55 protein-coding genes and 2 tRNA genes are annotated in these 57,671 nt (G+C 56.5%); 6 read left to right on the top strand and 51 right to left on the bottom strand.

The genetic code is table 11. The features are described from left to right. Positions 1–57: 57 nt before the first annotated feature. The 10 genes from AAY24_RS18050 to recA all read right to left on the bottom strand — a co-directional run bounded on the left by AAY24_RS18050 (position 58) and on the right by recA (position 10,329). Positions 58–1,005: an endonuclease/exonuclease/phosphatase family protein gene (locus AAY24_RS18050; RefSeq protein ID WP_046860849.1), complete on the bottom strand. Its 948-nt coding sequence runs from the start codon at positions 1,003–1,005 to the stop codon at positions 58–60. Between the two features lie 283 nt (positions 1,006–1,288). After that, positions 1,289–1,960 (bottom strand): EAL domain-containing protein, encoded by a 672-nt coding sequence (locus AAY24_RS18045; protein WP_052761325.1) that lies wholly within the window; start codon positions 1,958–1,960, stop codon positions 1,289–1,291. Further along, complete coding sequence (locus AAY24_RS19720; protein WP_082117221.1) at positions 1,923–2,279, bottom strand: PAS domain-containing protein; 357 nt, start codon at positions 2,277–2,279, stop codon at positions 1,923–1,925. Before AAY24_RS19720 ends, AAY24_RS18045 begins: the two co-directional genes overlap by 38 nt. A 713-nt stretch (positions 2,280–2,992) precedes the next feature. After that, a tRNA-Arg gene (locus AAY24_RS18040) sits at positions 2,993–3,069 on the bottom strand. 335 nt (positions 3,070–3,404) lie between these two features. After that, positions 3,405–3,495 (bottom strand) — tRNA-Ser (locus AAY24_RS18035). 439 nt (positions 3,496–3,934) lie between these two features. Next, positions 3,935–4,129, bottom strand: coding sequence for a carbon storage regulator CsrA (gene csrA / locus AAY24_RS18030; protein ID WP_029133414.1), 195 nt, complete (start codon positions 4,127–4,129; stop codon positions 3,935–3,937). Positions 4,130–4,376: 247 nt separating this feature from the next. Next, positions 4,377–5,609, bottom strand: a complete 1,233-nt coding sequence (locus tag AAY24_RS18025) for an aspartate kinase (protein ID WP_046860848.1) — start codon at positions 5,607–5,609, stop codon at positions 4,377–4,379. A 117-nt stretch (positions 5,610–5,726) separates the two neighbouring features. Continuing rightward, the gene (alaS, locus tag AAY24_RS18020; RefSeq protein ID WP_046860847.1) at positions 5,727–8,333 is read right to left on the bottom strand and encodes an alanine--tRNA ligase; all 2,607 of its coding nucleotides are present in this window, start codon (positions 8,331–8,333) and stop codon (positions 5,727–5,729) included. Between the two features lie 510 nt (positions 8,334–8,843). Further along, positions 8,844–9,293 (bottom strand): regulatory protein RecX, encoded by a 450-nt coding sequence (locus AAY24_RS18015; RefSeq protein ID WP_234422212.1) that lies wholly within the window; start codon positions 9,291–9,293, stop codon positions 8,844–8,846. A 1-nt stretch (position 9,294) separates the two neighbouring features. Continuing rightward, on the bottom strand, positions 9,295–10,329 hold the full coding sequence (recA, locus tag AAY24_RS18010) for a recombinase RecA (RefSeq protein WP_046860845.1): 1,035 nt from the start codon (positions 10,327–10,329) through the stop codon (positions 9,295–9,297). Between the two features lie 263 nt (positions 10,330–10,592). On the opposite strand from recA, the gene AAY24_RS18005 reads away from it, so the two are divergent. Continuing rightward, entirely contained in the window at positions 10,593–11,894 is a 1,302-nt protein-coding gene (locus tag AAY24_RS18005; RefSeq protein ID WP_046860844.1) for a DUF3422 family protein, read from the top strand. 20 nt (positions 11,895–11,914) lie between these two features. Here AAY24_RS18005 and pncC read toward each other — a convergent pair whose 3' ends face one another. The 11 genes from pncC to AAY24_RS17950 all read right to left on the bottom strand — a co-directional run bounded on the left by pncC (position 11,915) and on the right by AAY24_RS17950 (position 23,106). Next, complete coding sequence (gene pncC, locus AAY24_RS18000) at positions 11,915–12,397, bottom strand: nicotinamide-nucleotide amidase (protein WP_046860843.1); 483 nt, start codon at positions 12,395–12,397, stop codon at positions 11,915–11,917. Between the two features lie 852 nt (positions 12,398–13,249). Further along, entirely contained in the window at positions 13,250–13,714 is a 465-nt protein-coding gene (locus tag AAY24_RS17990) for a hypothetical protein (protein ID WP_046860841.1), read from the bottom strand. Then, positions 13,711–15,129 (bottom strand): hypothetical protein, encoded by a 1,419-nt coding sequence (locus tag AAY24_RS18705; protein WP_052761324.1) that lies wholly within the window; start codon positions 15,127–15,129, stop codon positions 13,711–13,713. The genes AAY24_RS17990 and AAY24_RS18705 overlap by 4 nt, the downstream gene beginning before the upstream one ends. Next, on the bottom strand, positions 15,126–15,869 hold the full coding sequence (locus tag AAY24_RS17980; RefSeq protein ID WP_046860840.1) for a hypothetical protein: 744 nt from the start codon (positions 15,867–15,869) through the stop codon (positions 15,126–15,128). Before AAY24_RS17980 ends, AAY24_RS18705 begins: the two co-directional genes overlap by 4 nt. Then, positions 15,866–17,032: a hypothetical protein gene (locus tag AAY24_RS17975; RefSeq protein ID WP_199930431.1), complete on the bottom strand. Its 1,167-nt coding sequence runs from the start codon at positions 17,030–17,032 to the stop codon at positions 15,866–15,868. The genes AAY24_RS17980 and AAY24_RS17975 overlap by 4 nt, the downstream gene beginning before the upstream one ends. Positions 17,033–17,035: 3 nt before the next feature. After that, on the bottom strand, positions 17,036–17,239 hold the full coding sequence (locus tag AAY24_RS17970) for a hypothetical protein (RefSeq protein WP_046860839.1): 204 nt from the start codon (positions 17,237–17,239) through the stop codon (positions 17,036–17,038). A gap of 10 nt (positions 17,240–17,249) precedes the next feature. After that, a complete protein-coding gene (locus AAY24_RS17965; protein WP_046860838.1) occupies positions 17,250–17,762 on the bottom strand; it encodes a hypothetical protein in 513 nt (170 codons plus the stop codon). Between the two features lie 104 nt (positions 17,763–17,866). Further along, a complete protein-coding gene (locus AAY24_RS19665; protein WP_046860837.1) occupies positions 17,867–18,424 on the bottom strand; it encodes an ATP-binding cassette domain-containing protein in 558 nt (185 codons plus the stop codon). Between the two features lie 87 nt (positions 18,425–18,511). Then, positions 18,512–20,329, bottom strand: a complete 1,818-nt coding sequence (locus tag AAY24_RS19355) for a hypothetical protein (protein ID WP_199930430.1) — start codon at positions 20,327–20,329, stop codon at positions 18,512–18,514. 12 nt (positions 20,330–20,341) lie between these two features. Continuing rightward, positions 20,342–20,851: a hypothetical protein gene (locus tag AAY24_RS19350; protein WP_199930429.1), complete on the bottom strand. Its 510-nt coding sequence runs from the start codon at positions 20,849–20,851 to the stop codon at positions 20,342–20,344. 80 nt (positions 20,852–20,931) lie between these two features. Then, positions 20,932–23,106, bottom strand: coding sequence for a peptidase domain-containing ABC transporter (locus AAY24_RS17950; protein WP_046860836.1), 2,175 nt, complete (start codon positions 23,104–23,106; stop codon positions 20,932–20,934). A 462-nt stretch (positions 23,107–23,568) separates the two neighbouring features. Here AAY24_RS17950 and AAY24_RS17945 point away from each other — a divergent pair, with 462 nt between their 5' ends. Next, the gene (locus AAY24_RS17945; RefSeq protein WP_046860835.1) at positions 23,569–23,841 is read left to right on the top strand and encodes a cupin domain-containing protein; all 273 of its coding nucleotides are present in this window, start codon (positions 23,569–23,571) and stop codon (positions 23,839–23,841) included. Positions 23,842–23,880: 39 nt separating this feature from the next. Continuing rightward, on the top strand, positions 23,881–26,451 hold the full coding sequence (gene mutS, locus AAY24_RS17940; RefSeq protein ID WP_046860834.1) for a DNA mismatch repair protein MutS: 2,571 nt from the start codon (positions 23,881–23,883) through the stop codon (positions 26,449–26,451). Positions 26,452–26,508: 57 nt separating this feature from the next. Here the strand turns inward: mutS and phnP are convergent, their stop codons facing one another. From phnP to AAY24_RS19660, 15 genes are all read right to left on the bottom strand, one after another. Next, positions 26,509–27,273, bottom strand: coding sequence for a phosphonate metabolism protein PhnP (gene phnP / locus AAY24_RS17935; protein ID WP_046860833.1), 765 nt, complete (start codon positions 27,271–27,273; stop codon positions 26,509–26,511). Then, a complete protein-coding gene (phnN, locus tag AAY24_RS17930; RefSeq protein ID WP_046860832.1) occupies positions 27,266–27,862 on the bottom strand; it encodes a ribose 1,5-bisphosphokinase in 597 nt (198 codons plus the stop codon). The genes phnP and phnN overlap by 8 nt, the downstream gene beginning before the upstream one ends. Next, on the bottom strand, positions 27,843–28,979 hold the full coding sequence (gene phnM, locus AAY24_RS17925) for an alpha-D-ribose 1-methylphosphonate 5-triphosphate diphosphatase (protein WP_046860831.1): 1,137 nt from the start codon (positions 28,977–28,979) through the stop codon (positions 27,843–27,845). Before phnM ends, phnN begins: the two co-directional genes overlap by 20 nt. Next, positions 28,976–29,704, bottom strand: a complete 729-nt coding sequence (phnL, locus tag AAY24_RS17920; protein WP_046860830.1) for a phosphonate C-P lyase system protein PhnL — start codon at positions 29,702–29,704, stop codon at positions 28,976–28,978. The genes phnM and phnL overlap by 4 nt, the downstream gene beginning before the upstream one ends. An 18-nt stretch (positions 29,705–29,722) precedes the next feature. After that, positions 29,723–30,499, bottom strand: coding sequence for a phosphonate C-P lyase system protein PhnK (phnK, locus tag AAY24_RS17915; RefSeq protein ID WP_046860829.1), 777 nt, complete (start codon positions 30,497–30,499; stop codon positions 29,723–29,725). Next, a complete protein-coding gene (locus AAY24_RS17910) occupies positions 30,499–31,356 on the bottom strand; it encodes an alpha-D-ribose 1-methylphosphonate 5-phosphate C-P-lyase PhnJ (RefSeq protein ID WP_046860828.1) in 858 nt (285 codons plus the stop codon). Before AAY24_RS17910 ends, phnK begins: the two co-directional genes overlap by 1 nt. Then, positions 31,353–32,471, bottom strand: coding sequence for a carbon-phosphorus lyase complex subunit (locus AAY24_RS17905; protein WP_046860827.1), 1,119 nt, complete (start codon positions 32,469–32,471; stop codon positions 31,353–31,355). Before AAY24_RS17905 ends, AAY24_RS17910 begins: the two co-directional genes overlap by 4 nt. A 1-nt stretch (position 32,472) precedes the next feature. Then, positions 32,473–33,084 (bottom strand): phosphonate C-P lyase system protein PhnH, encoded by a 612-nt coding sequence (phnH, locus tag AAY24_RS17900; RefSeq protein WP_046860826.1) that lies wholly within the window; start codon positions 33,082–33,084, stop codon positions 32,473–32,475. A 1-nt stretch (position 33,085) separates the two neighbouring features. Then, positions 33,086–33,535 (bottom strand): phosphonate C-P lyase system protein PhnG, encoded by a 450-nt coding sequence (gene phnG, locus AAY24_RS17895; RefSeq protein WP_046860825.1) that lies wholly within the window; start codon positions 33,533–33,535, stop codon positions 33,086–33,088. Between the two features lie 3 nt (positions 33,536–33,538). Further along, positions 33,539–34,231, bottom strand: a complete 693-nt coding sequence (gene phnF / locus AAY24_RS17890; RefSeq protein ID WP_046860824.1) for a phosphonate metabolism transcriptional regulator PhnF — start codon at positions 34,229–34,231, stop codon at positions 33,539–33,541. A 35-nt stretch (positions 34,232–34,266) separates the two neighbouring features. Then, on the bottom strand, positions 34,267–35,055 hold the full coding sequence (gene phnE, locus AAY24_RS17885; RefSeq protein WP_046860823.1) for a phosphonate ABC transporter, permease protein PhnE: 789 nt from the start codon (positions 35,053–35,055) through the stop codon (positions 34,267–34,269). 95 nt (positions 35,056–35,150) lie between these two features. Continuing rightward, complete coding sequence (gene phnD, locus AAY24_RS17880) at positions 35,151–36,167, bottom strand: phosphonate ABC transporter substrate-binding protein (protein ID WP_082117220.1); 1,017 nt, start codon at positions 36,165–36,167, stop codon at positions 35,151–35,153. 28 nt (positions 36,168–36,195) lie between these two features. Next, entirely contained in the window at positions 36,196–37,032 is an 837-nt protein-coding gene (gene phnC, locus AAY24_RS17875) for a phosphonate ABC transporter ATP-binding protein (RefSeq protein WP_046860822.1), read from the bottom strand. Between the two features lie 174 nt (positions 37,033–37,206). Next, complete coding sequence (locus AAY24_RS17870) at positions 37,207–38,085, bottom strand: methylated-DNA--[protein]-cysteine S-methyltransferase (protein WP_046860821.1); 879 nt, start codon at positions 38,083–38,085, stop codon at positions 37,207–37,209. Next, positions 38,078–38,335, bottom strand: coding sequence for a hypothetical protein (locus AAY24_RS19660; protein WP_046860820.1), 258 nt, complete (start codon positions 38,333–38,335; stop codon positions 38,078–38,080). Before AAY24_RS19660 ends, AAY24_RS17870 begins: the two co-directional genes overlap by 8 nt. A 349-nt stretch (positions 38,336–38,684) precedes the next feature. Here AAY24_RS19660 and AAY24_RS17860 point away from each other — a divergent pair, with 349 nt between their 5' ends. Continuing rightward, positions 38,685–39,071, top strand: a complete 387-nt coding sequence (locus AAY24_RS17860; protein WP_046860819.1) for a VOC family protein — start codon at positions 38,685–38,687, stop codon at positions 39,069–39,071. Between the two features lie 125 nt (positions 39,072–39,196). On the opposite strand, the gene AAY24_RS17855 is transcribed toward AAY24_RS17860, so the two are convergent. The 11 genes from AAY24_RS17855 to xerD form a co-directional block, all read right to left on the bottom strand. Further along, positions 39,197–39,868, bottom strand: coding sequence for a GntR family transcriptional regulator (locus AAY24_RS17855; RefSeq protein ID WP_046860818.1), 672 nt, complete (start codon positions 39,866–39,868; stop codon positions 39,197–39,199). A 51-nt stretch (positions 39,869–39,919) separates the two neighbouring features. Next, entirely contained in the window at positions 39,920–41,611 is a 1,692-nt protein-coding gene (locus AAY24_RS17850; protein ID WP_046860817.1) for a carbon-nitrogen hydrolase family protein, read from the bottom strand. A 59-nt stretch (positions 41,612–41,670) separates the two neighbouring features. Then, positions 41,671–42,651, bottom strand: a complete 981-nt coding sequence (locus tag AAY24_RS17845; protein WP_046860816.1) for an ABC transporter substrate-binding protein — start codon at positions 42,649–42,651, stop codon at positions 41,671–41,673. Positions 42,652–42,699: 48 nt separating this feature from the next. Further along, a complete protein-coding gene (locus tag AAY24_RS17840) occupies positions 42,700–43,275 on the bottom strand; it encodes an ABC transporter permease (protein ID WP_335337190.1) in 576 nt (191 codons plus the stop codon). A gap of 248 nt (positions 43,276–43,523) precedes the next feature. Then, positions 43,524–44,252, bottom strand: coding sequence for an ABC transporter ATP-binding protein (locus AAY24_RS17835; protein ID WP_335337189.1), 729 nt, complete (start codon positions 44,250–44,252; stop codon positions 43,524–43,526). 97 nt (positions 44,253–44,349) lie between these two features. Then, the gene (atzF, locus tag AAY24_RS17830; RefSeq protein ID WP_046860814.1) at positions 44,350–46,188 is read right to left on the bottom strand and encodes an allophanate hydrolase; all 1,839 of its coding nucleotides are present in this window, start codon (positions 46,186–46,188) and stop codon (positions 44,350–44,352) included. A gap of 539 nt (positions 46,189–46,727) precedes the next feature. Further along, positions 46,728–47,384 (bottom strand): FHA domain-containing protein, encoded by a 657-nt coding sequence (locus AAY24_RS17825; protein WP_046860813.1) that lies wholly within the window; start codon positions 47,382–47,384, stop codon positions 46,728–46,730. 38 nt (positions 47,385–47,422) lie between these two features. Next, positions 47,423–48,169 carry a Stp1/IreP family PP2C-type Ser/Thr phosphatase gene (locus AAY24_RS17820; RefSeq protein ID WP_046860812.1) on the bottom strand — a complete coding sequence of 249 codons (747 nt, stop codon included), beginning with the start codon at positions 48,167–48,169 and terminating at the stop codon, positions 47,423–47,425. 203 nt (positions 48,170–48,372) lie between these two features. Continuing rightward, positions 48,373–49,089, bottom strand: a complete 717-nt coding sequence (locus tag AAY24_RS17815) for a DsbC family protein (RefSeq protein WP_046860811.1) — start codon at positions 49,087–49,089, stop codon at positions 48,373–48,375. Positions 49,090–49,130: 41 nt separating this feature from the next. After that, complete coding sequence (locus AAY24_RS17810) at positions 49,131–49,613, bottom strand: YajQ family cyclic di-GMP-binding protein (protein WP_046860810.1); 483 nt, start codon at positions 49,611–49,613, stop codon at positions 49,131–49,133. 69 nt (positions 49,614–49,682) lie between these two features. Then, the gene (xerD, locus tag AAY24_RS17805; protein ID WP_046860809.1) at positions 49,683–50,582 is read right to left on the bottom strand and encodes a site-specific tyrosine recombinase XerD; all 900 of its coding nucleotides are present in this window, start codon (positions 50,580–50,582) and stop codon (positions 49,683–49,685) included. Between the two features lie 160 nt (positions 50,583–50,742). Here xerD and hemH point away from each other — a divergent pair, with 160 nt between their 5' ends. Continuing rightward, positions 50,743–51,762 carry a ferrochelatase gene (gene hemH, locus AAY24_RS17800; RefSeq protein WP_046860808.1) on the top strand — a complete coding sequence of 340 codons (1,020 nt, stop codon included), beginning with the start codon at positions 50,743–50,745 and terminating at the stop codon, positions 51,760–51,762. Positions 51,763–51,901: 139 nt separating this feature from the next. Continuing rightward, positions 51,902–53,080, top strand: a complete 1,179-nt coding sequence (locus AAY24_RS17795) for a methyl-accepting chemotaxis protein (protein WP_046860807.1) — start codon at positions 51,902–51,904, stop codon at positions 53,078–53,080. Between the two features lie 91 nt (positions 53,081–53,171). Here the strand turns inward: AAY24_RS17795 and AAY24_RS17790 are convergent, their stop codons facing one another. The 4 genes from AAY24_RS17790 to AAY24_RS17775 all read right to left on the bottom strand — a co-directional run bounded on the left by AAY24_RS17790 (position 53,172) and on the right by AAY24_RS17775 (position 57,625). Then, positions 53,172–54,443 (bottom strand): NAD(P)/FAD-dependent oxidoreductase, encoded by a 1,272-nt coding sequence (locus AAY24_RS17790; RefSeq protein ID WP_046860806.1) that lies wholly within the window; start codon positions 54,441–54,443, stop codon positions 53,172–53,174. Between the two features lie 256 nt (positions 54,444–54,699). Then, entirely contained in the window at positions 54,700–55,266 is a 567-nt protein-coding gene (locus AAY24_RS17785) for a hemerythrin domain-containing protein (RefSeq protein WP_046860805.1), read from the bottom strand. Between the two features lie 199 nt (positions 55,267–55,465). Further along, positions 55,466–57,226, bottom strand: a complete 1,761-nt coding sequence (locus AAY24_RS17780) for a potassium channel family protein (RefSeq protein ID WP_046860804.1) — start codon at positions 57,224–57,226, stop codon at positions 55,466–55,468. 15 nt (positions 57,227–57,241) lie between these two features. Beyond that, the gene (locus AAY24_RS17775; protein ID WP_046860803.1) at positions 57,242–57,625 is read right to left on the bottom strand and encodes a DUF6394 family protein; all 384 of its coding nucleotides are present in this window, start codon (positions 57,623–57,625) and stop codon (positions 57,242–57,244) included. Positions 57,626–57,671 lie beyond the last annotated feature (46 nt).

The raw sequence follows: 57,671 nt of genomic DNA, 5'->3' as shown, positions 1-57,671 counted from the left end.
TCGCCTGTCGGTTGGTTTTCAAAGCCGGGTACACGACACAGGGCAGACACTGCCCGGTCAGATCTCAAACTCTGCCCACAAGGGCCGGTGATCGGCAATATGGTATTTCACTGCCCGATTGAAATAGTCAGGTCCAACCGCCCAGGCGTCCGCGAAGAAAGGGTCGCGATCAAAATCGAACACGCCCGAATGCCCCCGGTAGGCCTCCTGCATCCCCCCCGAATGGAAAGCCACCTGGTCATAATCCTTGTCACCGGCCAGGTTGCTGCCCATGGTGGTGGAGTGTTTCGGCAGTATCAGGCGCTTCGCTTTCAACGCCTTGTAGACATTGCTGGAGTTGTCCCGAATGGGCAGATTCAGGTCCCCCAGCACCAGGATGTTCCGGGAGTAGGCACCGGCCGCCTTGTGCCGCTGATCGGCCCAGCGGGCCAGGGCATAGGCCTCCAGTGCACGCCGGTCCTCATCGTAGTAGGCGTGGCTGCCAAAGAACAGATGGGCAGACACCGCGGTAAACTCCAGTGCACCGGCCCGGAAAGCCACCGCATAGGGATTGCGATCAAATCCGGTGAAGGCACCGGAAACACCCCGCAGGCGAATATAGCGTCGGTCGCTGGGCGGGACCGCCACCTCCGCGGCCAGCTCCAATCGGCTGACCTTGTCGCTGTCGAACAGGAAGCCAGCCCGTTCATCATTGCCGCCGATGTCCGACAGTATGACCTGATAGCTGGCCGGCAGATAGCTCATCAACAGACGCAAATGGGCCAGGGAGTCGGCAATCTCCTGAATGGCGACCAGATCAAACCAGCTGATGATTTCCGCCATCAGGGCCAGGTCATCATCTGTACGCTGTTGCAGGCCGAAGTTGGTCAGGTTCCAGGTTGCCACCAGCAACCGGTCAGCTGCTTTTGACGGGATGCCACGGGACGCCTTGGTTGACAATAACGCTTGGCGCTCAGTTGCCAGGCGATAGATAAACAGCGGAGATTCCTGCTCATGCGGGACCATGGTTACGCCTCGATCGGACCCTATGGCCCAGGCAGTTTCAAAAATGCAACGGGATCACCCGGTCCTGTTGCCCGTGGGTCGATCAAACATGCACCGGCAAACCCCTCTCCCCGGCCTGTGTCGATAAACCAGAACAGCATACATCAAATGTAGCCCATCATAGGGATTGGGAGTTATCCGTACCCGCTCGACACCGGGGATTGATTCACCAGGCGAATCCCCCCTGTGATTCAACGGCAAGTGGCCAGACTGAAATGAGTGGTCACTGACGCCATCAGGAACATCAGTTTCCGTTACGGTGTTCAATCAATTCTGGCCGGCGCAACTCCCAGTCAGCCAGCCACTCCGGCAGGGCTTCCACCGGCATGGGCCGGGCAATGAAATAGCCCTGGGCAAGATCACCGCCGCTGGATTGCAGAAACTCCCAATCGTCCAGGTCCTCTACCCCTTCCGCGACGGAGGTCATACCGAGTTGTGCGGCCATCTCCACACTCGCCTCATAAATCGCCCGACTGGATGTATTGCGACAGGCCAAATGGACAAAGCTCCGATCCACCTTGAGTTCATCGAAAGGCAGATCGCGCAGCTGCACCAGTGACGAGTGACCGGTACCAAAATCATCAATGGAGAGACTGACCTGCCGCAGGCGCAGGCGTGTCAGGATATCCAGTATCATCAACAGGTTTTTGAGTAACCGGCTCTCGGTCAGCTCCAATACCAGATACTTTAACGGAACTCCGGCCGCATCCGCCTCCCCTACAACCCGGTCAGGAAAGTCCAGTGCTTTGAGATTTTCCATGGAGATGTTTACTGATACATGCAGCATGATCCCTTGATCCAGCCAATCCCGGGTATGGTGCAATGCCTGGATCAGTACGGCGTCAGTCAGTTCATCGATCAGGCTGCTCTCTTCCGCCTCACCGATGAACTGATCCGGATAGATCAAGCCATCCATTGGATGTTGCCAGCGGACTGCTCCAGCAACGCCACCGCAGCGTCGCCATCCTGACAGGCTCTACTTGTCTCGAAGCCATGATCCAGCGCTCATCACCACTCATGGTCCGCCAGGGATATTTTGCGGGCTGGATGGCATCTGACTGTAGTGATTCGCTGAATCGCTCTCGCACCCGACTCAGCCGCGCTTGTGGTACCAGCAGATCCATAAGATCACGACCAATCACTTCGTCACGATGATAACCGGTCAATTCCTCACAGGAGTGGTTGAATAGCATAATCCGGCCAGCCGAATCGAGCACTACTACGAGATCGGACATCTGCTCCAGAAGAGCTATCAGTATTTGTAATTTGGATTGTGGCACTATCTTTTGTCGTTGGAATAGTTAATCGACTGCCAAACCACACCGATGGGAAACGGACGGACTATCCACATGAAACCTTGAGCCCCTCATAATTCCAACATTTAAACCGGATAGGTGTTTAACAAAGGTATACCCGATCAGCGATCTGCAGCAATAAAACAGATTGGCAATCAGCAACAGAAATGCGTGTCCACTACCGGAGAATGATTCAAATAGAAATATATTATGGAAGCCACAGACAGCCTCTTTTGCATCCCGGATAAGGAGGAGATAATCCAGTTCTAGTTGTGCTGGATTGTCCGGGAGGAGAACCGCTAGAAGATGGGGTCAGATGATTGGGAAGGTAAAAGTCTGATGGAGTATGATAATTTACTTATTCCCTGGTAATCTCTATGCGGACGGCACTTCACATCGTCCACAACGGCACCCTGCCATGTTGTGGAACCAGGGACGTTCTCACCCGACCCGAGCACTATAAACCCAAAAGGCCCACCTTGCGGTGAGCCTACTTGGTTTAAATGGCGCGCCCGGAAGGATGACTCGCGCTTTGCGCTCGTGCGGCGGCCCTTCGGGCCTTGTCGAACCGCCCTTTTGAAGTCGGAGGTTCGAACCCTTTTGGGGTATGCTTAAACAAAAAGCCCACCCGTTGGGTGAGCTTTTCGTTTATATGGCGCGCCCGGAAGGATTCGAACCTCCGACCACCTGGTTCGTAGCCAGGTACTCTATCCAGCTGAGCTACGGGCGCTTAACTTTGGAGCGCGAATTCTGAAGATTTCCGCCTCCTTTGTCAACTAAAAAGCTGACTTTGACAATAGCGGAGAGCGAGGGATGAGCTCCCTTCGGTCGCTTTGCTCCGCAATCGAACCTTCTATTTGAATCGAGGGTTCGAATCGTGAACTCGTCGACAGTCCACCATCACCAGATTTTGCACTGTCGTTCAAAATAATGGCGGAGAGCGAGGGATGAGCTCCCTTCGGTCGCTTTGCTCCGCAATCGAACCTTCTATTTGAATCGAGGGTTCGAATCGTGAACTCGTCAACAGTCCACCATCACCAGATTTTGCACTGTCGTTCAAAATAATGGCGGAGAGCGAGGGATTCGAACCCTCGATACGCTATTAACGTATACGCCCTTAGCAGGGGCGCGCCTTCAGCCACTCGGCCAGCTCTCCAAAATTCTGTTCACACGTTTAATGGTCCTTCGGACCATCAGGGGCGCGCGTGATTCGGTGCTTCGCACCTCCCCCCTTCGGGGCCGCCCTTCGGGCGTTCAGGATCCTGCGGATCCTAGTCAGCCACTCGGCCAGCTCTCCAAAATTCTGTTCACACGTTTAATGGTCCTTCGGACCATCAGGGGCGCGCGTGATTCGGTGCTTCGCACCTCCCCCTTCGGGATCACTCCGTATTAAACGAGCCGGGCTTTGCTCAGCCCCCTCCCGAAAGAGGCGGTATTCTAACCCATTTTTTTTCGTTTTGCTTCTCTGATTTTGAATTTAAAACGGCTTTTTTGGGCCGTTTTAAAGGCAAATCAATCCCTGATGACTTCGCCACCGGATCCACTTACTGCTAGTAGATACAATGGGGCCTGAACAGCCCCATCCAGGTAAACGATTACTCGTCCACTATGTCCTGATCAGTCTGCTGCTCACGCTTAATGCGTTCGTAAATCTCTTCACGATGCACGGTAACATCACGTGGGGCATTAACACCGATACGGACCTGATTTCCCTTAACACCGAGAACCGTTACGGTTACTTCATCGCCAATCATCAGAGTCTCGCCTACACGGCGTGTCAAGATCAACATCTTCCAATCTCCCTGTTTAATATCCGACTATGGCATTCCGAACACGATCCCTCCGAGGTACTCCATCCCCAGGATAGTGAAAAGAAACGCCGCCAACCAAGCACTTACCCCACAGGAGATGTGGCGAAAGAGCGGTGGAATCTTACCAGCTAACCCGCCTATAAACAAAACGAATTAAAAGAATTGCTGGTTAACTTATTCCACCAGGAGTGCCGACGGACAGACCCGGCACTCCTGAGAGTTGACTCTAGCCGATCTTGGCAGGTTCTGCTGACAGATTGAACGCCTCATGCAGCGCGCGAACGCCCAGTTCGAGATACTTCTCATCAACCACTACGGAGATCTTGATCTCGGATGTGGAAATCATGCGAATATTGATTCCCTCTTTCGAGAGAGCGGCAAACATGGAGCTGGCAATACCGGCATGGGAACGCATACCAACGCCCACCAGGGATATTTTTACGATGGTATTATCACCTTTGACTTCGCGGGCACCCACCTCCTGTGCCACCCCATTGAGAATGGCCAACGCCTTATCGTAGTCGTTTCTGTGCACGGTGAAGGTGAAGTCGGTGGTACCATCCTGTCCGATGTTCTGGATAATCATATCCACTTCGATGTTGGCATCGGAGATCGGCCCCAGTATCCGATAGGCCACACCCGGCTGATCCTGCACACCCTGAATGGTAAATTTAGCCTCATCGCGATTGAACGCGATACCTGATATCTTTGCGTCTTCCATACCCTTGTCCTCAAAGGTGATCAAGGTTCCCTCGCCCTCTTCGAAACTCGACAGTACGCGCAGGGGTACATTGTATTTACCGGCGAACTCAACCGCCCGAATCTGCAATACCTTGGATCCGAGACTGGCCATCTCCAGCATCTCTTCAAATGAAATCTTGCTCAGGCGGCGCGCCTTGGGCTCCACCCGGGGATCGGTGGTATAGACACCATCCACATCGGTGAATATCTGACACTCGTCTGCCTTCAGGGCTGCCGCCAGCGCAACCGCGGTGGTGTCGGAACCACCCCGTCCCAGGGTGGTAATGCTGCCCAGGTCATCAACCCCCTGGAAACCGGCCACGACAACCACCCTGCCAGCGTCCAGATCGGCCCGGACCTTAATGTCATCGATCTTACGGATGCGGGCCTTACTGTGAGCACTATCGGTGAGGATATTCACTTGCCCGCCGGTATAGGATTTTGCCGGACAACCGATCTTGTGCAGAGCCATGGAGAGCAGCGCGATAGTCACTTGCTCGCCGGTCGATACCAGCACATCCATCTCACGGGCAGAGGGGTGCTCCTCAATCTCCTTCGCCAGACCGATCAGCCGGTTAGTCTCCCCCGACATGGCGGAAACCACCACCACTAACTGATCGCCGCGCTCCCGCGCCGCAGCTACCTTTTCTGCGACCGCCTGTATTCTCTCGATGCTGCCGACCGATGTGCCACCGTATTTCTGTACGATAAGGGCCATTGATTGTGCTACTCGCTTCCAGTTACATGATTCGCCCGGCCAGAGGCCGGGCATCCAAAGGGCGTTAATTTAACAATAAATGCGGGGTTAATTCCACGACTTCATAAGCAGCGACTGTTATTGCCCCAGAGCGTCCCGCACCCAGCCTTCCACGGATGCCAAGGCTCCCGGCAGTGCAGCGGGATCACTACCGCCGGCCTGTGCCATATCGGGCCGTCCGCCACCTTTACCACCAACCTGCTGGGCTACAAACTTCACCAGGTCACCGGCTTTCAGAGTAGGAATCTGATCCTGGGTAACACCCGCTACCAGGCTGATTTTTTCACCGCTGACTGCGGCCAGCAGAATTACCGCACTGCCCAACTTGTTTTTCAGTTGATCCATGGTGTCACGCAGGGCCTTCGGATCGACACCATCCAGTTTGGCAGCCAGCACCTTGACCCCGGCCACATCAATTGCGCTACTTGCCAGGTCAGTACCGGCTGCGCTGGCCAGTTTGCTTTTTAACTGTTCCAGCTCTTTTTCCAGTCGTCGACTCCGTTCCACCAGTTGTGTGACTTTATCCGCCACATCGTCACGTCCCGATTTAAGCAGGTCCGCGATACGCTGCAACCGGTCTTCATCCTGCTCCACCCACTGGAGGGCGGCGGCGCCGGTGACCGCTTCGATACGCCGCACTCCGGAGGCGATCCCGGTTTCCGAAACGATCTTGAACAGGCCGATATCACCCACCGCCTTGACATGGGTACCGCCACACAGCTCGGTGGAGAAGTCCCCCATGCGTAATACCCGCACGTTGTCGCCATATTTTTCGCCGAACAGAGCCATGGCTCCGCTCGCCTTGGCGTCTTCCAGAGACATGATGCGGGTCTGAACCATATGGTTCTCCCGAATCTGCTCATTCACCATTTGCTCAATGGTACGGATCTGTTCAATCGTGACCGGCTCAAAGTGGGAGAAGTCAAAGCGCAAGCGCTCGGCGTTAACCAGAGAGCCCTTCTGCTGGACGTGATCGCCCAGCACCCGCTGGAGTGCGGCATGCAACAGATGGGTGGCGGAGTGGTTCAGCGCGGTAGCGGCCCGCCGGGTAGCATCCACCCGCGCCAACACTTCGCTGCCAACCTGCAAAGATGTGCCCTTGAAGCGCCCCTGGTGGATAAACACATCGCCGCCCTGTTTCTGGGTGTCGGTGACAATAAACCGGTTGGCACCACACTCCAGTACCCCCGCATCACCAACCTGACCGCCGGATTCGGCATAGAATGGGGTACGGTCCAGCACCACCAGCCCCTCTTCATCATCACCCAGGCTTTCTACCGATTGACCATCCTGGAACATGGCAATGATCGTTGCCTTGCTCTCCAGCTTGTCGTAACCGGTAAACTCGGTGGCACCATCCAGGTTGATCTCCACTTGCTCCGCATGACCGAACTGGCTGGCAGCGCGTGCCCGTTCCCGCTGCGCCTCCATAGCCTGCTCAAAACCCGGCATATCCAGACTCAGACCCCGTTCACGGGCAATATCGGCGGTCAGGTCGGTAGGGAAGCCATAGGTGTCATACAGTTTAAAGACGGTCTCGCCCGGGATCTGTTTATCACCCAGGGTGTCGATGGTCCCCTCCAGGATTTTCATACCCTGCTCGAGGGTCTCGGCGAACCGCTCCTCTTCCAGGCGCAACACACGGGTCACCTGATCAGCCATCCTGGGCAGTTCCGGATAGGCGTCCCCCATCTCCTGGCTCAGTGGAGCCACCAGTTTATGGAAAAACGGCTCTTTCATGCCGAGCATATAACCGTGCCGGATAGCACGCCGGATTATCCGGCGCAGCACGTAACCCCGCCCCTCATTGGACGGCAACACGCCATCCACCACCAGGAAAGCGCAGGAGCGGATATGATCAGCAATAACCCGCAGGGATTTCTCTTCCAGGTTGGTGCAGCCGGTCACCTCCGCAGCGGCCTTGATCAGATGCTGGAACAGATCGATTTCGTAGTTACTGTGTACATGCTGCAGTACCGCAGCCAGGCGCTCCAGACCCATACCGGTGTCCACCGAGGGACGGGGCAATGGCGTCAGTTCGCCGGACTGATCCCGGTTGAACTGCATAAACACCAGGTTCCAGATCTCGATATAGCGATCGCCATCCTCTTCCGGTGATCCCGGCGGACCACCCCAGACCTCGGGACCGTGGTCATAAAAGATCTCCGAACAGGGTCCACAGGGTCCGGTATCCCCCATGGACCAGAAGTTATCCTTGGCACCGCAGCGGGAGAAACGGCTCGGATCGACCTTCATCTCCTTGAGCCAGATATCCTCTGCCTCCTGATCCTCTTCGTAGACCGTCACCCAGAGCTTCTCCTCTGGCAGACCCAGGACTTCGGTGAGGAACTCCCAGGCGTACTGGATCGCTTCCCGCTTGAAATAGTCGCCAAAGCTGAAGTTACCCAGCATCTCGAAAAAAGTGTGATGACGGGCGGTGTAACCCACATTCTCCAGGTCGTTATGTTTACCCCCAGCACGCACGCAGCGCTGGGACGTGGTAGCGCGGGTATAGTCGCGCTTTTCCCGGCCCAGGAAGGTGTTCTTGAACTGCACCATGCCCGCATTGGTGAAAAGCAGCGTGGGGTCGTCATGGGGGACCAGCGAACTGCTGGGAACCTCGGTATGCCCCTTTTCGATGAAGAAATTCAGGAAGGCGGTGCGTAATTCGGCGCTGGTTTTCATACAGGCTAGATTATGTGATTAAAAGAAGTGGTGGATATTAGGCAGAACCGTTGGAATTGTCATCCGCAATTCTACGGAAATCGGTCGGGGAGAACAAATAACGGCCACCGCAGGACGAAGCTGGTTCCCGAGCCGACCACCTACTGCACAGGCCGGCAAGATCCGCCCCAGGCTATCCGCCGCTCCAGGCACCAGGGGAGAGCCATCCACAGTACTACCATCAGGCTTGGCCATGGCTGACCGCTGAAACATAGGCCCGCACATCCCCATAACCATTGTCCGTTTGAGGGAAGCATCAGCAGTGGGTATGGCTGAATGGTGGCGAGCCACCCATCAGTAGCAGCGCTCAACTCAGGGAAAGCATCACATATTATATAGAAGGAACGGTAATGGAGCAGATCGGGTAACCCTATCCAAACTGATCGAGGGACTTCAGCCACTGCAGGAGCTGTCTGTCATCTCCCCACTAGTCGGGACACACCAGACGCACCCTGCTCCGCCGCCCCTCTGTCAGTCAATCCCATCCCAAAGGAGGTCACGAATCATCTCACTGGGGAAGCCCCGATACTCCAGGAAGCGGGCGCGCTTTGCCCGTTCCCGATAGTCTGACGGCCGGGCGTCGCCAAACTTGCGCTGGCAGCATTGGCGTATCAGCTCCCGCCACTCCTGCTCTCCCGGGTCTGTGGCTGGTTCGATAAGATCGGCACTCACCCCCCGTTCCTGCAACTCCTGCCTGATCCTGACCGGCCCGAAACCCTTGCGTTTCCGGCTGCTCACATACTGTTCCACATAACGGGCGTCGCTCAGATAACCCCGCTGTTCTAGCCCATCCAGCACCTGTTCCAGCAATGCCGGCGTTTCACAGCGGGCGTGCAGTTTCCTGCGCAGTTCCGCCCGGCTGTGCTCTCTGGCGGCGAGCAGGCGGACAGCCGCCTGCTCCAACTCCAACTGCTCTGACACCTCAAACCTCGACACCGGCCTCCGACTCATCCGGGGCTTCATCAACCTTGGGGAAGGCCTGCTGGCGAATCTGGTCTTCCAGATGCTGGGCAATGTCCGCATTCTCTTTCAGGAAGTTGCGCACATTATCCTTACCCTGACCGATGCGGTCCCCGTTATAGCTGTACCAGGCGCCGGACTTCTCCACCAGGCCATACTGCACACCCAGGTCGATCAGCTCACCTTCACGTGAAATCCCCTCTCCATAAAGGATCTCGAAGTTAACCTGCTTGAAGGGTGGAGCCACCTTGTTCTTCACCACCTTGACCTTGGTCTCGTTACCGATCACTTCGTCACCCTTCTTGATCGCACCGGTACGGCGAATATCCAGACGTACCGAGGAGTAGAACTTCAGGGCGTTACCACCGGTGGTGGTCTCCGGATTACCGAACATCACACCAATCTTCATGCGGATCTGGTTAATAAAGATGACCACGCAGTTGGAACGCTTGATATTGGCAGTCAGTTTGCGCAGTGCCTGGGACATCAGGCGTGCCTGCAGGCCGACGTGGGTATCACCCATGTCTCCATCGATCTCCGCCTTGGGCGTCAGGGCCGCTACCGAGTCCACCACCACCACGTCCACGGCACCGGAGCGCACCAGCATGTCAGTGATCTCCAGCGCCTGTTCACCGGTATCCGGCTGGGATACCAGCAGTTCATCCACATTGACACCCAGCTTCTCTGCATACTGGGGATCCAGGGCATGCTCGGCGTCGACAAAGGCCGCAGTACCACCCTGCTTCTGAGACTCAGCCACTACATGCAGGGTGAGGGTGGTTTTACCCGAGGATTCAGGGCCATAGATTTCGATAATCCGCCCCTTGGGCACACCACCAATACCGAGAGCGATATCCAGATTGATCGAGCCGGTGGAGATCGCCTCGATATTCCTGATGGCAGTGCCATCGCCCATGCGCATGACCGCGCCCTTACCGAACTGCTTTTCAATCTGACTCAGCGCGGCACCCAAAGCCTTCTTGCGATTTTCGTCCATTATTTCCCCCGGTTTGACTGAGGGCGACATCCCGTCACCCGATACGTTCTACTGATGTTCTCTATTATTACACAGCCACAGGCTCAAGTCATGAGCCTGTTCACTTTTATTTAATCCCCATAAAAGCGACGGGATATTTGATAGCGACTGACCCCAGCGGTCGAAAATTGACCTAACCGGGCCTCCCCACCCAGGGCCGGATTCCGGGTACAATCGGCAGCGACATACCATTCAATCCCGATCCACCCAGCAGGGCAGAGAGCATGTTACCAGGAGAGACCGCCGGCATCGCCGATTATCCATTACGCAACCAGTTGGCCAGCGAGGTTCACGCCCGCCCCTATGAACAGCTGACCGCCCCGGTGCAGGCCAGTCACCTGGCCATCCTGTCGGACGAGTCCATGCTGGAGCAGGAGCACGAGGCAGTTAGCGCGCTGTGCGAACGTTTCCGTGTCGCGCCGCCATCCCCCTCCGCCCGCCACCACAGTGCCGACATGGGCATATTCCGCCTCAAGTGGGAGCGTCACAGCGAATTCTCCAGCTACACCTTCTTTTGTCACGCCCCCTTCGAACAACCCTTTCAGGAGACCGCCATCAGCCGGGTACCCACCGACTGGCTGAAACAACTGCCGGGAAAACTGCTGGCGGCCGTACACCTGGCGGTGGCCCCGAAGGACTACCCGAAACAAGAGATCGAAGAGCTGGCCACCCTGTTCGCCAGTAATACGGTGACCGGCTCCATAGTGACCGGTGGTGCCGCCCAGGTGTGGACCGACTTCCACATCCACGCCGACGGCTTCAGCCGTTTCCTGATCCAGGACAACCACCTGCGTAGCCGCCAGGCCGGCCGTCTGGTGCAACGACTCTGCGAGCTGGAGCAGTACCGGATGCTGGCCCTGCTCGCCTTCCCACTGGCCCAGCAATACGGTCAGCAACTGGGCCAGTTCGATCAGGCGCTGACCAGCCTGACCGGAAAAATCGTCGACATCGACAATCTGGAGGATGAACGCCACGCCCTGGAGCAGCTGACCGGACTGGCTGCCCAGGTGGAGCAGATCGCCTCATCCACCAGCTACCGGTTCAGTGCTGCCACTGCCTATTACGATATTATCCTGCAGCGCCTGGCTGAGTTACGGGAAGAGCGGATCGCCGGCGTGCAGATGCTGCACGAATTCATGCAGCGTCGCCTGGCCCCCGCCATGCAGACCTGCAAATCGGTGGAACAGCGCATCCAGGGCCTGTCCACCCGCGTCGCCCGCGCCTCCAACCTGCTGCGCACCCGGGTGGATGTGAGCATGGAGGGGCAGACCAAGGATCTGCTACGCTCCATGGACCGGCGTGCCCACCTGCAGTTACGCATGCAGGAGACCGTGGAGGGTCTCTCCGTCGTGGTGCTCAGTTACTATTTGCTGGGGCTGGTGGGTTATGGCCTGAAGGGGCTCAAGTCGGCCGGCATCGGCATAAACGTGGAACTGGGCACCGGCATCGCTATCCCGGTAGTGGTGACGGCGGTGTTCTTCAGCGTACGGAGACTGAAACGACTGGCGGGTCATACGGACAGTTGACCTCCGCTTCGTCCTGATCCCTAGAGCAGTTCCAGAACACCCTGGAGCGCCGTCAGCACGGCCTGGCGACGCACCGCCTCCCGGTCGCCAGCAAAACAGTAGCAGGTGGCCAGCGCTTCGCCGCCACGCCTTTGCCAGCCGAACCAGACGGTACCCACCGGCTTCTCCACGCTGCCGCCACCGGGACCAGCAATACCACTCACGGAAAGTGCCAGGTCTGCCTGGCTGTGAGCCAGGGCGCCGGACACCATCTCCCGCACCACCGCTTCGCTGACCGCTCCATGTGCCCTAAGGGTCCCAGCCTCTACCCCCAGCATCTCCTGCTTGGCCTGGTTGCTGTAGGTGACAAAGCCACGCTCGAACCACTCGCTACTACCGGCAATATCAGTCAGCACCTTGGCGATCCAACCACCGGTGCAGGACTCCGCCGCCGCCAACTTCAGCTGCCGGGACCGCAGTTGCTCCGCCACTTCCCGGGCCTGTTGTGTCAATTCATCATTCATGTCCCTAGTATCCGCACCGGCTCCTGCTCACGCAAGTGAGGCAGGTATGTCTGCTGTATTTTAAATTGAGATTCAGGAAAAGCTCCCTCTTTACTGGTAGATTCGATGCTCACACTTGTGATCGTTAGAGTAGCTTTACACATAGAACATATATAAAAAAAGAACTCCATACCCTATGTATTAACAACACCACAAGGACATTTAGTCAGCTGAGCATAGTCGTCAGAATGCCTGCCCCTGTAACAATAGTTGGTCTCAGCGAGGCTAAATAACCGACATACTACAAGGATCGGTTTCAACCTCTATATTGAAAATTTCTCTGTTTGAATACCACTAATTTTTTGGAGGGATTGCCGTACGCCGAATCCATACTTCATCAGCCATGATGGCGCGATCGCTCGCCCAGTCGTTAAGCATGTCAGCCGTCCGCTGCCATGTTTCGGCCCGCGCGACATCCCCCATCCTGCCTGCTCGTTCTGCGGCGTCATTTGCTATACGTGAGAAGTCCCGATACTCCTGCTCATAAAAAACTGTCAGTCTTTCCAGCCGCTGAGCTTCTGTCCAGCTCACGGAACCCGATTCACTTATATTCTGTCAAGAAATGTGGATAGAGATGAAGTCGCGCTACTATTGATCGATTGCATGAAATCATTAGCACAATCCTGAATCGACATTTGTTCCTGGCTCATGACAATTGCCTCCCTTCAGATATTTAATTAATTGTCGTGCTTGTTAAATATTTTAGGTAACGCCCTAACCCAGGCATACAACAACGATATAAATCCAGCAAGAGCAACCGTCATAACCACACTCCAGAAAGCAAATCCCAACCTGGATTCCAAGAGAGCTCGACTAATTCGCGATGAGGGCGCTGCCCCATCTGGGGAACCGGGGAAGTAGACCAAGATACCCAATACCCCTGCCGCAAAAAAAAGGAATTGCCACTAACACTCTCCACTTCGCCGCTGGCATACTGGCGACCTCAAACCCAAACGACTTGAGCATCCAGACAATCAAAAATGGGATGCACATCAACTCTGCAGCATAAATGGTTTGCGCCACTTCGGGGAATTCGGACATTCTCCCAAAACGACCAATACTAGGTACGTAATGCGATAGGATATTTATCATGTTTTCAATAACTGGATTTCTAGTTAAGACATCATCAGGCAATGTGTATGTAGCAACAGCAACAACCATGAATCCAATAACGAGAACAAGCACCGCCACCCACTCTTTCTTGCGCTCCTGTTTTGTAAGAGTTCTCCCCATTTTCGAATAGAAAATTGGAAAGACATCCTCTTTCTTAATTCTCATGCAGCCATCCTCCCTGAAGAACTCTCTTCTCTAGACATTTTCCTGTTCTCCAGGGCGGAGATACTCGCTACCTTGCGCACGTTACCCGAGCTCTGCATATCGGCCAGGGTCTTGGCCTGCTCGGTGAGCTGAATGGTGTCGCTGAATTCGCGGTAGAAGGGGTTGTCGATGAGATCAATGTCGGCCATGTTGCCGGTGACTTCGCCCAGGGTACCTTCAGAACCATCGGTGCGGATGTAGGAGCCGAGATCGGCCACGGCGTTGCCATTAGCAAGGACCTGGGTGTTCTCCTCCTTGCCAACGTGGAAGCCGGCGATGCCGAGTTCCTCCAGTGTCTTCAGTTCGTCCTCGTCGGTTTTGCCGTCGGAGTTCAAGTCCTGCCAGACGCGCAGTTTGTCCCAGTTGGCGTCACCCGCATCGACGTTGCCGTCGTTGTTTGTGTCCTCAGCGGCCAAAGCGGCGAAGCCGTCGGCGGCATTACCAACCACTTCGCCGTTTTCGTCCAGCAGCGGTGTGGAGTCGCCGAAAAGCTCCGTGCCGTTGTCGATAAGGCCGTTTTCGTTGCGGTCGAAGACCAGATAGCCGTCGTCCGGCTTGACCCAGCCGGTAGCATTGGCGGTACCGTCGCCATCGTGGTCGAAGAGAATGGGGTTGTCGGGATCGATGCCGGTGGTTTCGAGGCCATCATCATCGAGGTCGAGGGTCAGGGGGTCGCGGCGTTGGACCCAGTTGCGGGCGTTGAGGAAAAATGCGTTGACCCAAGTCGAAATATTGAGCCATCCTTGTGCGGATGTTGCAAGTGTTTGATAAAGGGCTTTGACAAACCCACCCCATTCAATGCTGCCCGTGGCATCGGCGTTTATATCCGCCATTGTCTCGCTGAACACGCCATCGCCAAGAGCATCCGAAAGGAATTCGATAGCCTGATCGAATGTCCCTTCCCAGTCATTGAACACATTGTCAAAGAAGTTCGATACAGCGTCTTCCCATGACTGTCCTTGCCGCTCGACATCATTGCAGGTTATGCACCACGCCGCCGGACCGGCGCGTTCATCTAGGAAGGTACCAGTCCAGGCATCGTTGGGAAGACCGTTATTGTTGAACACTTCGTGATGGTATTTACGAATGTCATCCGCTTGGATCGGTTCCCACTGGTTATCCTCTCGATATTCGAAGTCTTTTTGCATCAACTCCCGCATGATTTGGTTACGATCTAGCGGAATGCCCAGTTCCGACGCTTTATTCTCCATGAAGTTGTTGGCGTACTGACCCCAGAAGCCGCTATCAGTAGCCGCTTCATAGGCGAGGTTCCCGTAGTCGTGACCGTTGGCGGCCCGCGTGCTGTAGTAGCTCGCGGCATCGCCCGACTGTACATAGGACTGAAGCTGTGAAACGGTTTCCGGTGATAGGCTCATTGTAATCCTCCTTGCTTGGTATTAGCCTCAAAGCTGTTAACAAAAGCCACTACGGCATCGTCTATACCCTGCCAGTTATTTAGGTCCTTCCTTGAAAAGCTGTAGTGTATCGTGACGTATTTTGAATACTCGACATAGGTACTGCATGATGGAAATTCATGCTTACCTTCCTGGCCGCACTGAACCCAATAGAAATCACCATTAGCTTTACGGCCAGTGTATATTTCGTCGCCAGATATTCTTGGTGGGGATAAATGCTGAATTTTCAGACCAAACGGGCCCTGTAACTCTCTCGCTATTCTTGGTTTCTGTGCAGCATAGTCGTATAGAATTCGGTCGTATATTTCGCGTCTGGTCATGGATGTCCGGCTTGTACGGCTCCCCGGGATGTTATGCTCTCTTAATAGGATGTCCATCTTCCTGTTCCACCCCGGTTTATCAAACTCATACCGATTTGCCTCTGTGTAAGGTTCAAAATCCGGCCAAAGTGCATGCAGATTGACTCCTTGGACCTTACCGCCCTTCCAATCCTCCCGTGACCAGATATAGTTCTGTGGAATAGCGAACACCTTATATCCGATCTCCAGGTGTACTAACTTGGGGCTCGTTGATGTTCCATAACCGATATCAAAACGTTTTCCCGTCTCGTGGGATGCCCATATCCCGAACCCGGTTGTAACGGCATAAAGTCCTACCAGAATCGCAGCGAGGGCAGTGAACCACTTAATAATCCGTTTCATGCAGCCTCCGCCAGAACCCGTGGGAAGTGTAAACTCTGCATGTCAGCCAGGGTCTTGGCCTGCTCGGTGAGCGGTATGGTATCGCTGAATTCGCGGTAGAAGGGGTTGTCGATGAGATCAATGTCGGCCATGTTGCCGGTGACTTCGCCCAGGGTACCTTTAGAACCATCGGTGCGGATGTAGGAGCCGAGATCGGCCACGGCGTTGCCATTAGCAAGGACCTGGGTGTTCTCCTCCTTGCCAACGTGGAAGCCGGCGATGCCGACTTCCTCCAGTGTCTTCAGTTCGTCCTCGTCGGTTTTGCCGTCGGAATTCAAGTCCTGCCAGACGCGCAGTTTGTCCCAGTTGGCGTCACCCGCATCGACGTTGCCGTCGTTGTTTGTGTCCTCAGCGGCCAAAGCGGCGAAGCCGTCGGCGGCATTACCAACCACTTCGCCGTTTTCGTCCAGCAGCGGTGTGGAGTCGCCGAAAAGCTCGGTGCCGTTGTCGATGAGGCCGTTTTCATTGCGGTCAAAAACGAGATAACCGTCGTCGGGTTTTACCCAACCGGTGGCATTGGCGGTACCGTCGCCGTCGTGGTCGAAGAGGATGGGGTTGTTGGGATCGATGCCGGTGGTTTCGAGACCATCATCATCGAGGTCGAGGGTCAGGGGGTCGCGGCGTTGGATCCAGTTGCGGGCATTATTATAATCACCGTTCACATCTGGCATGATTCCGAGCGGATCCCACCACTCCAGAAAGTCACCCAACCATTGCACTGCATCATCATAGAGTTCTTCACCAGCCCACGAAATAAGGACTGCCGCACCAGCCACCACAGCAGCAGGAGCTCCTATCGCCGCAAGACCAACCGCAGCGAGCCCTCCCAAAGCAGCCCCGACATAACTTGCGGATGCTCCTTCAGGGTCTCCATCAATCAACTTGTCGATAATTTGATAAGCATCGACAGCGATCCCACCAGCTTGACCCACAACTTTTGCAACTCGGCTATCAGCAATCGTTTTTGACCAGTCATCTAAATCAGCAAGACCATCAGCGAGCCTATTATCGAGGTAGTCGGCTATCTGCCGCTGCTCGAACGCAGTCTTATCCAATGCATCTTGCCAAGCTCTATTTCCATCCATGCCGTACTGATCGGCCTGTTTTGCAAGATCACTCGCCATGTTCTATGCCTGCCTATAAGCATCAGCAGGGTTGGACACTATCTCTTCAGCGGCCTTATGGCCTTCAAGCGCCTCTTGCAAGATACGTTCGTTCGCTGCTTCAAGATACTGGGCGACATATTCCGCTGTTTTCGTCCCGATATCTTGCATTGCGTCCGCAATGGCATTATTGGTTTCGGTGTTGTTTTCTGTCGTTTGCTCAACCATCCTTAGCCTTTTATTGGTTTCGTTTAATTCTAAAAATCTCAGTAATCAATAGAGCACTCATAAGTAGCAATCCATATGTCCCAACCCACGCTGCGGTCGTGACAGCGATCACCCCAACCTCTGATTCCCTATACATTGTCTCCCAGCGACCTTTACCGGTCCCTGGGTAAGGATCATAAATTCCGTAAAATGTAGTCAGGCAACCAATCAGCAGCAGCAAAAAAACAAAAGGCACCCCCCACCCTCTTTGCTTAGCTGTACGCTCATATGTAGGTTCAATGTACGCAATATATGTGATCCAAATAAAAAATATTGGCGCAACCAACCATGCGTAGGTCCATATCCCATCAGCTGAGCAAGCGTTTTCTGGTGCAGCGGCCAGTTTGAACGATTTGATGGCCGGGACGATCCGAGAAACCCATTCCACCGAAGCAAATATGTCGCAGACACTATTGGCGGCTATCAGACCTATCCACCAGATGATCATTGTGAATATGAATCGGCGTTGTCCTTCTTTTGTCATACCTGAGCCAACTATTTCTTAACAAATCATTCATCGTATAAAGCAGGCATCGTACCGTTCAAACCGAACAACAACTCAAAACCAATCTATGAGAAGAGACATAATCATGCTTCCTTCCTTGCCATGTTGTTACCATTCCCTTGCCCAACAATCACTGTTTCGTTCACAAACAGTTTCTTTGGCACTTTGTGTGCAATAAACAATATCGTCACTTTTCCGTTCAGGTTATTGATTGTCGCCACAATACTCTCGGCAGCATGATCGTCGAGGTTTGATGTCGCCTCATCAAAAATAAGTATTTCGGGACGTTTCAGCAACGCTCGCGCAATAGCAATACGTTGTCTTTGGCCTCCTGAAAGTCCAACACCATTTTCACCCAGTTGCGTCTGATAACCGTCCGGCAGTTTTTCGATGACATCGTGGATACCCGCCCAACGACAGGCCGAGGTGATTTTCTCAATGCTGGGTTCAGTGTGTATTAACTGATTGCCCACAGGTAATGGCATCAATGAGGCAATGCGCGTTCTGCTAATGGACGTGCAAAGGTGATCGCTACGACAAATGCCTCGACGCTTGCCGGGAACATGCAGGGATACGGGAAACGCTGCCAGAGTTCGGCCAGCGTCCGTCTTGTTGCTGGTCTTGTTGTCGATGGCTTCCATGTTGCTCCCTGAGCCTTCCTCACTGTCCGATTGGCTCGATAGTTACTTATACCCACACGTACAAAAACGTCAATATTTCGTGTGCAATCATGCGGCCATCATTGTATCGGCGCTGCTCACGGAAACGAAGGTGTTGGCACCGGTGCGCACGCCATCGGGCTCGATATCGACGAAAGTCATGCCGTTGAACTTTCCGAGCAGGGCAATGAGCTCCGTCACCCGCGCCTGCTCTGCGAGAAGTTCAGCGCGGCGCTGGGCGGTATTCGGACCGTAGGCTACCGTGCCGGAACCGCTGGATGAGCCACTGCTAACGAAAAAGGCGTTGCTGAGCATGGAGGGCGTGAGGCCGGGCACCAAATACTGCAGGCGATAACCCTGCGCCTCGGCCTGCTCGATGCTGGTCGGATTATTCGAGGAGGCTGCCCACTTTTCGATCAGGTCATCGACCAACGCCATCTGCTCGACCTTCGTTTCAGCGGCAGAGTAGTTCTCCACGGAGTTGGCCAGGGAGGAGGAGAGACTGGAGGCCTCACGCAGGTCGCGCACATTGCCAGAGCCCTGCATATCGGCCAGGGTCTTGGCCTGCTCGGTGAGCGGTATGGTATCGCTGAATTCGCGGTAGAAGGGGTTGTCGATGAGATCAATGTCGGCCATGTTGCCGGTGACTTCGCCCAGGGTACCTTTAGAACCATCGGTGCGGATGTAGGAGCCGAGATCGGCCACGGCGTTGCCATTAGCAAGGACCTGGGTGTTCTCCTCCTTGCCAACGTGGAAGCCGGCGATGCCGAGTTCCTCCAGTGTCTTCAGTTCGTCCTCGTCGGTTTTGCCGTCGGAATTCAAGTCCTGCCAGACGCGCAGTTTGTCCCAGTTGGCGTCACCCGCATCGACGTTGCCGTCGTTGTTTGTGTCCTCAGCGGCCAAAGCGGCGAAGCCGTCGGCGGCATTACCAACCACTTCGCCGTTTTCGTCCAGCAGCGGTGTGGAGTCGCCGAAAAGCTCCGTGCCGTTGTCGATAAGGCCGTTTTCGTTGCGGTCGAAGACCAGATAGCCGTCGTCCGGCTTGACCCAGCCGGTAGCATTGGCGGTACCGTCGCCATCGTGGTCGAAGAGAATGGGGTTGTCGGGATCGATGCCGGTGGTTTCGAGGCCATCATCATCGAGGTCGAGGGTCAGGGGGTCGCGGCGTTGGATCCAGTTGCGGGCATTCAAAAAGTCTCCGTTGACATCTGGCATGATACCAAGCGGATCCCACCAAACAAGAAAGTCAGCCCCCCATTCCACTAAATCATCGTACACTTCCTTGAATAATTCCTCACCTACCCAAGAAACTCCTATACCTAATGCAGCAACAACCGCGACAGGAGCACCTAAGAACACTGCTGCGCCAGCAGCAATACCTCCCAAGAGGGCACCAGCCAATGTTGCACCAACTCCCTCCGCATCCCCCTTTCTTAGGTAATCAATAACTTGATAGGCATCAACCAGAATCCCCCCAGCCTGGCCAACAATTTTAGCTATACCGCTATCTGCTACGGTCTTGGAGAAATCGCCAAAATCCGAAAGCCCTTCCGCTAACCGGCGGTCAAGATATTCAGAAATCTGTCGCTGCTCAAACGCGGTCTTGTCTAGGGCATCTTGCCATGCGCGGTTCCCCTCCATGCCATATAGATCTGCCTGCCTAGCATAACTTGTTGCAAGACTCGATGCCTGGTTATATGCCTCTGATAAAGCTGCAACGATCTCCTCAGCAGCCCTACGACCTTCAAGAGATTGATCCAAAATCCTTTTTGCCGACTCCTCAAGATACTTATTAATGAACTGCGCCGTTTTGAGCCCATAGTCTTTCATTGCAGCTGCAATTGCATCATTCGTCTCTGCTGCATTAGTGTCCGTTTGAGTAGTCATTTTTACTCCCTATTATTTACGTTTAATCCCTACCAACTCGGATATAAATATTGAGAACATAAGAAACGACGAATATAAAAAAAGCCACGCGACGGTTGTAATCACAATCACACCAACCTCACCACCTCTATAGAGTTTCTCCCAACGGCCTACACCAGTTCCTGGATATGGTTCATAAACCCCATAAAACGAAGCGAGAAAAGCTACAACAAACATACCCACAAAAAATATCGAACCCCATACCCTTTTAGATCTTGCTCGATGGTGAGTTGGTTCAGCGTATGCCAAATAAATTATCCACACAAAAAACACAGGCATACTTAACCAAGCATATGTCCACATTGCATCGGCAGCACAGGCATTTTCTGGTGCAGCAGCCAGCTTAAATGAATCAATAGCTGGCACGATCCTGGAAACCCATTCCAGTGAAGCAACTAACTCACAGGAACCATTGGAAGCTATAAGACCGAGCCACCATATAAAGAGAACGACTTTGAATCTGCCTTGTCCTTCTTTTGTCATACGTCACCCATTATTTCTGCATAAATCCTTCATCATCGAGCTGCATATCAAGTCAAGACGGAAGTGTTAAAGGGACATCATCATGCTTCCTTCCTTGCCATGTTGTTACCATTTCCTTGCCCAACAATCACTGTTTCTTTCACAAACAGTTTCTTTGGCACTTTGTGTGCAATAAACAATATCGTCACTTTTCCGTTCAGGTTATTGATTGTCGCCGCAAAACTCTCGGCAGCATGATCGTCGAGGTTTGATGTCGCCTCATCGAAGATCAAGATCCCGGGACGTTTCAGCAACGCTCGCGCAATAGCAATACGCTGTCTTTGACCGCCGGATAGTCCGACGCCATTTTCACCCAGTTGAGTCTGATAGCCATTCGGCAGTTCTTCGATGACATCGTGGATACCCGCCCAGCGACAAGCCGACACAATTTCCTCAAAGCTGGAAAGCGGGTTGGCCATATGAAGATTTTCATACACCGTACCGGAAAATAGCCGCGTTTCCTGGGGCACCACCCCAATCCTGGAGCGAAGCTCATTGGCGGAGAAGTGTCGGATATCCCTGTCGCCCAGCAGAATCCGCCCATTGCTCGGCCGGTAGAATCCGAGGATGAGCGTCGCCAGCGTACTTTTGCCTGAGCCGGATGGTCCCATCACCAGAGTCGTCTTGCCGGGCGCGAAAGTGTAGGAGAGGTCGGTGAACAACCAGGGATGGTCTTCGCTGTAACGGAAGCTGATGTTCTCCAGGCTCACTTCAACCTTGCCGCTCTTGGCCCTGTTTGGTGAGACAGCATAGGGCTCCGTCGGCACATTCATCAGATCGCCAAGGCGTTTCACCGCCAAGTTGGCCTGCTGGAACTCCTGGTAGAGACCAACCAACCTGAGCAGTGGCTGAGACAGTCTGCCTGCAAACATCTGGAAGGCCACTAGCATGCCGATGGTGAAGCCGTCGTTCTGCATCACAAGCAAGGTACCGACCACCAGGATTGCCAGTGTCTGCAGTTGCTCCAGTGATTGGGAAAGCGTGTTATAGGTGTTGGATATCTGCCGGGTAGAGAAGGTGGAGTGAAGATAGTCGGCCAGGAAGTTGCCATAGCGGCGCTCGAGCTGGGGTTCGAGTTGCAGGGATTTGACTGTCTCCATGCCACTGACGTATTCGGTGACGAAGGCCTGATTCCTCGCGCCCAGCAGGAACTGCTTGTTCAGTCGCTCCCGCAGTATGGGGGTTACAAGTATGCTCAGCAGTGTAAGTAAGGCGAGCAGACCGACTGCAATCAGTGATAGCTGCCAACTGTACCAGAACATGACTGCCAGCAGCACGATCATAAACGGCACATCCAGAAGCAGCGAGATGGCCGCCCCCGAGACGAACTCGCGGATGGTCTCCACCCCTTGTATGCGTGCCACCAGTGTGCCGGTGGGACGGTTGGCGAAATAGGGCATGGGCAGCTTGACGAGATGAGCAAAGACCCGGTGACCCAGCACCGCATCGATGCGGTTACCAGTGTGGATAACCAGATATTGGCGGATCCAGGTGAAGGAGGCGGAGAAGAGGATAGCCAGTACCATCCCGGCGCCAATGGCGATCAGGGTGCTCTGGGTTTGGTGGACCACCACCTTGTCGATAATGACCTGCGTGAACAGCGGCGTGGCCAGTCCGACCAGTTGCAGGATCAGAGAGGCGGCGAGGACGTCTCGCCAGACGTCTTTGTGTTTCAGCAGCTCCGGGACAAACCAGCGGAAGCCGAACTCTTTCTCTTCAACCTCCTTCTTACCGTCCTCATCGCGCAGATCTTCTGATTTGGGCGCAACTAGGTAGATGACGGGCTCGATCAAGGCTTCGAGCTCGGCATGGGGGACTTGGTGGGGTGTCTCACTATCCGGCTGGAAGTAGTGAATGCCCTCTTCGTCGGCATCGGAGATCAGGATAGGCTGCCAATGTTGGGCAGGGACCGCTTTTTCAGAGGTATCCTTGTCGCTGGCTGACTCGGCTGGAATATCTGATGGCTCCGTACGCAGAAAGGCAATACAGGGCAATGTGAGCGTAGAGAAATCCTCCACCACCGCCGCCGCGCACTGACCATGGCGCAGCCCCAAACCGTCGAGCGCGCGAAGAAGCTCGGCGATACCGTAATCCCCTGCCTCGGGGGGATGCTGCTGGACAAGTAGTGCTGAATCGAACGGGATCCGGTGGAAGCGACAGATGCTTCCAATCAGCCATACAGCATGTTCTGCTTGAAGTGTTTCTGAATTCTCCATCTATTTCTCTGGGCCATCCATTGACATACCCATTGAAGAGTGCGACTTCTAACATTTACTTTTATTCCTGTAAAGTTTATTCCTATCAATTTGTGACGATATATTCCAAAAAGTTTAAACAAGTTAAGAATCCTTACCTTCCATAAATAGCAAGATCACATATTTGCCCCAGCATAAAGGGCCTGTTAAGGATGGGTATCAGCCCAGAAATTCAATAACAATTACATCAATCCTGATTGCGACAAGAGCTGATAAAGGTTGTGCACAGTCCCTATGCAATTGATTGGGATACGGGAGGTGTTCAACATAAATAGATTAGAAATGTGAAAGTAGAACCGCACCGGCCCCTGCTCACGCAAGTGAGGCAGGGTTATCCAACTGATCGGGAAGAGCCCGGGCCTGACCATTCGGTCGAATTGGGCTACACTGTGCAGCCCTGATTCAGCATGTCGGACAATCCCTATGCAAATTCTCTGTGAACACAATGCGTCACCGGCCAAACTGGAGATCCTGGGGGTCTTTGAATGGCCCATCTGGGAGAAAGAGGTCTCGGAGTTTCCCTGGCAGTACGAGCGCACCGAGGTCTGTTACTTCCTGCGTGGTCAGGTGGAGATCACACCGGATGGTGGCGAACCCCAGACCTTCGGACGCGGTGATCTGCTCACCCTGCCGGCCGGCCTCTCCTGCACCTGGAAGATCCTCAAGCCGGTCGAAAAGCACTACAGTTTCGAATAGTTCAACCGTCCCCTGACCCAACCAGCACCGCAGAACCCGATGAGCAAGAAAGCCAGCCCGTCTCACACCCCGATGATGCAGCAGTACCTGCGCATCAAGGCCGATTATCCGGACATGCTGGTGTTCTACCGCATGGGGGATTTCTACGAGCTGTTTTATGGCGATGCAGAACGGGCCGCCCGGCTGCTTAACATCACTCTGACCAAGCGGGGCCAGTCGGCCGGTCAGCCGATCCCGATGGCCGGCATCCCCTACCACGCCGCCGAAGGCTACCTGGCCAAACTGGTCAAACAGGGCGAATCGGTGGCGATCTGCGAACAGGTGGGCGACCCGGCCACCAGCAAGGGTCCGGTGGAGCGCAAAGTACAACGCATCGTCACGCCGGGCACGGTCACCGATGACGCGCTGCTGGAGGAGCGCCGCGACAACCTGCTGGCTGCCCTTTATCAACAGAACGATCAGTTCGGTCTCGCCACCCTGGATTTGAGCAGTGGCCGCTTTGTGGTGCAGCAACTGACCGGCAGTGAGGCGCTGGCGGGGGAACTGGAACGACTGCACCCGGCGGAACTGTTGCTGATGGAGGAGTATGTCCTGCCGGAAGGTCTCACAGCCCCCGGGGGCATCACCCGGCGCCCGTCATGGCATTTCGACCGGGATAGTGCGGAGCAGCTGCTGACCCGCCAGTTCGGCACCCGGGACCTGGGAGGCTTCGGTTGTGCCGACCTGCCGCTGGCGATCGGTGCTGCCGGCTGCCTGTTGCAGTATGTCAAGGATACCCAGCAGAGCGCCCTGCCCCATCTGCGCGGCCTGTCGGTGGAGCGGCGCGAGGAGGCGATCATTATCGACGCCGCCACCCGGCGTAACCTGGAGCTGGACAACAGTCTCAGCGGTCAGCAACAGCACACCCTGGCGGGTATTCTGGATCGCACCACCACCCCCATGGGCAGTCGCCTGTTGCGGCGCTGGATCAACCGGCCGCTGCGGGACATCAATCAGGTCAGGGAACGGCACGACGCCATCGGTCTGCTGCTGAAACAGCAGGCGTTTCCGGCCCTGCAGGAGTGCCTCAAAGGAATCGGCGATATCGAACGTATCCTGGCCCGGGTGGCACTGAAGAGCGCCCGTCCGCGGGACCTGGCGACCCTGCGGGATTCCCTCAGTCAGCTGCCCGAACTGCAGGCCCGACTGGTAACGCTGGAAGCCCCGTTATTACAGCGTCTGGCCGACGAGTGCGGCACCCATCCCGACACGGTGGATCTGCTACAGCGCGCCGTGATCGAACAGCCCCCCATGCTGATCCGGGATGGCGGTGTGCTGGCCGAAGGCTATGATGCCGAACTGGATGAACTGCGCAACCTGTCCCAGAATGCCGACCAATTCCTGCTCGATCTGGAGAGCCGGGAGCGGGAGCGCACCGGCATTGCCAATCTCAAAGTGAGTTACAACCGGGTGCACGGTTACTATATCGAGATCAGCCGCAGCAAGTCGGAACAGGTGCCGGACGACTACGTGCGCCGCCAGACTCTGAAGGGCAGCGAGCGCTTCATCACCCCGGAATTGAAGAAGTTCGAGGATCAGGTACTGTCGGCCCGGGAGCGCGCCCTGGCCCGGGAGAAGATGCTTTACGACGCGCTGCTGGAGAGCCTGCAGGCGGTTATCGCCCCGTTGCAGCAGTGCGCCGCCGCCCTGGCCGCGCTGGATGTGATCAGCAACTTTGCCGAGCGGGCCGAGACCCTGCAACTGAGCCCACCGCAACTGGATGACACGCCGGGCATTCACATCGAGGATGGCCGCCACCCGGTAGTGGAGCAGGTGAGCGACGCGCCCTTTGTCGCTAACAGTGTGGAGTTCAGCGACCAGCGACGCATCCTGATCATCACCGGTCCCAACATGGGTGGTAAATCGACTTACATGCGCCAGACCGCGCTGATCGTGCTGCTCGCCTACGCCGGCAGCTTTGTCCCGGCCGGGGCAGCCCGGATCGGCCCGGTGGACCGGATCTTCTCCCGCATCGGCGCCTCGGATGACCTGGCCGGTGGCCGCTCCACCTTCATGGTGGAGATGGAGGAGACCGCCAACATCCTGCACAACGCCAGTGACCAGAGCCTGGTGCTGATGGACGAGATCGGCCGCGGCACCAGCACCTTCGACGGCCTGTCGCTGGCCTGGGCCTGTGCCGTGGAGCTGGCCACCCGCATCCGCGCCTTCACCCTGTTCGCCACCCACTATTTCGAACTCACCACCCTGCCGGAGGAGTACCCGGGCATTGCCAATGTGCACCTGGATGCGGTGGAGCATGGGGAATCCATCGTATTCCTGCACGCGGTGCGGGAAGGGCCGGCCAACCAGAGCTACGGCCTGCAGGTGGCGGCCCTGGCCGGCGTACCGAGACCGATCATCAAACGTGCCGCCGAGCGGTTGCGGGAACTGGAGCTGTCCGCCCAGCGTCACAGCGACCAGCATGCCAGCCAGCTCTCCCTGTTTGCCCCGGCAGCGGAACCGGCGCCCCCATCCCCTGCCCTGGAGGCGTTGCAGCGGATCGATCCCGACGACCTGACCCCGCGACAGGCGCTGGAGGAGCTGTATCGGCTCAAGGCGCTGTGTGACTGAACAGGATTTGGCGGAATCCCCCTTCCGGGTGACCCCGGATCACCTCCCACTCACCCCCTAAGGACAGGGGATACGCATCCCGTCCCGGGCAACCGAGACATCCGCCGGCAGCTCTCCGGCGTGCTCCAGCAACCAGTTATCGAAGTGGTGGCTGATGTGGGTCAGCAAGGTCTGCTCCGGACGCAGGCGACCTATAATCGCCAGCGCCTGGGTCAGATCGTTGTGGTTCCGCGGCGGATTTGGCATGGGCGGCTCAGAGCAGTCCAGGATCAGATAGTCGATACGGGACTCGGCCAGAAAGCGCTGTGCAGGCCGGGGCAGGCCGGCGGTATCACAAAGATAGGCAATCGCTGTACCCGGCGTCTGCAACAGGTACCCCAGGGTCACCCGGGAGTGCTGCAGCGGCACGGCCGTAACCCGCAGACCGTCCCACTCCAGGCTCTGAAAAGGCTGAAAAGGCTTCTGCAACTTAAAGATACCGGGGTGTTTGTACAGGTCGTCGCAACCCACTGGATCGTCGGGCCGGTATACCGGGATGTTGCGCGGCCCGCCGGCCCAGCGCAACTGGAACAGGGCCTGGACGTGATCCATGTGGAAATGGGTCAGGATAATCCGCTCCAGCTGTTCCGGGCGGTAGCGCTGCGCCAGATGATGGCTGCCGGCGTCGATCAGGGTGACCCCTTGCTCACCGGTGATTGCCAGCCCGGCCGGGCGGCGTCGATAAGAGGCGACGCTGGCGGCGCGCTGGCAGATGGGACAGCGGCATCCCCAGACCGGCACCTGGGCGGCTCCGCCACTGCCGGTGAACTCGATCTCAGGCATGGATCGCCACGACCCCCTGTCCGGTCAGCAGCTGCTCCAGTCGCTGTACGGCATCCTCAAGTGCGGCATTGTTATACAGTCGGCAGACCGGCCCGGTGATCTGTCCATCGTACTCCCTGGCCCGCTTCAGCCGCGCCTCAATCTGCAGCTCGCTCTCCCGCCCCCGGGCCCGCAGCCGCCCTTCCAGAAGCGATTCATCCACCGTCACCAGCACCGCCAACAGACGTTCCCGGAAACGTACCCGGGCCTGCTCCAGATGCTCCCGGGAGCCGTTAACCAGCACCGAGCGTCCGGATGCCAACCACACATCCACTTCGCAACCGATGCCGTAATGCTGTCCGTTGGCCATCCAATCCAACGCAAACAGCCCCAGTGCGCGGCGTATCTTGAACTCCTCCCGGGACAACTCCACGTGGTTCTCGCCACCGGACTGCCAGGGACGGGTGATATAACGATGGGCGACGATAACACCGGAGTTCGCCCCTAGGCGCCGGCGTAACCCGGCGATAATCGAGTCCTTGCCGCTGCCGGAGGCCCCCATCAGGTAAACCAGCCGGGGCTCTCTCACCCTAATAGACCCGGTTGCCATCTTTCCACACCTGCTCGATATGGACATGGTCGTCCGTCCGACTGCTCCAGACCAGGTCGGCCCGGGCACCTGGGGCGATACGCCCCCGATCATCCATGCCCACCGCTTCGGCCGGTCGCCAGGTAACCAGGGATAAGGCTGCCGGCAGGTCGTAGTCATTCTCCGGCAGCATCGCCACCTTGAATGCCGCATCCAGCAGGCTGGCCGGGTAGTAGTCGCTGGAGAGAATATCCAGCACCCCGTCGGTGGCCAGTTCGTGGGCTGCCACATTGCCCGAGTGAGATCCGCCCCGTACCATGTTTGGCGCCCCCATCATTACCGACATCCCCCTGTGGTGAGCGGCCCGGGCCGCCTCAGCGGTAGTGGGGAACTCCGCCACCACCATGTTCAAACCGTGGGACTCGTCCACGTGCTCCCGGGTTGCATCGTCATGGCTGGCCAGCGGGATGTTACGCTCATTGCAGAGCGCGCAGATCGCCTTTCGATAGGGATCACTGTAGCGCTGGCTGGCTGCGCTCTGGCGTTCAATAAAAGCCTCCAGTTCCGCATCGGAGAGCTTGTACTTGCCCTGGTAGTACTGACGGTAGCGAGCCAGGCTGGCAAACTGGCGCTGCCCCGGCGAGTGATCCATCACCGAGACCAGCTGAGGCGTACTCACATCCAGCAGGGAGAGAAACATATCCAGGGTATCCGCGTGGCTCACCTCGCAGCGCAGATGGAGGCGATGATCGGCCCGGTTCAGGTTGCGTCGCGCCGACTCGTCCAGGGCGGCCACCATACGCTGCAGGTTTTTCAGACGTTCACTACCATCCACTACGTCACCGATGGAAACCGCATCAAAGACGGTGGTGATGCCGGCACTGATCATCTGCGCGTCATGCACCTTGAACGCCTGGATGCCCGGCCAGGCGACGCCGGGACGCGGGGTGAAGTGCTTCTCCATGTTATCGGTGTGCAGCTCGATCATACCCGCCGTCAGGTAGCCCTGTCGGCAGTCGATGGCACCGGGCAGGGTTACCCGTCCAGGATCGATCGAATCGATCAGCCCGTTCTTCACCGTCAGGGTGCCGTCAATCACCTCGTCTGACAGGACAATTTTCGCGTTGGTTAATATCAACTTCCCACTCCCTGCTGACAACTGGCGGCGACTGGGGAATCGACCCGGCCCATATCGAACACCCGGCTGGCCACCGCCTCCCGAACCGCCGCATCGTGAAAGATGCCCACCACCGCACTACCCCGCACCAGCGCTTCCCGGATCAGCGCCACCACCACCTGGCAGTTGTCCCGATCCAGTGAAGCGGTGGGTTCATCCAGCAGTAGCAACGGATGATCCGCGATAAAACCGCGGGCAATATTGATGCGCTGCTGCTCGCCCCCGGAGAAGGTACCGGGGGCCAGGGACCAGAGCCGTTGCGGGATATTGAGCCGTTCCAGCAGTGCCCGGGCCCGGGCTTCCGCTTCGCCATCGTCCACGCCGCGCTCGCGCAACGGCTGTTTCACCACCTCCAGGGCGGAGACCCGGGGGATCACCCGCAGGAACTGGCTGACATAACCCAGCGTCTCACGGCGGATCTCCAGCAGCAGATGACTGCCAGCGCTGGCCAGGTCCACCATCTCCCCGCGATGCCGCAGCCGGATACGCCCGTCACTGGGCAGATAGTTGGCGTAGAGGGTGCGCAGCAGCGTGCTCTTGCCACTGCCGCTCTGGCCATGCAGCACCAGGCACTCCCCCGCTGCCACCCGCAGGTTGATCTCCTGCAGCACCGTCAACCGGGCGCCGCCCTGGTTGTGCAGGGTGAAAACCTTGGACAGGCCCTGTATATCGATCACCGTTGTCATTGCATCACTCCTGTCATGTCACGGGGTGAGAACCGAAGAGACCAGCAGCTGGCTGTAGGGGTGCTGCGGATCATCCAGGACCTGGTCGGTGAGACCCTGCTCCACGATCCGCCCCTGGCGCATCACCACCAGCCGCTGGGCCAGCAACCGAGCCACCGCCAGGTCGTGGGTAACGATGATCACCGCCAGGCCAAGATCGGTGACCAGATTGCGCAGCAGGTCGAGCAGACGCGCCTGCACCGACACATCCAGTCCGCCGGTCGGTTCATCCATAAACACCAGCCGTGGATGGGTCACCAGGTTGCGGGCGATCTGCAGGCGCTGCTGCATACCGCCCGAGTAGCTGCCCGGTTTGTCGTCGATGCGCTGTTCGTCCAACTCCACATCCCGCATCCAGCGCAGGCCCCTGGCCCGGATCTCACCGTAATGACGTGCGCCTACGGCCATCAGCCGTTCGCCAATGTTGGCCCCCGCAGAGACCCCCATGCGCAGGCCGTCCCGGGCGTGCTGGTGTACCATGCCCCACTCGGTACGCAACAGGCGCCGACGCTCGAACTCCGAGAGCCGGTAGAGATCCAGCAGACGGTTCTCCGCGTCGCGGTAATGGATGCTTCCAGCAGTCGGCTCCAGGCGGCCGCAGAGGCAGTTGAGCAGGGTCGATTTGCCGGAACCGGACTCACCCACAATACCCAGCACCTCGCCCGAATAGAGTTCCAGATCGATCTCCTGGCAGCCTTTACCCGGCGCATAGAGACGGGTCAGATCCCGAACGGTCAGCAACGGCTGCTCACCCATCACGCCACCTCCCGACGCTGCTGGCGCTGGCGGCAGTAGTCGGTATCGGAGCAGATAAAACTGCGTCCACCCTGGTCATCTATTACCACCTCATCCAGGAAGCTCTCTCGGGAGCCGCAGATGGCACAGCTCTCCGCCCAGCTCTGAACCCGGAACGGGTGATCCTCAAAATCGAGACTGACCACATCGGTGTAGGGCGGGATAGCGTAGATCCGTTTCTCACGCCCGGCACCGAACAGCTGCAGCGCCGGCATGCGGTGCATCTTCGGGTTGTCGAAGCGCGGGATCGGCGATGGATCCATGATGTAGCGACCATTCACCTGTACCGGGTAGGCGTAGGTGGTGGCGATCTCGCCGAAGCGGGCGATATCCTCGTAGAGTTTCACGTGCATAACACCGTAGTCCTCCAGGGCGTGCATGCGCCGGGTCTCCACTTCGCTTGGTTCGATAAAGCGCAGCGGTTCCGGTATCGGCACCTGGTAGACCAGAATCTGGTCCGGTTTCAGCGGCGTCTCCGGGATGCGGTGCCGGGTCTGGATCAGTGTCGCCTGATCGGTGCGATCGGTGGTGCGCACCCCGGTCAGGTTGCGGAAAAAGGCGCGGATGCTGACCGCGTTGGTGGTGTCGTCAGCCCCTTGGTCGATCACCTTCAACACATCCTCCCGGCCGATCACCGCCGCACTCACCTGGATGCCGCCGGTGCCCCAACCGTAGGGCATCGGCATCTCGCGTCCGCCGAACGGCACCTGGTAGCCGGGAATCGCCACCGCCTTGAGCAGGGCGCGCCGGATCATGCGCTTGGTCTGTTCGTCCAGGTAGGCGAAGTTATAGCCCTCTCTGACCGTTGTTTGATTCATTGCTGGTTCTCCGCTGTTGCCGGCTCCGTTACCATCTCGCTGCGCAGTCGCCGCAGCAGCTCCAGCTCGGACTGAAAATCGACGTAGTGGGGCAGCTTGAGGTGGGAGACGAACCCGGATGCCTCCACGTTGTCGCAGTGGGACAGCACGAACTCCTCCTGCTGCGCCGGTGAGTTTCGCTCTTCATCATAGTCATCCGCCTGCAGCGCCCGATCCACCAGAGCCATGGCCATGCTCTTGCGTTCGCTCTGGCCAAAAGCGAGACCGTAGCCGCGGGTGAATTTCACCTCTCCATCCGGCAGGCGGCTGAAGCCGTTGATCATCTCGCACTCGGTCACCTGCAAAGTGCCGATCTCCACCGGGAAACCAAGCTCCTCCGGCACCAGGGTCAGACTCACTTCGCCGACCCGGATCTCACCGGCAAACGGATGGTTGCGGCCGTAACCGCGCTGGGTCGAGTAGCCGAGTGCCAGCAGGAATCCCTCGTCGCCCCGTGCCAGGGACTGCAGACGGGCGCTGCGGTCGCTGGGGTAGTCCGGTGGCGTTTCGGTGATGTCCGCCGGTTCGCTGCCATCGTCCTGTTGCGACACCAGCAGTCCCTCCCGCTCCAGCATCTGCAACACCCGGCCCATCGGCTCCGGCTGCTGCTCCACATTCTGTTCTGCCGGGGTGTCATCGACGACCGGGGATGACACCCCGCTATCGCCCTCGGCCAACAACCTGAAATCGAGCAGTCGGTGGGTGTAATCAAAGGTAGAACCCAGTACCTGCCCCCCCGGCAGATCCTTGAAAGTGGCCGAGACCCGCCGATCCACCTGCATAGAGGTGGTATCAATCGGTTCACTGACATAGAGCCGGCTGAGGGTGGTGCGGTAGGCGCGCAGCAGGAAGATCGCCTCCACCAGATCGCCGGCCGCCTGCTTGATCGCCAAGGCCGCCAGCTCGGGATCGTAGATCGAGCCCTCGGTCATCACCCGGTCCACCGCCAGCGGCAGTTGCTCCCGGATCTGGGCAACCGACAGTTCGGCTAGTCCGGTGTCACCCCGACGCCGTTTTGCCAGCAACCGGTGGGCCTGATCAATGGCCTTCTCTCCCCCTTTTACTGCCACATACATCTCAATACACCTCCACCTGAGTGGTTCGGGGGATGGCCACCAGGGATCGCACATCCGTGAACATAAAATCGAGCCCCAGTGGAAACGGATCGGGTCGTTCAACCAGGTATTCAATCAGTGGCCGGCAGAGGCCATCCAGTGCTAACTGTCGCCGCCCGTCAATCCCCGGCCCACTCAATTGCAAACAGGTAAAACCGGGCCCCACATCGCTGTGCCTGGCCAGCGCCGCCACCTGAATGATCAGGGTGCAGCCCCGTTCCGGGTACTCCAGAGTGCCCCGGGGGAAACCGGCCAGCGTGTCCATCTCGTTGCCCTGGGCCAGGGCAAAGCGGGCCGTGGCGGCATCGGTCGCGAGCGGCATGCCGGTGTGGAAATGGAGATTGTGCCGAACCTGCGGATCAGCCAGTCCGTCCGACAGCCAGAGTGGTGTCCGGGAATCAAGCAAGCTCAGGCAGACCGCGTGGGTGGCCGGATAGAGCTGCCGCAGTGCCGCCACCGGCGGCAGCTCCACAATCACCCCCGGTTCACTCATCGCCTTGAGCAGGCAGCGGAAGGTCTGCTGGGCCTGCGAGACCGGATCTTCAAAAGCGGGAACAATGGCAAGGTTCTGCATCTTAGTCCTCCCCCCTGACCAGGGTGAAAAAGTTGACCCGGGTGGCTGCCGCCTCGGTCGCGCGCTGCTGCTGCTGTTGCGCCAGCGTCTGACGCAGCGGCTTGATCACCTGTTGATAGATCGCCTCCCGGTGGTTGTCGGACTGCAACAGGGCATCCAGTTGCGCCGCGCACAGGGCGTGGGGTTTATTGCGTCCCCGAATGTAGGCATAGCCGTAGTGGCCATTGGCGGACTGCACCACGCAGCGGGTGATGGTCACATCCCCCAGATTGAAGCGGTTACCGGTGCCGCCCATGCGCGCCCGCACCTGGGCCAGGCCGATCTCAGGTGCCCGGACGCTAGTGAAGCGGTCAAGCGCCAGAAACGGTTGCGCCAGTTCGATCAACTGCCCCGCGGGAGCCTGGGCCAGCACCGACATCCACTGCCGGCGGCTGTTTTGTGTGGTAGGCATGTTTCAAGGCTCCACGCTGTATTCAAAAAGGTCACCACGGCTGATGCTGATGGCATACTCCATCAGCGATCCGCTCCCCTGGAGGTAGTAACGGCTGTGGATCTCCATCACAGGTATGCCCCGTCCGATTTTTAACTGGCTGCACTCATCAAAGGTAGGCATGCGGGCCCGTAGCCGGGTAGTACCGCGCAGCGCCCGGTAACCGTAGCTCTGTTGCAGGAACCGGTGCAGAGAACCGCTGCGAAAACGGACCATCTGCCGGATATCGACGTTGAACAGATGGTGCCGCATCAGGGTGGCCGGCTGCTCATCGATACAGCGACAGGTGCGAATCAGCACAATACCGGTATCGGCCGGCAGTTGCAGACGACTGGCCAGCGCCTCACCGAGCGGCTCTTCACGACACCCCAGTACTTCGGTATCCAACAGCAAACCCATTTTTGACAGATTGTGGGTAAAGCAGGAGGGATGGTTCAGCGCATAGTCAATCGGCGCCCCCACCACCTGGTTACCCAGCCCCTGGTAACGGCGCACTAAACCGTCGTGCACCAGTTCGTCGACTGCCCGCCGCAAGGTGTGACGATTCACATTAAAGCGCTTTGCAAGCTGATGTTCCGAGGGCAGCATATCGCCATGGGAATAGTGATTGCGGATCTCATCACGCAGTTGGGTGGCTATTGTCAGGTAAACGGCCATGGCAGTTGTCTATACAAATCCGCTCAACAAAAAACTCAGATAAATGCCTTGCGTAATCGCTGGGAAGTGAGATCAATCAGGGTCACGCTGACGATAATCACCAACATCACCGCACAGGTCTGCTGGAACTGGAAGCCGCGCACACTCTCCCACAGGATTACACCGATACCACCGGCACCCACCATACCCACCACTGTTGCGGAACGGACATTGGATTCAAAGCGGTACAGGGAGAAGGAGATCCACAACGGCAACACCTGGGGTATCACCCCGTAGAGGATCTCCTGCAACAGTGAGGCACCGGTCGCCCGCACCCCTTCCACCGGTGCCGGATCGATCGCCTCCACCGCTTCGGAGAAGAGTTTGGCCAGTACACCGGTGGTGTGAACAAACAGGGCCAACACGCCGGCGAACGGACCCAGGCCAACCGCCACCACGAACAACATGGCAAAGACCATCTCGTTGATCGCACGGGTTGCATCCATCAGACGTCGGGTTGGCTGGTAGATCCAGGCAGGTGCCAGGTTCTCTGAACTCATAAGGCCCAAAGGGATGGAGCAGATGATCGCCAGCGTGGTACCCCACAGGGCGATGTGCAGGGTGACCACCATCTCTTCCAGGTAGTAACTCATATCGCTGAAGTCAGGCGGAAAAAAATCCCTGGCGAATTCCAACATATTGTCAGCATCGGAAAACAGCACCAGGGGCTTCATCTCAGCCGCTTGCCAGCCCCAGCTCAAGGCCAGCAAAAACAGGCCCCAGCTGATGGCCGCCAACCAGTTAAACGGCTGTTTAGGAATCGGCAGGTTGTTCGCGGTTATCATGGTTCAGCCTCTCCAGGACAGGGATATTTCCTGTGCATGAACCGCTGTGGCGGGCGACTGAACAAGTCGCCTCCCGCTACAGCAGTTGCCGGAAATCAATTCGCCACGGCCACCGAGATCGCTTCCATGCGGCGACTTAATTCAGACAGCTTGTCATCGATGGCCTGGATCTTTTCCGCCTTCTCTGCATCACTCAGATCGGATGCCTTGGCCAGCTTCACGCGTTCCTTGTAAAGCACCAGTTGACGAATCGGCAGCAGTTGATCATTGCTGGAAGCCTTGAACGGAGCCCATTGCAGGTCCGCGAGGATCTTCGTCTCTTTGCTGTCACCGGTCTTGCCGTAGTTCATCAGGAAGTCATACACCTTGCTCTTGACGCGCTCCGGCAGGTTCTTGCGCCAGACGATCGGATCGGCAGGGATCAGCGGCGACTTCCAGATCACCTTTACCTTTGCCACTTTGTCCGGATGGGTTATCTTCACCCGCGCCATGGTTTCGGTGTTGTTGGTGGCCACATCCACCTGGCCGTTAGCCACTGCCAGGAAATTGGATTCGTGACTGCTGTTGGTCATGCGCTTGAAGGCCTTTTTAGGATCTACGCCATTCTTGGCGAACACGTAGTAGCTGGGTACCAGGAAACCGGAAGTGGAGTTGGGATCGCCATTACCGAAAGCCAGTTCTCCGGTCAATTTCAGCATATCCTCGACCGAGTTGATCCGATCATCATCCGCGCGCGCCAGCAGCAGGCTCCAATAGCCGGGGTTGCCAGTTACGTCCACGGTCTGGGCGAAGATCTCGCCGCCCGCCCGATCAACCGCCTCCATGGCTGACTTGTTGCCGTACCAGGCCACATCCACCTTGTCGAAACGCATACCCTGGATGATCCCGGCATAATCAGAGGCGAAGAACGGCTTAACTTCCATGCCCAATTTAGCCGACATGTCGTCAAGAAAGGGCATCCAGACAGTTTTCAGATTCTGTGAGGATTCGGTCGAAATAATACCGAAGGTAAGGACTTTGGCCTCCTCCGCCTGCAGTGTTTGAATCCCGGCGAGGGAGCCGGCAAGCACCAGGACTGCGGTAATTTTCATGAACAGTTTTTTAATTTTCATCAATGGACTCCGTGTAGGATGGTTCGGGTTAGGCAATCGCAAGACGACGATCGGACAGCAGGGTCCGGGACGGTGCGTTCGGGGAATGGAGCTTGGGCTGATCACTGCCGTAGAGTTGGTCGATCTGTGTCTCGTTCAGGACATCGATGTGATCGTCGAAAACGATCTCCCCCTGACGCAGGGCCACCGCACGGCGGCAGTACTGCTGCGCGTAGTCAACCTGATGGAGGGTGACAACGACGGTGATGCCATCCCGACGATTGATATCCCGCAGGGTCTGCATGACCCGGCGGGACGATTCGGGGTCCAGCGAAGCGATCGGCTCATCAGCCAGGATCACCCGGGCCCGCTGCATCAAGGCGCGGGCAATAGCTACCCGCTGCTGCTGGCCACCGGATAACTCAGAGGCCCGTTTCAGGGCGAACTCGCGCAGCCCCACCCGCTCCAGCGCCTCCAGAGCGGCACGTTTCTCCCGTTCAGTAAACCAGCCAAGCAGTCCCCGTTGCGTGGAGATCCGGCTCAGGCCACCGATCAGTACGTTTTTCAACACCGACAGACGACCAACCAGATTAAACTGCTGGAAGATGTGACCGATCTGCGCCCGGGAATGACGGATATCCCGTTCCAGTCGACCCTGACGCTGGATGACACGACCCAACACGGTGACTTCAGCTCCGCAGTCACGATCCGCCAAGGTGAGACCGGACAGGTGACGCAACAGCGTCGACTTGCCCGAACCGGAGGGACCGATCAGGGCGACCATGTCACCCTGTTCGATAGACAGGTCGATACCCCGGAGTACCGGGGAAGCATCGCGCTCACGGGAAAAAGTTTTGGTAACGCGGGATAGGGCAATAGCAGTCATGTCTCTCTCCTCGTTCTATTGCCGGGAGATGCTACTGTCCGTTTGTGACAAGCCAGTTATCTAGACATGTCGAAATAGTGAAGCTTTTTTTATTGGAATATTATGCCGAGGTGATTCTGACAACACGGGGCGTGGAGAAGCGTCACCCCTCCATCGACATCGGAAGAAAACCGCTTAGCCACCCTGGTCAGCAGATCCCTGGACCGCCTCTCGACGGGCCGCCTCCCAGCCCTGGATAATCAGCTTGCGGTCCTCGCCCCAGCGATACTGCCCGGACTCACCGGTCTCCCGGATCACCCGATGACAAGGGATCAGGTAACCGATCCGGTTGGCAGCCAGGGCGGAACCCACCGCTCTGGACGCACGGGGCGACCCGGCCAGCGCAGCCAGTTCGGAGTAGGAGATCAGTGCGCCACTACCGATCTGCAACAGCGCCTCCCACACCTTGATCTGGAAATTGGTGCCCTGTAAGACCAGGTGCAGGGAGCCCGGCCGCGGCTGCTCCGGGAAGATCCGCGCCACCAGATCGATCGCCCGGGATTCATCACGGTACAGCCGGGCCCCGGACCAAGCTTCTGCCAGCTCATGCTCAAACCGACCATCGATATCATCATGGAAACCCAGGTGACAGACACCGTTTGAGGTCCAGCCAACCAGGGCGACACCAAACGGGCTGCCGCTCCAACCATAACCGATCTCAAGCCCTGCCCCACGCGTCTTGATCTGCCCGGGAGTCATCGCTTCGCAACTGATCATCAGGTCGTGCAGCCGTCCCGGGCCGGAAAGCCCTGCTGCGTGGGCAGCCTCCAGCAGCGGCCGGGATTCCCGTAACGCCGCCCGGGCCCGCTCCTTGGTCAGGTACTGCAGAAAACGTTTCGGTGACACACCCGCCCAGCGACTGAACAGACGTTGGAAATGGTATTCGCTCAGCCCCACCTCCGCGGCCACCGCACCGAGGGACGGTTGCTCGCTGGCATGGGCACGCAGAAAACGGATCGCCCGGGCAATGCGCTGATACTGGAGCTGTGATTCGGTGTCGGATAAGTCAAACATTTTGATCAGCCTTGGCCGAAAAGAGTCGGCGCGGGGAGAAACCGGTCACCAGGGCGGTTCCCGCGATCACCACCAGTGATCCGGCCAGGGTGTACCAGCCCACCCCAGCCAGAAACAGGGTCGCCAGCCCGACACGCCACCCCACCAGCCATACGGCCCCCAGCACCGGCGCGCCGATTCGCATGAACAGGAACGAGCCACCCCAGATCGCCGCCAGGCTAAGTAGACACACAAGGTTGGCGCTATCCATTCACTGCTCCATCTGAAAAGGTCCGGATTTGGCCAGGATCAGCCGTTGAGCACACTATAGATAGACCGGTCACCAGACACCACCCGATTCTTGCTCATCCCCAGGGAACCAACCATTACCCCCCCAACGTGTCCACTTCGCCCGCAGTTGCTTGAGCCGGGCGGTTTGTTCAGCATAGGATGGCTTGGAGTGATGACGCCGAAACCGGGTTGCCCGATGTGCCGGAGCCTTCGGCAGTGGCGCTGTAAAAAGTGCCGCTGTACCAACAGGAGTGACCGATCCGGAAAGATGGCGTTGCGATACCAATCCCCTTGCCGAAAAGTTCTGATCAACCACCAGGAGGCCTTTTATGCTACCGCAACTCAGAGTAGCCCACCCTACCAGCGATCTGGAGCGGATTGTAGCAATGTATCGGGAGGGATTGGATCTGGATGAACTGGGGCACTTCCGGGATCACGAGGGGTTTGACGGCGTCATGCTTGGTGTGGCTGGTGGCCCCTACCACCTGGAGTTCACTCACCGGCCGGGCCACCCGGAGACAACACGCCCCTCTGCGGAGGCTCTGTTGGTGTTCTATTTGCCCGATCCGCAGGAGTGGCATCAGCGATGTGAAAAGATGCGGCGCGCGGGCTTTCTGTCGGTTCCCCCAAACAATCCCTATTGGGCCAGAGCCGGACAGACTTTCGAAGACCCGGACGGTTATCGTGTGGTAATCCATCACAGTGACTGGCCTTGAGCAGGCTCGTTCCCAGACAGTCACAGAACATTGAAACAGTCAGTTACATATGCCGCTTTAGCAAACTTTCCTCACCTTTTCAGGCACTAGCGGGTCGTAAAACAGAGTTGTTGCTCGTTGCCGGTTTAATCTACAGTGAACTGCCGGGTTATTTCAGAGACCATATCCAGGCTTTGCACAATATGCTGACGCAAAATATCACTCGCCTTTTCACTCTCTCCACGCACCATGCTCTGCAGAACAGCCAGATGTTCGTCGTAGGTTGCGTCGACCCGTTCCTCCCGGCTGAAATCCAGACGTTGAATTAATTGAATGCGCTGGAATATATCACCATGCAGACGAATCAGTTCCCGGTTTCCGGATAGCGCCACAATACCGAAGTGGTAAGATTCGTTAAGTCGCCCCAGTTCATTTGGATCACTTATCTGCTCCGAGCGCGCTACTTCCCAATCTGCCATTAATGGAGAAAGGCTGCTATCACTGGAGCCGGCGCAATACAAGCGGACTGCTTCGGTCTCCAACAACACACGCACAGCATACAGATCATTCAGAGTCGACTGATCGATAGAACGGACGGTGTAACCATTACGCAAATGTGCGTTCAGGTGTCCCTCCTGAACCAGTCGCTGCAACGCTTCGCGGGTTGGTGTGCGACTGGCATCCAATCTTTCAGCCACCGCCGACTCGGTCAGTCGGTCACCGGGTTTCAGTTGCACATACAGCTCATCCTTGAGCTGATTGTAAATGCGATCTGCCAGGCGATTAACTGTGGTTTTTCGACCCGTTGCTCTATTCATCTGACACCTTGCTGACACACTTCACATACCCATAAATACCTTAAGTCCAGATCAACCGACATTTTTGTCCGCGATGAGGACCTCGTAAGTATCGGTGATACGGTTACGGATCATATCCACCCCCGGTATCATCGACTTCTGTCGAGCCAGCGCCAGATTCATGAACCCGGGCTGCACTGCATTGTGTCTTAATACCGGTGGCGCCGCCAGGTCCATATCCCATTGAGGAAACCCGGTGGGAGGTGCAATGAACGAACCGCCAGGATAGGGGGCATCACTGCGGTTGGCACAGATCAGAAAACAGCGATTATCCTCTGCCTTGGGCATGGTCAGGAGTTTCCGATCATTGGGATGACGCCATGCGCTGCACCAGGCTATTATATCCGCACCAGCCAGGGCCAGGACACGGGAGGACTCCGGGAACATGCCATCATAACCCAACAACACACCCAGGCGGCCGCTCGGTGTATCTATCACGGTAAAGCAATCGCCACCCTTCGCCCAGGAAACCATTTCCGGCTCCAAATGAATCTGCTGTTGCCTCCCCAGTTCGTTGCCACCGGGACCGATGACTACCGCCGTCGGAACAAATTGTCCGGCGTCCTCCATAAAGATCGGTAACACCACGCTACAGTCATAACGTTTGCAAATGGACTGCACCCGCTGTAGCGCGTGGTCTCTGGCTTCCCGGTTCTGCTCAACGTCACTGCGACTCGGCAGCCAGGAGGAAAATGTCATATGTTGCGGCAGCACCAGTAACTTGGAGCCCAGTTTTGCCGCATGATCCAGCATATCCAACGCTTCTTCCAGACTGCCGGTACTGAAGGTAGCATGCGCTTGAACAGCCGCTCCTTTTGCAGTCGCCTGTTCCGGAATCAGGGGTTGATCGAGTAACGATGCAAGTGGCGTCTCTTCAAAAGGCGCACGCAGCAGACTGTAGGTGTCTGGTCGGCGATCGGACCATCGATTCGCACCGTAAAACCAGGACTTATTTCGGGCCTGTTCTGGAAAGATTTCAGCACTCGCCACTCCATGTGTATCGTAGGGGACATAAGCTTTAGTTTCGCCATCCGGTGAGACAATCATACTACCACCCGGATAGTAGATACTCCGCTCCACGCCAGACTTGGTAGCCGCAACGATCCATACGCCATTTTCGTAAGCTCGTGCTGGAACCCACAAATCGGCCTGATCCATAGCGAAGAAGTTTGCCATGTCCAGAATCACTTCCGCACCCTGCAGGGCGAGGCTACGGGCGATTTCCGGAATACGGCCATCAAAACAGATCAGCAGACCGATACGACCCAGTTCCGTATCCACTACCGGGCAACCCCGTTCCCCGAATTCGAACCAGTTCTGGTCATGTGTGGCCAGGAACTGCTTGTGATAATGCAGGATCAGTTCACCGCGTGGATCGATAAGCAAGGCACTATTGAATACTTTTCCCTTATCCTCATCCCACTCAGTAAACCCGGTACCGATAAAAATATTGTGTTTCCGGCACAGTTCAGCAAGTGCCTGCACATAACGCCCGGTGACCGGCTCCGCAATCTCCCGACAGTGCGCTTCGGAATCGAACAGATAGCCACTATTCATACACTCCGGTAATACAATCAGGCGCGCACCCTGTCGCACCGCCTCTTCTACATGAGATTGAGTAAGCGTGATATTGGCATCCAGGTCACCTAGTTCAGCCAACGTCTGGACAACCGCTGCGCGAAAACTTAAGGATTTTGTGTTCATAATGTGGTTCCGTTGGTTTGAGTGAGGCACCGTTGGTGCCTCACCGTTGCAGATAGCACTTATTTAAAATCGTCCCAGGTCAGGATCTTGGTGCGAATATCAATAGGTTCTTTCAATACTCCTTCCTTATAGAACACATCGACGAAGGCCTGATATGAATCAAAATCCGTTTCGTTCAGTTCATCGAACGGCCGCAGATATGGCTTGGCCAACAGGTCCAGTTGCTCAGCTTTGATAGCGGTATATTTAGGTATCACTTTTTTATATTTATCAAAGTCGGCATTCACCATGCGGGTCGCCGTATCAATCACCTCAACCACTTTACGGGCAACCTCCGGCCGCTCCTTAATGAACTTAGTGGTGAGCACGGCGGCACCAGAGTAGAACGGGTCAGTAATAAAGACGGCACAAGGATTGACCATGGCGCGTTCAGCATCACCGGATGCTGCAGCGATAGAACCCACCGGCTCCAACGACAAGGTTGCATCCACACTACCTGCAACTACCGAGGGAACCTGGAGGGGAACAGATACAGCGGTTACACGAACGTCCTTATCCGGATCCAAGCCATTCAAGCGCACCAGATGACGTGCAATAGTCTGCCACTGAATGCCCGGTACAGTACCCAGGGTTTTACCTTTCAGATCTTTCAGCGACTTGATATTGGAGTCCGCCTTGACGATCAGACCATCATTGATCAGGTCAACCTTGATACCACCACCTTGCAGGCCAAAGACCTTGAAGGTACCGGGAAACCTTGATTCAGCGAGCATGGCGATACCGGCAGCAGCTCCCGGTGGGCCAAAGTCCGCCTGCCCGGACACCAGGGAATCGATAATCTGATTTGGATTGCCGAATTTGTGAGAAACAATTTCTATACCCGCCTGCTCGAAAAGCCCCTCTTCAAGTGCGACATAGTAGGCGGTTGTCTGCATGATTGGCAGCCAGGATGCAACCACTTTTTCAAGTTCCTTGGCGGGTGCAGTAATGGGCATGAGCAGTGCTATGGCTGCACCGACAATCAGTTTTTTCAATTTCATGAGATTAATCTCCAGTTGTAGATAGCGAAGTAGGACGGGGTAAATCTGCTAGCGTCCGGACCAATGGACCAGCCACCGTTCCAGGCCGAGGAAAAACAGGTTAAATCCATAACCCATGGCGCCGGTCATGAGGATGGAGGCATACATATCCTCCAAGTCATAGATCTGCTGCGCATCGATAATTCGATGCCCCATACCATCCATGGATCCAATGAACATTTCTGCAACAATAATCACTACCAGTGCGATAGAAACCCCCATACGCAGGCCGACAAATGTCTGGGTAAGCGACTCAAAAAACATCACGTCAAAAAAGATACGCCCGGATGATGCGCCCATCACTTTTGCCGCCATGATTCGTGTCTGACGCGCATTCATAACGCCGTATGCGACATTAAACAGAATCACCAGCCAGGCCGCGAAAGCGGCTACTGATATTTTGGCAATATCACCAATACCGAAGATCAGCAGAAACAGGGGGAACACGGCAGTGACCGGTGTTGACCGGAAGAAATCCACCAGAAACTCCACTGACCGGTAGAGTTTCTGGCTGGAACCAAGAACGACCCCGATCGGAACACCCAGGATCATGGCAATAACAAAACCGTAACCGGTTCTGTACATGGTATAACCAGCATCCCGGAGCATATCGCCACTCAGTAAACTGTGCCCCAGAGATCCAAACGTCTCTATCGGACCGGGCAGTAACTTGTCGCTGACCAAGTCGGCTTCCGCCGCCCACCACCAGATAACGAACATGCACAGTGGGCCTATCAAAGCGTGACCTATATGACCCAGACGCTGTATCCAGGGATTGTCCGATAGAACGCTAAACGCGTTGAAAATTGTTTCGATGTTGTAACTCACGTATTTCATCGCCGAACCTCCCGCTGAAATATCTCCAGGCTACGCATCTTGGTCTGCACAAAATATTCACTCGCCAGGGTCTGTGCATCCCGTGGCCTTTCCGTTTCAAAGGGAACCAGTTCGGCCACCCGCGTCGGACGCTTCGTTAAAAGGAGAATTTCATCGGCCAGATAGACGGCCTCTTCCAAATCATGGGAGACGACCACCATGGTCAGGCCGGTATTCATGAAGATGCGTTGCAGGGTGTCGCGAATAGTCAACGTCATTTCATAATCCAATGCGGAAAATGGCTCATCCAGGAAAAGCACTTCCGGATGCGGTGCCAACGCCCGCATGATTGAGACCAGCTGTTGCTGACCACCCGACAGTTCATAGGGATATCTATCCAGATCGAAACTGATACCGAAGGTCTCGGTCAGTTCATTGACACGCGCCTCCTGCGCTGCCTTGTCATAACCGGCCAGCTTCAACGGATAGGCGATATTGCTTCTTGACTTCATCCAGGGAAACAGCGCATCCCGGTAATTCTGGAATACATAGCCGATCCGGGTCTGTTTCAATGTCTTTCCATCGAATAGCACCAGACCAGAATCGAGCGGTATCAAGCCAGCGATCATGTTTATCAGTGTGGACTTGCCGCAACCGTTGGGGCCAAACACACAGGTGATCTTTCCCTTCGGAATATTCAGTTCGAAGTCCTGATAGAGCGGCTGTCCGGCAAACGACTTATTCAACCCGCGTACGGTAATGTGAGTTCCCAGAGGCCCGGGCTGAAAGCCTTTAGTTTCTTGAAATTTAGGGGGGCGATCTTGGACGATGGCATCCATGGTCTTACTCCTGTGTGATGGCCTTTTGAACGGCTGGAGCAGTCAGATAACTGCGCCATCCGCCGTATTGAGTGATTTCCCTGGCACCGTGAATAGCCCAGGGTTCGCATATGAAACCTTTTACATTTCGTCCGTCTTCAAGTGTTACGGTACCGATACCCAGCGGAGCAGGTATATCCGCCACCAACTGACCGAATGCCTTCACAGTCAATCGATATAGTTCCACCTCTACCGACGCGCCCTTGTTGCTGTCCTTAACCAGGCCCGGCTTAGGTGGTACTGTGTTATCGAGTGCATAAAGTCGATAGGTGGCTGCGGTCCGAAATACGCCCAGAAAATCGGCCATGAGACTCGTCAGCTGATCGTGTAGGGGCTGACCTCTCAAGTGTGCACCGACTACCGCGAGTTCGACTGATAGGCTTTGCCCAGCTTGTGTATATATTGGCAAGGAGGCGGGGTAATCGGTATCGACGACATACTCTGTCGCACCCAATCGTGATGGCCGCATAGACTCCAGACGTCCAGCCAGTTCACAAAGTCCGGGCTCTTCCCAAGCAGGTGCCAATATGCTGATACCTTGAGGCAATCCGTCCAGGCGAAAACCGGCCGGCACGGCTATGGCCGATAGATCCATCAGGTTGACGAAGTTGGTGTAATAACCGAGTCGACTGTTTAAGGTAATCGGTTGCTTCAGTACCTCATCGATCCGGTAGATAGTAGGTGTAGTGGGTGTTACAAGGATATCCGCCTGTTGCCAGATAGGCTCAGCGCGACGCCGCAGGGCCTTAAGGCGATAGTAAGCATCGTAAGTATCTATAGCGGAATAGTTATCCGCACGGGAGATGATTTCTGCTACTGTCTGGTGCAGGTCATCTGCATGTTCTTTGCGAAACGTCTGAATGGCATGTGCCCGTTCGGCAACCCAGGTACCCTCATAAAGCATGGAGGCCGCTTCAAACAAGGGGGAAAAATCGACCTCGACCTTCTCTCCACCAAGTTGCTGTAGACGATCAACCTGCTCACAAAACAGCCGTGCAGCCTCCTGATCACCATCGAAATCCAACTGATCGATCATCGGCACAGCAAACCGAAATGCCCGTTTTAAATTCAGTTGTCCGCTTAGAACAGGGCGTGAGAAAGGGTCGGCCTTATCAAACCCGGACGTTACCTGCAGGACAGAGCAGGCATCTGCGACAGTCAGACCAAAGATCGATACACAGTCCAGGCTACGACAAGCCGGGACTACGCCTCGGTTACTGATCCGCCCACGGCTGGGCTTCAGGCCAATCAGATTATTGAAGGCGGCCGGTACTCGCCCCGAACCCGCCGTATCAGTGCCCAGTGCGAAACTCACCAAACCCGTGGCCACAGCGATAGCAGAACCGGAGCTGGATCCTCCGGCGATATATTCCCGGTTAAACGGATTTCGCCCCGGCCCAAAGGGCGTCCGTACCCCGACCAGTCCCGTGGCAAACTGGTCCATATTGGTTTTACCAATAGGAAAAGCTCCCGCTTCTCTCAGTCTGGCCACCACCGTCGCGTCTTGTTCCGGGACATAACTGTAGGCGGGACAGGCAGCAGTCGTTGGCATGCCAGCGACATCAATATTGTCCTTGACGGCAAATGGGATGCCGTACAGGGGCAGATGCTCCAACTCATCACGCCGCCGTTCCAGGATTTGCGCCTCTTTGAGCAGGCGTTCCTTCTCGGGAGGGTGAATCCAGACTCCCGGATCTGCATGCTCCTGCTCGAGCAGATATTCGACCAGGGCAACCGGGGTCAGATCACCGGCAAGATAGAGGGATCTTAAATTGGAGGTCTGTAAATTGAGACATCGCTTCATGGCGGTCACCACTTGTATACAAGATGCAAGCTTGTATACAAGTAGCGTGCCATGAACACATTTTTATTAAAAACAATAACTTAATGAAAATGAGAAAAGAAAGAAACGATCGATTATTGTGCAGAGCAGCATCAAGCTGCGCTAGTATTGTGCATAAATATTGGACATATGCTGATTCACCGCCCGGACAGCATCACGGACTTCAGGACCCGCGCCCCGCAGGCCAGCCTGGGGCGATGATCATCACTCGGTTCCGTTGGATGACGTTGAAAAGATGATATAGAGGAAATGGTTATATTGGAGCTAGAGTGGAAGATACGAGGGATATCATCCTACTGGATGGTTGAATTAAATCACTCACGACACCAGTACACTTAATTAAAACAGAGGAACAGAAATCCGACTGGCCAAAAATCAATTCCACCCATATCGGTAATAACCAACCAGAAAAAAACCGGTGCCCCCAGCCCTATAACCCGGGCAAGCCCCAAGATGCCGGTAAACCAAACTCTCAGAGCACACCGAGTAGGCGCATCAACCTACTGCTGGGCGAATGAGATCTCCGCCACGTATTCCCCCACTTCCACCACGTCGCCCTCCTGCAGTTGCACACCACCGCTGGAGTCGATCTCCTTGTCGTTGATGCGCGGGAAGGTGGAACCCCCGATATGCAGCAGATAGAACCCTTGGGGACGGCGGGCGATAACCGCCACGTTCTCGCCCGGCTTTCCGATAGTAAAGAGTGAGCGATCTATCTTCTCCAGACTGCCCTTGTTCGGTCCACGGAAAAAGCGCAATGTGGCATGTTTTGGCTTCAGCTGCCGTACCTGGCCGCTCCGCTTGGCACGGGCGGCGGCCACCACTTCAGGCTGAATCACCACCGTCTTTTCCAGCTCTTCATCACCATCCTCCTCTGCCAAGTACTCCAGCAGATAGGTCCCGATCGTCAACCGGTCACCGCTCTTCAAGACATGTTTGGTAATGCTGCGTCCATTCAGCTGGGTGCCGTTGGTACTGCCCAGATCCTCGATATAGAGATCGGTGTAGATGCGTCTGATGGTGGCGTGATTACGACTGACCGACGGGTCATTCAACTGCAGATCAGACTCCAGATCCCGACCGATCGAAACCACCTGCTTATCGATTGCTATCTCAGTCACCAGTGCATCGTCTTTCTTGATAACCAGCTTTTCCATCGTTACTCCCGACCCCGAGTTATCTGGTCGCATTCGACTTAATGTTGAGGGCATACCAATACCAGTGAAATGTTGTCCAGGCCGCCGTTGTGCAGCGCCGTATCCAGCAGACGTTGTGCAGCATGCTCCATGTTGCCATCTGCTCCTGTCAATATATCCAGCATATCCTGATGCGATACCATGTTGCTCAGACCATCCGAGCAGAGCAGAAAGATGTCCCCCGGTACCACATCGGAAACACCCACATCCACCTCGATCAGCTCCTGGATGCCCAGGCCACGGGTCAGCACATTAGACTTTACTCCGGCATCCAGCGCTTCCTGCAGGGAATCAAACATCCCTTCGTCCACCAGCGCCTGGATCATGGAGTGATCCCGGGTCAGCTGTTCCAGGCAGTTATTACGCAAGCGGTAGAGACGGGAATCACCCACGTGACCATAGTGCACCCGATTTTCGCCAAACAGCGCCACCACCACCGTGGTGGCCATGCCTTCGTATTCCGGTTCGGCCAGCATACTGGAGAGAATTGACTCATTCGCTGCCTCCACCGCCGAACCGATTATTGCCGAGGGGACCGCATTGTTTTCTGCGTAGAATGGCAGCAGGGTTGTGGTTATGGTTTCAACCGCCAGACTACTGGCCACTTCCCCCGCATTATACCCACCCATACCATCAGCCAGAACCACCAGTCCGTGCTGTTCCAGAACCGAGATACTATCCTCGTTAATCTCCCGAACCCGCCCTTTGTCGGTACGCACAACAGCATGGATAGGCAGTACATTCATAAATTTAATTTTTAATCCTGACCCAATCGGTCGGAATCACCTTCGCAGAGTGATGATGATCTGGATGTACTATCGACAACCCTTTCATCAGAGTTAAATATTCCGGCACAACGTACAATTAATCTGTAAACAGCTGCACATTTCGACAAGATAAAGAATTTCTATAACCTCATCTGCGCCCTGTTACAGAAAACGCATCCGGCTCAGGGTTGGCTGAGTCGCCTCATTTTTCCCAGGATTTTTTCTAGTCGGTCAGCCGGAACATAGCCCGGCAACAGTTCACCATTCTCCAGCACCAGGACCGGCGCACCGGAAACTCCCAGGTTTTGACCCAGCTGCCAGTGCTGACGAACCGGGTTGATACAGGAGGCCGACGCTACGGCTTTACCAGCCATCGCCCGGTCCATCGCCTGGTAACGGTCCGGCGCACACCAGACCGCAATCGCCTTGTCGAACGAATCACTGTCCGGTCCTGCCCGGGGATAAAGCAGGTAACGTACCCGAATCCCCAGTTCCCTGTAGTGATCCAGGCTCTGGTGCAATTTACGACTGTAGGCACTGTCGATATCGGTAAACACCGATACTGTATGCCTTGTATCTCCCCGAGGTTCGAAGATCAGCATGTTCCGCTCACCCAGCGCATCGATGGCATCCAGAGTGATCTGGTTCAGACGCGGACTGGTGATGCTTTTTTGCCCTTCCAGATCGATAATCTCCCCTTCGATCAGGAAACGACCGTCACCGGTCACATAGACCAGCCGTGTACCCACCACCACTTCGTAAAGATTGGGGATCGGTGTCGCGCGGATGCTGTCAGGAAGCGTCGTCGGCAGCAGCAGCGCCAGGCTCTGGCGTACCTGTTCGATCCGGGAGTCTGCCTCCTGGCCGGCTACCGGGCTGCCCACCAGCGGCAGTAGCATGACAAGCAGCGTCCGACAAAGGATTCGGTGAAAACTGATCATCAGTCCCGGAAATTGCTGTATTTCAGGGGCAGATCGAAATCCGCCTGTTTGAACAGCGTGATCACCTGTTGCAGGTCGTCCCGCTTCTTCCCGGTCACCCGGACCTGGTCCCCCTGTATCTGGGCCTGAACCTTGAGTTTGCTGCCCTTGATCATTTTCACCATTTTGCGCGCCGTGTCGGTCTCGATACCCTGCTTAATCACCACTTTCTGGGTGGCGGCGTTCAAAGTGGTTTCCGGCTCTTTCACATCCATGCAGGTGATATCCACTTTTCGCTTGACCATCTTCTGGCGCAGGATGTCCATCATCTGGCCGAGCTGGAACTCCTGCTCACCCTTCAGGGTGATTTCGCTATCATTCAACTCGAAACTGCACTTGGTTCCCTTGAAATCAAACCGGGTGGCTATCTCCCGTTTGGCCTGGTCGACGGCGTTGCGCACCTCCTGAATATCCACTTCAGAAACGATATCAAATGACGGCACCTGTTTGTCTCCTAATAATCACTTGGCTGGATTGCTACCGATCTGGCAAGGCTACCATATCAGCATCGGTCAGGCGCGGGGATGGTGCTGTTGGTGCATGCTTTTCAGACGCTCCCGCGCCACATGGGTATAGATCTGGGTAGTGGAGAGATCGCTGTGCCCCAGCAGCATCTGCACCACCCGCAGGTCGGCACCATGGTTCAACAGGTGGGTGGCGAAGGCGTGCCGAAGGGTATGGGGAGAGAGGTGTTTGCTGATGCCCGCAGTGGCTGCGTGGCGTTTGATCCGGTACCAGAACGCCTGGCGGGTCATGGCCGCCCCGCGCCGGGTCGGGAACACATCATCGCAGAGGCGCTCCCCCAGCAGATCATGGCGGGCCGAGCGAATGAAGCGGGAGAGCCAATCCATCGCCTCGTCCCCCAACGGCACCAGGCGCTCCTTGCCTCCCTTGCCCATCACCCTCACCAGTCCCTGGTTCAGGCTGAGCTGGGAAAACTGCAGTGTCACCAGTTCAGAAACCCGCAGACCGGTAGCGTACAGCAACTCCAGCATGGCCCGGTCCCGCATTCCTTCCGGATCATCTGTATCCGGCGCCTCCAGCAGCGCCTCCACCTCCTGTTCCGTCAGGGATTTGGGCAGTGGTCGTCCCAGCCTGGGGGCATCGATCAGGGCCGACGGGTCTTCGCTGATCCAGCCCTCCCGCAGGGCATGTTGGTAGAACTGCCGCAGCGACGAGAGGATACGGGCAGTGGAACGGGCCTTGACGCCGGCCACGGCCCGGGCTGCGAGGTACTCCAGCAGATCTTTCCGGCGTGCCTGCAACAGGGCCCCCCTCCCCTGCTTGTTCAGCCACTGGGCCAGTTTGGCCAGATCCGACTGGTAGGCGGACAGGGTATTGCGGCTCAGCCCCCGCTCCATCCAGAGCGCGTCGATAAAACGTTCAATATTTGTGCTATCCGCCTGATTCATAATCGCTGCCTGTCCGGCGCTCGGTTTTCTGTTTCATCCGTTGTCCGCATCATACCCGCACAGTGAGCAACCGCCCACATCCCGGTCAGCGCCGGGTGATTGCACCCTGACCGGTTAATGGGGGATCATAGGCCGCACTTTCATCAGCCGACTCAAAACCATGAAATTTCACGGCCCTGCCCCCGACAACCAGACGACACCCTGTACCGGTATCCTGCTGACCAACCTGGGCACCCCTGACTCCGCCTCGGTCAGGGATGTCAGAGACTATCTGCGGGAGTTCCTCAGTGATCCCCGGGTGGTGGAGTTTCCCCGTCCGCTCTGGTGGCTGGTCCTGAACGGTATTATTCTGCGCATCCGTCCCAAGCGCTCCGCCGCCGCCTATCGCAAGGTCTGGACCGATCAGGGGTCGCCTCTGCTGGTCATCTCCCGTGAAATAGCTGCAGCACTGCAACAGAGCCTGGCACAGCGCGTTGACGGTTCGGTCAAGGTGGTGCTGGCCATGCGCTACGGCTCACCCTCCATCGCTGCCGGACTGGAGACGCTGCGCCAGGCCAACGCGCAACGGATTCTGGTGCTGCCCCTCTATCCGCAGTACTCCGCCACCACCACTGCATCCACTTTCGATGAGATCAGCCGGGTGTTGCGACAGTGGCGCTGGCTGCCCGAACTGCGCTTTATTAATCACTACCATGCGGAGCCAGGCTATATCGACGCCCTGGCAAAGAGCGTCCAACAGTTTTCCGCAACCCATGGTGAATGTGATCGACTGCTGCTCTCATTTCACGGCATCCCCCAATCCTATGCCGACCAGGGCGACCCCTACGCCGACCAGTGCCGCATCACGGCAGACCGGCTGGCCGCCGCCCTGGACCTGCCCCAGGACCGGTGGGCCTTCAGCTTCCAGTCACGGGTCGGCCGGCAGCCCTGGCTGCAACCCTACACCGACAAGACCCTGCAGCAGTGGGGAGCCGAGGGGGTCAGGCGGGTCCACGTAATCTGCCCCGGTTTCCCCGCCGACTGCCTGGAGACCCTGGAGGAGATCGGCGAAGAGAATCGGGAGTACTTCCTCTCCGCCGGCGGTAGCGAGTATCACTATATCCCCTCCCTGAACAGCACGCCGACCCATATTGAAGCACTGACTGACCTTATTCAGCGCCACTTGTGGCGGGACGCCTGAGCGAAACCGGTGCTGTCGCCCCCTTGATAATCACAACCAGTTATCTGTATATCAATTTATTTAATTATTGATTTTTTTAAAGATTAGCGGCGACTAGCCGAATATTTCCCTAAATCAATAATAAGTCAGGTAACCGTTTATGAAACCAAGCATCCTGCGCACACTGCTTTTCGCCTATATAGGATTCGGTCTGATCATGGGGCTGCTGTTCCCCCTGTATGCCCAGCTCTTTGTAGAGTGGAAACCGGGCATGCAGCTCTGGTTCAACATCGGCTGTATTATCGCCGGCCTGAGCATCGGCGCGGTCAACTACCTGGTCTGCAAACAGGTACTGTTGCGCCGTCTGCAGCGTATATCGGCAGTGGCCCAGGCCATCAGCAGCAACGACATCAGCCACCAGTGCAACCTGGTGAGCCATGACCTGATCGGTGAAATAGTCACCAGTTTCAACCAGATGTCAGCCAACCTGCGGGACATGATCAGCCGTATCGGCAACGCCACCCAAACACTGGACACAAACACCCAGCAGCTTGCCGACATCGCCCGGGAGGAACAGGAACAGACCGCCCAACAGCAGGCTGAGAGTCAACAGGCAGTTCAAGCGGTTGACGAAATCAGCGAGAGTATTCACGAAGTATCCGGAATGGCAGTTGAGGTTGCCAGCTCCTCGGAGCTGGCCGATCAGTCCGCCAAAGAGAGTACGCTCATTGCCACGGAAGCGATCGGTTCCGTGGCAGCACTGATTACCGACCTGAACAAGGCCGGGGACGTGATCAGTCAGGTGGATGAGAAGAGCGCCAGCATCGGCATGGTGATGGATGTGATCCGCAGTATTGCCGAGCAGACCAATCTGCTGGCCCTGAATGCAGCCATTGAAGCGGCCCGGGCCGGTGAACAGGGCCGTGGATTCGCCGTGGTGGCGGATGAAGTGCGGACCCTGGCGACACGGACCCAGGAGTCCACCGAAGAGATCGAAAAAATCATCGGCCAGTTGCAGGGCGGTTCCCAGTCCGCCGTCAAGGTGATGGATAACGCGCGCAACCGGGCAATAGAGACCGAAGAGCATTTTGAACGTGCCGCCGAACTGCTGGCGGAGATCGCCGGCGCCATCTCCTCGGTGACCCGGATCAGCAACAATCTGTCCGCTGCCACCTCTTCCCAGGACGCCCTGATTGGAACCATCAAAACGCACATGGCACAGATCGATCAATCCAACCAGAGGAGTTCCGCAGGCGCCCTGCAACTATCCGAATCCAGTGACCAGCTGAGCGCCCAGACCCAGGAGTTGCGAGCCATGCTGGATCAGTTCAAACACTGACCGTAACGCCGTTTCGCGGCCACCGCCAAGTATTGGGCAGACATAAAAAAACCCGGCATACAGCCGGGCTTTCTTTGGTTCTGAAAGACTGTTATTTCAGCTTTCCAATACCGAGCATTTTCAGGATGTACTTCTCATAAATCGGCTCGGTAGTCCCCTTCTTCATCTTGCGGATGAAATATTTCTCGAAGGCAATCTTGGCCATGTGTACCCATTTGCCCTTCTTGAACCAGGCCACGTTTCTGGGCGGGATCTGCGGCAGCGCCACGAAGGCCGCACCGGTATCACCCATATCCGCCAGACAGATGGCGTTCCAGGTCGCGTTGGTTGAAGGCTCCCGGCCAGCCAGATCGTCAGCGATGTTATGCACGATAGCCGTCACCATGGATTCGATCATATAGCCGGTTTTGGGTGCACCGGTGGGAACCACCGTCGCCTCTACCGGCGGAATAGCGATACAGACACCGGCCGAGTAGATGTTCTGGAAGGTGGGATTTCTCTGGTGGGAATCCACCATGACGAATCCGCGCGGATTACACAGCCCTTCCACATTGGCGACCGCATCCACACCCTTGAATGAGGGCAGCATCATGGAGTACTTGAAATCCAGCTCGTGATTCTTGATCACCTGGCCACTTTCGTCATACTCCTCGACATACATCTTGCCCGGCTCAACCTTGGTCACCTTGGCATTGGTAATCCAGTTGATGTGGTGGGTACGCAGATCGGATTCCAGGAAACCCTTGGAGTCACCCACGCCACCCAGACCGAGATGGCCGATATAGGGTTCCGATGTCACATAGGTCATGGGCACTTTGTCGCGCATTTTCCGCTTACGCAGGTCCGCATCCATGATAAAGGAGAACTCGTAGGCCGGACCGAAACAGCTGGCGAACGGCATGGCGCCAATAATCACCGGGCCGGGTTCATCCAGCAGCTGCTGGTAGGCATCGTAGGCACCCAGGGCGTGGTCCACCGTACAGATTGACTGGGTGTTTCCCACTGCCGGTCCGGCTCCCTCGACCTCTTCAAAAAACAGCTTTGGCCCCGTTGCAATAACCAGGTAGTCATAGCTGACCACCTCGCCATCATCCATCTCAAGGGTATTGTTTTCGGCGTTGATTTTATCGCAACGCTTGGCAATAAAGCCGATACCTTTGCGTTCCAGATGGGGACGGATATCAAATGTGACACTACTGCGGTCCCGCCAACCTACCGCCACCCAGGGATTTGAAGGGGTAAACTGAAACTCCTCCCGTTCGTTGATTACCGTGACCTGGTGATCTTTACCCAGGGTCTCTTTTAATTCGTAGGCACAGGGCATACCCCCAGTACCTGCACCCAATACAACAACATGAGCCATATTCTATTCCTCCCAAGGAACGCGCTTTGACCAATTTTCCCCATGTACCTAAAACGACTGGAAAAATTGAGCAGTTACCAGGTTAACCGGGGTTTAATAACCCAAACCCCGGTCGATATCCACTCAATTAAACCGGATGCGCACCGGTACCAAAAAACGGATTCTGCTCCTGAATCCCGACTAGCAAAGTTTTACTTCGTGTATTGATCATCCTGACAAATATCATTATTACGGTGACCCAGTTTACGCTGACCTGTCAACTGGCGGTGCCATTCTCCGAGCCCGCCTGACTCAGATATTCAAACAGGGTCTGAAAGCGAATCTTGTCCGGTTTATCAAATACCGGATCATCATAGTTGGGCGACTGTTCAAGGATTGTTTTCCAATCCTCCTCCCGCAACAGATCATCCACAATTGGGAAGGCTTCCTGCTCTTCCAGAGCGATGTGCTGGCGCTGCAGCGCAATAAACTCACGCCCCTGCACCTCCAGCTCTTCCCTCGGCATCACGCCGCCCTGAAAAATATTTTCCAGGGAGTGACGGAAAGTACGGGTCAGATGGGCCAGCTCCTGGTGCTGTTGCATCAGGCGGTCCATCAACTCCGCCCGGTCATCGGCCAGGGGCTTAGTCGCTGTGAATATAATGTTCTCCAGCGGATGGTGAGCCTGGTCCGCGTAAGCCTCCATGTACTCCAACAGCTCAATTTTCAGGTCAAAATCGGATTCGCGTCCGGCCAGGAAATGGTCGAGCTGCAACTCCAGCAGGTCGAGTATTTTCTCCAGATTCCGGTGATCTTTCTGTAGTTTTTCCATCAGATAATGCATGGGATGCCTCCATATAACAAGCCAAGAATCGAGTGATCTGGGCATAAGCTTTTTCTTACCACCCATAAATACTGTTCCGGTCACCTGAAGAGGAGCCGCGCTCCGTACTGTTCCTTTTACCGGCAAACGCCTCATCCGGGCTGAATTTAGGATCTCTACATACTAACCTATCTGGCCAGGAGACACCTCACGAAATGGATCAGTCCGGGTCAATGGTTCGCTCCTTGTCCCCACCCGACTCCAGCACCTGTTCGTTCGATACCGGCCGTCCGGGGCGTTGGAATTTGCCCCACAGCCAGCCACTGGAAGCCACCTCGCCGGTAAGAATGTACTTCAGTGCATGGTGGTTCTGCAGACCCCACTCCATCCGGCCGCGGGCCGATTCCCGGCCACAGAACAGTAATCGGTCGCCGGTCTTGAGTAGCAGATCATGCTCGGGAAGCATCATGCGCTGGCCTTCCCGGCGGAGCAGCAGGCAGACCGCGGGCTGGGAGCGACTGCGCTCACCGGGATCGGTCAACAGGTGCCCCAGGGTCACTTTGCGCCCTTTCAGCAACGCATCACAGACCGCCAGCGCCTCTTCGTTATCCAGGAACACCTCCCAGATGGCGGGATTCTCACTCAACACCAGCCGTTGAATCCTGCTCACCAGATCCTGCGCCCAACCATCGTCCTGGTGCAGTGCCAGACTGGTGAACTGGTAGAGCAGCGGCGTTCCCAGCAGCACCCGTATCCGGTTGGCGATAATGGCGCTGGAGTGCATCACCATGTCGGCTTTTACCGCGTCGACGATGGCCTGGTTGCCATTGTGGTTCTGACGCAGAATCACGAACAGCTCCGGCCGCAGCTGCCGGGCGGTCATGATGATTGAGAGATTATTGGCATCATTGTCGGTCCCGGCCACCAGTCCGACAGCCCGTTCAATACCCGCCTCCAGCAGCGTATCCGCCTCGGTACCCCGGCCCAGCACATAACCACTCTCCGGCGTACCGGTCAGTTCCGGCATGGATTCGATCACCACCGGTTCAATCCCCTCGCGCTTCAGGCGACGGTAGACCGCCCTGCCGAACCGGCCAAAACCACACACGATCCAGAGACCGGCGGTGGGAGGCTGGATCGGTGGGTCCGGCAGACGTCGCTCGCCACTGAGCCAGCTGTGCAGCAGGTACAACCCCGGGGCCTGCAGCGCGGTGGCCAGGTGATTGGCAAAAGTATCGAATGGATTGATGATGTAATCGGTACCGAACGAGGCCATATTCTCTTCGATATCGTGGGAATCAGAGCGGCAGATCACCTTGATCTCGGGATGCAGCAGCTTACTGGTGATGGCAACCTTCAGGTTCACTTCGTTGACATTGGTGAGGGCCACCACCCCTCTGCAGCGGGGGTGCTTCAGACCGGCCTCCAGCAGACAGCCGGGCTGGGCGGCATCCCCCTCCAGGGCCGGCACGTACTGGCGCAGATTCTCCAGTTGCAGCATGTTGACCCGGTCGGGATCAATATCAATCACCACCACCGAGCGGTCCCGCTCGGTGAGGGCATAGGTCAGGGCACTGCCGGTTTCACCATAGCCGCACACCAGGTAGAAATCCTCCCGCATGCGCTGGACCCGGCGGGTGAAGCGGCGCTCCACCAGCGCCTGCTGGAACATCTTGTCCTGCACCAGGGCGAGCAGGGTACCGAGGGCGTAGATCCACACCACCACGGTGGCGTAGAGGGAAAAGGTAACCCAGAGACGCTGGGCATCGGTGAAGGGATAGGGAATCTCACCGAAACCGATGGTGGTGGCCATAAAACTGACAAAATAGAAGGCATGGAAAAAATCCATACGCCAGAGATTGCCCGCATCATCCTGTCCCGGAATCAGGGTCAGACCCAATATGGCAATTGCGTAGGTCGACACCAGCGTCAGCAGGGGCTGACGCATGCGTCGGAAGATTAGAAAAAAGATGCTGTGCATGGGGATCCTGCCAGCCTATCGCCGCAGCATCACGGTCTCGATCACCAGCAACACCACCGATATCACATTGGCCAGCATGGCGCCGCCGGACAAGGAGACGATACTGGCCATCATGGCCGGGGTCATGCCCGCCCCGGTACCGTGCTCGACCACCGCCCAGATCAGCGCCGCCGCCAGCAATTGCAGCACCGCCACCAGGCTGGTGGCAAGCAATACCGCCCCCATCTGGGTGCGATCACCAAACTTGAGCAGGGTGGCGATCAGATTGACCACCACCACGGCAAACAGCTCATAGACGTGGTGGTGATCCGGGTTGTCGATCTCCCCCACGAAAAAACCAAAATTGAGCGTCAGCGCCAGCACAATAAAAAAACCAAACGCCACTTTTTCCGGATTCATCGCCACCCCTCGTTACCTGTTAAACCGGCCCGACACCGGCCTGGCC

Source organism: Sedimenticola thiotaurini (assembly GCF_001007875.1).
Taxonomy (GTDB): domain Bacteria; phylum Pseudomonadota; class Gammaproteobacteria; order Chromatiales; family Chromatiaceae; genus Sedimenticola; species Sedimenticola thiotaurini.
Note: the sequence above shows the minus strand (reverse complement) of the source record. Positions and strands in the feature narration are given on the sequence as shown.

Coding starts and splice junctions, on each gene's coding strand:
- AAY24_RS18050 (WP_046860849.1), bottom strand. CDS start 1,005: ATGGTCCCGCATGAGCAGGAATCTCCGCTGTTTATCTATCGCCTGGCA.
- AAY24_RS18045 (WP_052761325.1), bottom strand. CDS start 1,960: ATGGATGGCTTGATCTATCCGGATCAGTTCATCGGTGAGGCGGAAGAG.
- AAY24_RS19720 (WP_082117221.1), bottom strand. CDS start 2,279: ATGTCCGATCTCGTAGTAGTGCTCGATTCGGCTGGCCGGATTATGCTA.
- csrA (WP_029133414.1), bottom strand. CDS start 4,129: ATGTTGATCTTGACACGCCGTGTAGGCGAGACTCTGATGATTGGCGAT.
- AAY24_RS18025 (WP_046860848.1), bottom strand. CDS start 5,609: ATGGCCCTTATCGTACAGAAATACGGTGGCACATCGGTCGGCAGCATC.
- alaS (WP_046860847.1), bottom strand. CDS start 8,333: ATGAAAACCAGCGCCGAATTACGCACCGCCTTCCTGAATTTCTTCATC.
- recA (WP_046860845.1), bottom strand. CDS start 10,329: ATGGACGAAAATCGCAAGAAGGCTTTGGGTGCCGCGCTGAGTCAGATT.
- AAY24_RS18005 (WP_046860844.1), top strand. CDS start 10,593: ATGTTACCAGGAGAGACCGCCGGCATCGCCGATTATCCATTACGCAAC.
- pncC (WP_046860843.1), bottom strand. CDS start 12,397: ATGAATGATGAATTGACACAACAGGCCCGGGAAGTGGCGGAGCAACTG.
- AAY24_RS17990 (WP_046860841.1), bottom strand. CDS start 13,714: ATGAGAATTAAGAAAGAGGATGTCTTTCCAATTTTCTATTCGAAAATG.
- AAY24_RS18705 (WP_052761324.1), bottom strand. CDS start 15,129: ATGAGCCTATCACCGGAAACCGTTTCACAGCTTCAGTCCTATGTACAG.
- AAY24_RS17980 (WP_046860840.1), bottom strand. CDS start 15,869: ATGAAACGGATTATTAAGTGGTTCACTGCCCTCGCTGCGATTCTGGTA.
- AAY24_RS17975 (WP_199930431.1), bottom strand. CDS start 17,032: ATGGCGAGTGATCTTGCAAAACAGGCCGATCAGTACGGCATGGATGGA.
- AAY24_RS17970 (WP_046860839.1), bottom strand. CDS start 17,239: ATGGTTGAGCAAACGACAGAAAACAACACCGAAACCAATAATGCCATT.
- AAY24_RS17965 (WP_046860838.1), bottom strand. CDS start 17,762: ATGACAAAAGAAGGACAACGCCGATTCATATTCACAATGATCATCTGG.
- AAY24_RS19665 (WP_046860837.1), bottom strand. CDS start 18,424: ATGGAAGCCATCGACAACAAGACCAGCAACAAGACGGACGCTGGCCGA.
- AAY24_RS19355 (WP_199930430.1), bottom strand. CDS start 20,329: ATGACTACTCAAACGGACACTAATGCAGCAGAGACGAATGATGCAATT.
- AAY24_RS19350 (WP_199930429.1), bottom strand. CDS start 20,851: ATGACAAAAGAAGGACAAGGCAGATTCAAAGTCGTTCTCTTTATATGG.
- AAY24_RS17950 (WP_046860836.1), bottom strand. CDS start 23,106: ATGGAGAATTCAGAAACACTTCAAGCAGAACATGCTGTATGGCTGATT.
- AAY24_RS17945 (WP_046860835.1), top strand. CDS start 23,569: ATGCAAATTCTCTGTGAACACAATGCGTCACCGGCCAAACTGGAGATC.
- mutS (WP_046860834.1), top strand. CDS start 23,881: ATGAGCAAGAAAGCCAGCCCGTCTCACACCCCGATGATGCAGCAGTAC.
- phnP (WP_046860833.1), bottom strand. CDS start 27,273: ATGCCTGAGATCGAGTTCACCGGCAGTGGCGGAGCCGCCCAGGTGCCG.
- phnN (WP_046860832.1), bottom strand. CDS start 27,862: ATGGCAACCGGGTCTATTAGGGTGAGAGAGCCCCGGCTGGTTTACCTG.
- phnL (WP_046860830.1), bottom strand. CDS start 29,704: ATGACAACGGTGATCGATATACAGGGCCTGTCCAAGGTTTTCACCCTG.
- phnK (WP_046860829.1), bottom strand. CDS start 30,499: ATGGGTGAGCAGCCGTTGCTGACCGTTCGGGATCTGACCCGTCTCTAT.
- AAY24_RS17910 (WP_046860828.1), bottom strand. CDS start 31,356: ATGAATCAAACAACGGTCAGAGAGGGCTATAACTTCGCCTACCTGGAC.
- AAY24_RS17905 (WP_046860827.1), bottom strand. CDS start 32,471: ATGTATGTGGCAGTAAAAGGGGGAGAGAAGGCCATTGATCAGGCCCAC.
- phnH (WP_046860826.1), bottom strand. CDS start 33,084: ATGCAGAACCTTGCCATTGTTCCCGCTTTTGAAGATCCGGTCTCGCAG.
- phnG (WP_046860825.1), bottom strand. CDS start 33,535: ATGCCTACCACACAAAACAGCCGCCGGCAGTGGATGTCGGTGCTGGCC.
- phnF (WP_046860824.1), bottom strand. CDS start 34,231: ATGGCCGTTTACCTGACAATAGCCACCCAACTGCGTGATGAGATCCGC.
- phnE (WP_046860823.1), bottom strand. CDS start 35,055: ATGATAACCGCGAACAACCTGCCGATTCCTAAACAGCCGTTTAACTGG.
- phnD (WP_082117220.1), bottom strand. CDS start 36,167: ATGAAAATTAAAAAACTGTTCATGAAAATTACCGCAGTCCTGGTGCTT.
- phnC (WP_046860822.1), bottom strand. CDS start 37,032: ATGACTGCTATTGCCCTATCCCGCGTTACCAAAACTTTTTCCCGTGAG.
- AAY24_RS17870 (WP_046860821.1), bottom strand. CDS start 38,085: ATGTTTGACTTATCCGACACCGAATCACAGCTCCAGTATCAGCGCATT.
- AAY24_RS19660 (WP_046860820.1), bottom strand. CDS start 38,335: ATGGATAGCGCCAACCTTGTGTGTCTACTTAGCCTGGCGGCGATCTGG.
- AAY24_RS17860 (WP_046860819.1), top strand. CDS start 38,685: ATGCTACCGCAACTCAGAGTAGCCCACCCTACCAGCGATCTGGAGCGG.
- AAY24_RS17855 (WP_046860818.1), bottom strand. CDS start 39,868: ATGAATAGAGCAACGGGTCGAAAAACCACAGTTAATCGCCTGGCAGAT.
- AAY24_RS17850 (WP_046860817.1), bottom strand. CDS start 41,611: ATGAACACAAAATCCTTAAGTTTTCGCGCAGCGGTTGTCCAGACGTTG.
- AAY24_RS17845 (WP_046860816.1), bottom strand. CDS start 42,651: ATGAAATTGAAAAAACTGATTGTCGGTGCAGCCATAGCACTGCTCATG.
- AAY24_RS17840 (WP_335337190.1), bottom strand. CDS start 43,275: ATGTACAGAACCGGTTACGGTTTTGTTATTGCCATGATCCTGGGTGTT.
- atzF (WP_046860814.1), bottom strand. CDS start 46,188: ATGAAGCGATGTCTCAATTTACAGACCTCCAATTTAAGATCCCTCTAT.
- AAY24_RS17825 (WP_046860813.1), bottom strand. CDS start 47,384: ATGGAAAAGCTGGTTATCAAGAAAGACGATGCACTGGTGACTGAGATA.
- AAY24_RS17820 (WP_046860812.1), bottom strand. CDS start 48,169: ATGAATGTACTGCCTATCCATGCTGTTGTGCGTACCGACAAAGGGCGG.
- AAY24_RS17815 (WP_046860811.1), bottom strand. CDS start 49,089: ATGCTACTGCCGCTGGTGGGCAGCCCGGTAGCCGGCCAGGAGGCAGAC.
- xerD (WP_046860809.1), bottom strand. CDS start 50,582: ATGAATCAGGCGGATAGCACAAATATTGAACGTTTTATCGACGCGCTC.
- hemH (WP_046860808.1), top strand. CDS start 50,743: ATGAAATTTCACGGCCCTGCCCCCGACAACCAGACGACACCCTGTACC.
- AAY24_RS17795 (WP_046860807.1), top strand. CDS start 51,902: ATGAAACCAAGCATCCTGCGCACACTGCTTTTCGCCTATATAGGATTC.
- AAY24_RS17790 (WP_046860806.1), bottom strand. CDS start 54,443: ATGGCTCATGTTGTTGTATTGGGTGCAGGTACTGGGGGTATGCCCTGT.
- AAY24_RS17785 (WP_046860805.1), bottom strand. CDS start 55,266: ATGCATTATCTGATGGAAAAACTACAGAAAGATCACCGGAATCTGGAG.
- AAY24_RS17780 (WP_046860804.1), bottom strand. CDS start 57,226: ATGCACAGCATCTTTTTTCTAATCTTCCGACGCATGCGTCAGCCCCTG.
- AAY24_RS17775 (WP_046860803.1), bottom strand. CDS start 57,625: ATGAATCCGGAAAAAGTGGCGTTTGGTTTTTTTATTGTGCTGGCGCTG.